This is a genomic window from Janthinobacterium sp. GW822-FHT07A03, assembly GCF_058798815.1.
The window spans coordinates 82,642-123,072 of sequence record NZ_JBXAKW010000007.1 but is presented as its reverse complement, the minus strand read 5'-3'; the positions used below and the strand labels follow the sequence as shown (position 1 = coordinate 123,072).

At 63.0% G+C, this 40,431-nt stretch carries 29 protein-coding genes; 24 read left to right on the top strand and 5 right to left on the bottom strand.

Annotation, left to right across the window (positions count from 1 at the left end):
* Positions 1-180 precede the first annotated feature (180 nt).
* Positions 181-357 carry a hypothetical protein gene (locus AC1RJW_RS20295; protein ID WP_230517721.1) on the bottom strand — a complete coding sequence of 59 codons (177 nt, stop codon included), beginning with the start codon at positions 355-357 and terminating at the stop codon, positions 181-183.
* 192 nt (positions 358-549) lie between these two features.
* On the opposite strand from AC1RJW_RS20295, the gene hisC reads away from it, so the two are divergent.
* The 10 genes from hisC (at position 550) to AC1RJW_RS20245 (ending at position 11,394) form a co-directional block, all read left to right on the top strand.
* Positions 550-1,605 carry a histidinol-phosphate transaminase gene (hisC, locus tag AC1RJW_RS20290; protein ID WP_493046583.1) on the top strand — a complete coding sequence of 352 codons (1,056 nt, stop codon included), beginning with the start codon at positions 550-552 and terminating at the stop codon, positions 1,603-1,605.
* Positions 1,606-1,609: 4 nt separating this feature from the next.
* Positions 1,610-2,047, top strand: coding sequence for a GNAT family N-acetyltransferase (locus tag AC1RJW_RS20285; protein WP_493046582.1), 438 nt, complete (start codon positions 1,610-1,612; stop codon positions 2,045-2,047).
* Positions 2,048-2,110: 63 nt separating this feature from the next.
* Complete coding sequence (locus AC1RJW_RS20280; RefSeq protein WP_493046581.1) at positions 2,111-2,980, top strand: NAD(P)-dependent oxidoreductase; 870 nt, start codon at positions 2,111-2,113, stop codon at positions 2,978-2,980.
* Between the two features lie 206 nt (positions 2,981-3,186).
* A complete protein-coding gene (locus AC1RJW_RS20275) occupies positions 3,187-4,251 on the top strand; it encodes a YeiH family protein (protein WP_493046580.1) in 1,065 nt (354 codons plus the stop codon).
* A gap of 16 nt (positions 4,252-4,267) precedes the next feature.
* Positions 4,268-5,572 (top strand): D-amino acid dehydrogenase, encoded by a 1,305-nt coding sequence (locus AC1RJW_RS20270; protein WP_493046579.1) that lies wholly within the window; start codon positions 4,268-4,270, stop codon positions 5,570-5,572.
* Complete coding sequence (locus AC1RJW_RS20265; protein ID WP_493046578.1) at positions 5,569-6,384, top strand: thiazole synthase; 816 nt, start codon at positions 5,569-5,571, stop codon at positions 6,382-6,384. Before AC1RJW_RS20270 ends, AC1RJW_RS20265 begins: the two co-directional genes overlap by 4 nt.
* 82 nt (positions 6,385-6,466) lie before the next feature.
* Positions 6,467-7,477, top strand: coding sequence for a porin (locus tag AC1RJW_RS20260; protein ID WP_493046577.1), 1,011 nt, complete (start codon positions 6,467-6,469; stop codon positions 7,475-7,477).
* Between the two features lie 225 nt (positions 7,478-7,702).
* The gene (gene xsc, locus AC1RJW_RS20255) at positions 7,703-9,517 is read left to right on the top strand and encodes a sulfoacetaldehyde acetyltransferase (RefSeq protein ID WP_305060228.1); all 1,815 of its coding nucleotides are present in this window, start codon (positions 7,703-7,705) and stop codon (positions 9,515-9,517) included.
* A gap of 112 nt (positions 9,518-9,629) precedes the next feature.
* Entirely contained in the window at positions 9,630-10,631 is a 1,002-nt protein-coding gene (pta, locus tag AC1RJW_RS20250) for a phosphate acetyltransferase (protein WP_493046576.1), read from the top strand.
* Between the two features lies 1 nt (position 10,632).
* Positions 10,633-11,394, top strand: coding sequence for a TSUP family transporter (locus AC1RJW_RS20245; RefSeq protein ID WP_493046575.1), 762 nt, complete (start codon positions 10,633-10,635; stop codon positions 11,392-11,394).
* On the opposite strand, the gene AC1RJW_RS20240 is transcribed toward AC1RJW_RS20245, so the two are convergent.
* Positions 11,391-12,788, bottom strand: a complete 1,398-nt coding sequence (locus AC1RJW_RS20240; RefSeq protein ID WP_493046574.1) for an RtcB family protein — start codon at positions 12,786-12,788, stop codon at positions 11,391-11,393. The two genes, AC1RJW_RS20245 and AC1RJW_RS20240, sit on opposite strands and share 4 nt — an antisense overlap.
* Before the next feature lie 425 nt (positions 12,789-13,213).
* Between AC1RJW_RS20240 and AC1RJW_RS20235 the strand changes: the two genes are divergently transcribed.
* From AC1RJW_RS20235 to AC1RJW_RS20225, 3 genes are all read left to right on the top strand, one after another.
* Entirely contained in the window at positions 13,214-14,101 is an 888-nt protein-coding gene (locus AC1RJW_RS20235; RefSeq protein WP_493046573.1) for an RNA ligase family protein, read from the top strand.
* Positions 14,098-15,240 (top strand): AAA family ATPase, encoded by a 1,143-nt coding sequence (locus AC1RJW_RS20230; RefSeq protein ID WP_493046572.1) that lies wholly within the window; start codon positions 14,098-14,100, stop codon positions 15,238-15,240. The genes AC1RJW_RS20235 and AC1RJW_RS20230 overlap by 4 nt, the downstream gene beginning before the upstream one ends.
* Positions 15,241-15,482: 242 nt before the next feature.
* Positions 15,483-16,175: a choice-of-anchor E domain-containing protein gene (locus AC1RJW_RS20225; RefSeq protein WP_493046571.1), complete on the top strand. Its 693-nt coding sequence runs from the start codon at positions 15,483-15,485 to the stop codon at positions 16,173-16,175.
* On the opposite strand, the gene AC1RJW_RS20220 is transcribed toward AC1RJW_RS20225, so the two are convergent.
* From AC1RJW_RS20220 to AC1RJW_RS20210, 3 genes are read right to left on the bottom strand one after another with little or no spacing between them, the layout of a single operon-like run.
* A complete protein-coding gene (locus AC1RJW_RS20220; protein ID WP_493046570.1) occupies positions 16,176-17,909 on the bottom strand; it encodes a cobaltochelatase CobT-related protein in 1,734 nt (577 codons plus the stop codon).
* Positions 17,906-18,880, bottom strand: coding sequence for an AAA family ATPase (locus AC1RJW_RS20215; RefSeq protein WP_493046569.1), 975 nt, complete (start codon positions 18,878-18,880; stop codon positions 17,906-17,908). The genes AC1RJW_RS20220 and AC1RJW_RS20215 overlap by 4 nt, the downstream gene beginning before the upstream one ends.
* A gap of 41 nt (positions 18,881-18,921) precedes the next feature.
* Entirely contained in the window at positions 18,922-19,758 is an 837-nt protein-coding gene (locus tag AC1RJW_RS20210; protein WP_373632440.1) for an IclR family transcriptional regulator, read from the bottom strand.
* Positions 19,759-19,981: 223 nt separating this feature from the next.
* On the opposite strand from AC1RJW_RS20210, the gene xsc (AC1RJW_RS20205) reads away from it, so the two are divergent.
* From xsc (AC1RJW_RS20205) to AC1RJW_RS20155, 11 genes are all read left to right on the top strand, one after another.
* Positions 19,982-21,790, top strand: coding sequence for a sulfoacetaldehyde acetyltransferase (gene xsc / locus AC1RJW_RS20205; protein WP_493046807.1), 1,809 nt, complete (start codon positions 19,982-19,984; stop codon positions 21,788-21,790).
* Between the two features lie 196 nt (positions 21,791-21,986).
* Positions 21,987-22,394: a nuclear transport factor 2 family protein gene (locus AC1RJW_RS20200; protein WP_493046568.1), complete on the top strand. Its 408-nt coding sequence runs from the start codon at positions 21,987-21,989 to the stop codon at positions 22,392-22,394.
* Positions 22,395-22,419: 25 nt separating this feature from the next.
* Complete coding sequence (locus AC1RJW_RS20195; RefSeq protein WP_493046567.1) at positions 22,420-23,859, top strand: NAD(P)/FAD-dependent oxidoreductase; 1,440 nt, start codon at positions 22,420-22,422, stop codon at positions 23,857-23,859.
* A 113-nt stretch (positions 23,860-23,972) separates the two neighbouring features.
* Positions 23,973-25,022, top strand: a complete 1,050-nt coding sequence (tauA, locus tag AC1RJW_RS20190) for a taurine ABC transporter substrate-binding protein (protein ID WP_493046566.1) — start codon at positions 23,973-23,975, stop codon at positions 25,020-25,022.
* 71 nt (positions 25,023-25,093) lie between these two features.
* The gene (locus tag AC1RJW_RS20185; RefSeq protein ID WP_070219220.1) at positions 25,094-25,909 is read left to right on the top strand and encodes a taurine ABC transporter ATP-binding protein; all 816 of its coding nucleotides are present in this window, start codon (positions 25,094-25,096) and stop codon (positions 25,907-25,909) included.
* A gap of 79 nt (positions 25,910-25,988) precedes the next feature.
* Positions 25,989-26,783, top strand: a complete 795-nt coding sequence (locus tag AC1RJW_RS20180; protein WP_070219225.1) for an ABC transporter permease subunit — start codon at positions 25,989-25,991, stop codon at positions 26,781-26,783.
* 416 nt (positions 26,784-27,199) lie between these two features.
* Positions 27,200-28,633, top strand: coding sequence for an amino acid permease (locus AC1RJW_RS20175; protein WP_493046565.1), 1,434 nt, complete (start codon positions 27,200-27,202; stop codon positions 28,631-28,633).
* Positions 28,626-29,852, top strand: a complete 1,227-nt coding sequence (gene sorA, locus AC1RJW_RS20170) for a SorA family sulfite dehydrogenase catalytic subunit (RefSeq protein ID WP_493046564.1) — start codon at positions 28,626-28,628, stop codon at positions 29,850-29,852. The genes AC1RJW_RS20175 and sorA overlap by 8 nt, the downstream gene beginning before the upstream one ends.
* A 10-nt stretch (positions 29,853-29,862) precedes the next feature.
* Positions 29,863-30,480, top strand: a complete 618-nt coding sequence (gene sorB / locus AC1RJW_RS20165; protein WP_493046563.1) for a SorB family sulfite dehydrogenase c-type cytochrome subunit — start codon at positions 29,863-29,865, stop codon at positions 30,478-30,480.
* A 599-nt stretch (positions 30,481-31,079) separates the two neighbouring features.
* Positions 31,080-32,738 (top strand): ShlB/FhaC/HecB family hemolysin secretion/activation protein, encoded by a 1,659-nt coding sequence (locus tag AC1RJW_RS20160; protein WP_493046562.1) that lies wholly within the window; start codon positions 31,080-31,082, stop codon positions 32,736-32,738.
* A gap of 32 nt (positions 32,739-32,770) precedes the next feature.
* The coding region (locus AC1RJW_RS20155; RefSeq protein ID WP_493046561.1) for a YDG domain-containing protein at positions 32,771-40,431 on the top strand (7,661 nt) is incomplete at its 3' end.

The window sequence follows — 40,431 nt, the reverse complement described above, 5'->3', positions numbered from 1 at the left end:
ACCCTCTCCGCCAGAATACATAAGAGAAGCTCCCCGCAAGGGAGCTTTTTTTATTTGCGCAACGCCAAAAAATCGTCAGCGTCTCAATGCAGGTAGAAAAACCGCCCAAAGCGCGCAGCGCAAGGCGTTTTTTCCTCCATTCAGGCCTTGAAATTCAGCGCCCCACTAACGTAACGCAAGCTAGTGCACCAGCCGCGCCACCGCAAATACTACAGCTGACGTAGCAATCATCGTCCCCACGCACCATAAAATCATGGCCAATCTGGCCGCAGCCACATCGCTTTTGGTCGCGTAATCGGCATGCTCCATTTTCATATCCGCCGTATCCCGCTCCTGTGTGTCGCCCCATCCGCTCATGACAGTATCCTCCTCATTACCCACTTCATGCTCCGCGCTTCTTTCAGCGCTGTCAACCCGTGTCCCGAGGGTATCGTGCACGGTCCGGCTATTGCGCTGTTGCATATCTGGCTTCGACACCCCCCGCCACCTTGACCCCGCTCAGCCTATGTTAATCTACCCCCTCCCATCCCGACCCCACCCATAAAAGCAATGAGCCGATTCTGGAGCAACATCGTCAGCGAGCTGACCCCCTACGTCCCCGGCGAGCAGCCGAAACTGCCCGACCTGGTGAAACTCAACACCAACGAAAACCCCTACGGCCCGTCGCCGCAGGTGCTGGCCGCGCTGCGCGAAGCGGCCAACGACAGCCTGCGCCTGTATCCCGATCCCACGGCCAGCGAACTGAAGCAAACCCTGGCCGACTACCACGGCCTCAGCAGCGACCAAGTGTTCGTCGGCAACGGTTCCGACGAAGTGCTGGCGCTGGCCTTCATGGCCTTGCTCAAGCACGATGCGCCGCTGCTGTTCCCGGACATCAGCTACAGTTTCTATCCCGTGTATTGCAAGCTGTACGGCATCGATTACCGTACCGTGCCGCTCGACGACACCATGCGCATCCGCCCCGAAGACTACCGGGGGCCGTGCGGCGCCATCATCTTCCCGAATCCCAACGCGCCCACGGGTGTGGACTTGCCGCTGGCCGGCGTGGAAACCCTGCTGCGCGAGCATCCCGACGCCGTGGTCGTGGTCGATGAAGCGTATGTGGATTTCGGCGGCGAGAGCGCCGTGGCCCTGGTCGGGCGCTATCCGAACTTGCTGGTGGTGCAGACTTTCTCGAAGTCGCGTTCGCTGGCTGGCTTGCGCGTCGGCTGCGCCTTTGGCCATGCGGATTTGATCGAGGCGCTGGAGCGCGTGAAGAACAGTTTCAACTCGTATCCGCTGGATAGGCTGGCGCTGGCCGGCGCGGTAGCGTCGCTGCACGACGAAGCGTATTTCCAGCAGACGCGCCAGGCCGTGATCGCCAGCCGCGAACAGCTGGCGGCGGACCTGGCGGCGCTGGGCTTCGAAGTGCTGCCATCCGTGGCCAATTTCATCTTCGCCCGCCACCCGCAGCATGATGCGGCGCAACTGGCGGCTGGCTTGCGCGCCAAGTCGGTGATCGTGCGCCATTTCAATGCACCGCGCATCAGCCAGTATTTGCGCATCAGCATCGGCAACCCGGCTGAGTGCGCGGCGTTGATGGCGGCTTTGCGCGCAGTGCTGTGACGCCATGCTGACCTTCGTCCCTGCCAGCATCGCCGATGGCGAGGCGCTGGCCAGCCTGCGCGTGGCCGCCATGCGCGAAAGTCTGGAGCGCATCGGCCGCTATGACCCACAGCGGGCGCGCCAGCGTTTCCTGTCCACCTACGACCCCGATTGCACCTGGCAGTTGCGCCTTGGCGGCGCGCTGGCCGGCTTCTATGTGTTGCGCCCGCAAGCGGATTATTTGCTGCTCGACCACCTCTACCTGGCGCCGGAATGCCAGCGGCAAGGCATGGGCGCGGCCGTGCTGGCGCGCGTGTTTGCCGAGGCCGATGCGGCCCGCAAGAGCGTGCGCGTGGGCGCCTTGCGCGGCAGCGAGGCGAACCGCTTCTATATGCGTCACGGCTTCGTGCCGGATGGCGAGGAAGAGTTCGACCTGTATTATCGGCGCGCTCCCGCGCCTTGATGCTGCCGGCGGCGACTGTTTGTGCAACAATAATCGGATTCATTCATCGACAGGACGGACAATATGGCAAAAGTGGCATTCATCGGTTTGGGCGTCATGGGTTTCCCCATGGCAGGTCACCTGGCGGCGGGCGGGCACGACGTCACCGTGTACAACCGCAACCCGGCCCGCGCGGCCGCCTGGCTGGAGCAATACAAGGGCAGCAGCGCCGCCACGCCGGCCACCGCCGCTGCGGGTGCCGAGTTCGTCTTCACCTGCATCGGCAACGATAACGATCTGTATCAAGTGATCCTGGAAGAGGGCGGCTTGCTGTCCGCCATGACGCCGGGCAGCGTCCTGATCGACCATACGACGGCGTCGGCCGAAGCGGCGCGCACCATCCACGCGGCGGCGAAGGAGAAGGGCGTGTTCTTCCTCGACGCGCCCGTGTCCGGCGGCCAGGCGGGGGCGGAAAACGGCAAGCTGACCGTGATGGTGGGCGGCGATGCGGAAGCGTATGCACGGGCCGAGCCCGTCATCGCCCTGTTCTCGCGCGCCGTCACCTATATGGGCGCTTCCGGTTCCGGCCAGCTCACAAAAATGGTCAACCAGATCTGCATCGCCGGCCTGGTGCAAGCCTTGAGCGAGGGCATTGCCTTTGCGGAAAACGCGGGTCTCGATGCGGCGCTGGTGGTCGACGTGATTTCCAAGGGCGCGGCGCAGTCGTGGCAGCTGGAAAACCGGGGCAAGACCATGATCGAGCGCAAGTTCGACTTCGGTTTCGCCGTCGACCTGATGCGCAAGGACCTGGGCATCTGCCTCGCCGAAGCCAAGCGCAACGGGAGCGACTTGCCCGTGACGACCTTGACGGACCAGTTCTATGGCGAAGTGCAGCAGGCGGGCGGCAACCGTTACGACACCTCCAGCCTGATTACCCGCCTGAACAAAAAGTAACTTTTTAACTCTTAAGTAAAGAGCGGCGCGTCCCTGTCCAGGGCCGCGCCGCTTGTCGTTTACGGTGCCGGCATCATTAAAACGTCAGTTTCCGGAACATCTGGTTTCGATTTTCATGGAAAAGCATGGACTTCGCTAGCTCATCGTGTATTATTAAAAAACGAGATGAAATGTCCCAATTTTTAAAACATTATGAGCGGACCAGCATGAAAACTAACTCCTCAGCGATAACACGCGTTGTCGACAAGAACATCCCCTACCTGTCTTCCGCCATCGCCATCTGGCGGCCCCGCGCCGTGCTGCGCAGCTGGCCCGGCGTGGCCATCGCGCTGGTGATCGCCCTGTCGGCCACCTTTATTTCCAGCAATTACGGCGGCCCCCAGCTGCTGTATGCGCTGTTCTTCGGCCTGGCCTTCCACTTCCTCGCGTCCGACCCCACCTGCAAGCCCGGCATCGAGTTTTGCAGCAAGGTGCTGCTGCGCACGGGCGTGGCCTTGCTGGGCGCGCGCATCACCTTCAATCAGATCGCCTCGGTCGGCGTGACGCCGTTGCTGATCGTCGTCGGCGGGCTGATCGCCACCCTGGGTTTCGGCTACCTGCTGGCCAAATGGCTGAAACGCCCGATCACGGAAGGCATTTTGTCGGGCGGCTCCGTGGCCATCTGCGGCGCCTCGGCCGCGCTGGCCATCTCGGCCGTGCTGCCGCAAACCAAGGAAAACGAAAAATTCACCCTGCTGACGGTGGTGGGCGTGACGTCGCTGTCGACCCTGGCAATGATCGTCTACCCGCTGCTGGTCAAGCTGCTGGGTTTTGACCCCACGGAAGCGGGCGTGTTCATCGGCGGCACCATCCATGACGTGGCGCAAGTGGTGGGCGCCGGCTATCTGGTCAGCAACCATACGGGCGACGTCGCCACCTTCGTGAAACTGACGCGCGTCGCCTGCCTCGTGCCCGTCGTGCTGGGCCTGTCGATCATGTTCAAGCGCAAGGACGGCAAGAGCGAAGTCGATGCGCCGCCGCTGGTGCCGTTCTTCCTGATCGGCTTTGTCTGGCTCGTCATTACCAACAGCCTGGGCCTGATCCCGCATGAGGTAAATGGCTGGATCAACAATGCCTCGCGCGCCTGCCTCGTCATCGCCATCGCCGCCCTGGGCGTGAAAACCTCGTTCCAGTCGCTGGCCTCGCTGGGCTGGCGTCCCGTGATCATGCTGGTGATGGAAACGGTGTGGATCGCCGCCTTCGTCGCCATCGCCGTGCTGCTGACGCGTTAAACGGAACGGCCCCGCCATGAAGATCCTCGTTCTCGGCGCCGGCGTGGTCGGCACGGCATCGGCCTGGTATTTGCGCCAGGCGGGCCACGACGTGCGCGTGTTCGAGCGCCAGGCGGGCGCCGCGCAGGAAACCAGTTTTGCCAACGGCGGGCAGATTTCCGTCTCGCACGCGGAACCGTGGGCGAATCCCGCCACCCTGCGCAAGGTCGTGAGCTGGCTGGGCAAGGACGACGCGCCGCTGCTGTTCCGTCCCCGCCTCGATCCGCTGCAATGGCAGTGGGCGCTGCATTATCTGCGCGAATGTTTGCCGTCCAGGGTGTCACGCAACATGCGCCAGATCGTCGCCCTGGCCGAGTACAGCCGCCAGAGCCTGCAAGCCTTGCGCCGCGAGACGGGCATTGCCTACGACCACCTCGAGCGGGGCATCCTGCATTTCTATACGGACCAGCAGGAGTTTGATAAATCGCAAGCGGGCGCCGCGCTCTTGCGCGAGCTGGGCTGCCCGCGCAATACGGTCAGCGCCGATGAAGTGATCCGGCTGGAACCAGCCTTGGCCCATGCCCGCCAGCAGATCGTCGGCGGCGACTTCACGGCCAGCGACGAATCGGGCGACGTGCACCTGTTTACCACGGCCCTGGCTGCGCGCGCGGCGGCGGCCGGCGTGGATTTCCAGTACGGCACCACGGTGACGCGGCTGCTGGCGGACGGCGAGCGCATCACGGGCGTGGAATGCATCGATGCGCAAGGCCGCCACCGCATCGAGCATGCGGATGCCGTGGTGGTGGCCATGGGCAGTTTTTCCGCACCGCTGCTGCAGCCGCTGGGCATCCGCCTGATGTTGTATCCGGGCAAGGGTTACTCCGCCACGTATCCGATTCTTGATTCCGCCGCCGCACCCAGCGTGTCGCTGACGGACGATGGCCACAAGCTGGTGTTTTCGCGCCTGGGCGAGCGCCTGCGCGTGGCGGGCACGTGCGAGCTGAACGGCTACACGCGGGAACTCAACCCCGTGCGCTGCGCCGCCATCACGCGCCGTGTGCAGGCGCTGTTTCCCCACGCCTGCGATTACGGCGACCCCGTCTACTGGGCCGGCTTGCGCCCCCTGACGCCCTCGAACGTGCCGTATATCGGTACGACGCGCTACCGCCAGCTCTATCTCAACACGGGCCACGGCACCCTGGGCTGGACCATGGGCTGCGGCGCGGGCAGGGCGCTGGCCGACCTCGTGTCGGGGTGGCGGCCGGAAGTCGATTTTGCGTTTTGCGGCGAAGCCCCCCGGCAAGAGGCCGCGTTGGTTCAACTTAGGAGAGCACCACGATGAGAGACGACGCCACCCCCCGCCAGCCAACCGGCAGCCTGACCCTGGCCGGCACCACCTACCAGTCGCGCCTGCTGGTGGGCACCGGCAAGTACAAGGATTTCGAGGAAACGCGCCTCGCCATCGAAGAGAGCGGCGCCGAAATCGTCACCGTGACCATCCGCAGGGTGAATATCGGCCAGGAAAAGGGCGAGCCGAACCTGCTCGACTTCATTCCGCCGTCGAAATACACGATCCTGCCCAACACGGGCGGCTGCTACAACGCGCGCGACGCCGTCTATACCCTGCAGCTGGCGCGCGAGCTGCTGGGCGGCCACCAGTTGTGCAAGCTGGAAGTGCTGGGCGATGAAAAGACCCTGTTCCCGAACATGCCGGAAACGTTAAAGGCGGCGGAACAGCTGGTGCGCGACGGCTTCCAGGTGATGGTGTATTGCAGCGACGACCCCATCCAGGCGCGCATGCTGGAAGACATCGGCTGCATCGCCGTCATGCCGCTGGCGTCATTGATCGGCTCGGGCATGGGCATTCTCAATCCATGGAACTTGTCGCTGATCATCGAGCAAGCCCGCGTGCCCGTGCTGGTCGATGCCGGTGTCGGCACGGCGTCGGACGCGGCCATCGCCATGGAACTCGGTTGCGACGGCATCCTGATGAATACCGCCATCGCGGCGGCGCGCGAGCCGATACGCATGGCGCGCGCCATGAAACTGGCAGTGCAGGGCGGACGCGAGGCCTATCTGGCCGGGCGCATGCCCCGGAGAGCGGGCGTCATGAGCGCATCGCCCTCGTCGCCGATGGCCGGGCTGATCGCCTGAGTGGCCGCATTGACCGCAGTTTGCAGCACCGTAGTTGATATCGTTTCAAGCGTTTATAAAAACCACAATACCTGGAGATGACATGAAACACACACTCGTAGCGGCAGCCATCCTGGCTTCCTTCGCCGCCGGCAGCGCCGGCGCCCAGTCGTCCGTCACCGTGTACGGCTTGCTCGATGCGGGCCTGACGTCCGAACACGGCGGCGCGGACGGTTCCGTCACCAAGCTGGCCACCGGCGTGCAGTCGGGCAGCCGCATTGGCTTCAAGGGCACGGAAGACCTGGGCAATAATTTAAAAGCCAACTTCCTGCTGGAAAATGGCCTTGACGTGGACACGGGCGCCAACCGCCAGGGCGCCCTGTTCGGGCGCAAGGCCTACGTGGGCCTGTCGGGCGGCTTCGGCGCCGTGAACCTGGGCTTGCAGCACAATCCTCTCTTCACCGCGCTGGACAATATCGACCCCTTCGAGACGGGCATGACGGGCGCCTCGATCAACCTGATGAGCGTGGCCAGCCTGCGCACGAAAAACTCCATCATGTATGAAACGCCGAAGGTGAACGGCTTGTCGGCCGCCATCATGTATGGTCTGGGCGAAAAGCCGGACAGCAACACCCTGGGCCGCACCATCGACTTTTCCATCGATTACGCCAACGGCCCGCTCGTGCTGACCCTGGCCCACGACAACCGCAAGGATACGCCGCTGAACACGGCGAAAGTCACCTTGCTGGGCGGCACCTACGACTTCGGTCCCGCCAAGCTGCACGCCGCGTATGAAACGGACAAGGACGACGCGGGCACGGATTTCCGCGACTACATGCTGGGCGTGTCGGCCCCCGCGGGCGCGGCCGGCAGCGTGATGGTGTCGTACATCCGCAAGGATGACCGCACGAATGCGCGCCGCGGCGGGCGCCAGCTGGCCATCGGCTACACGTATGCCTTGTCGAAACGCACGAATCTGTACACCTCGTACGGGCGCATCAGCAACGATGGCGCGGGCACCAACTTCGTCGGCGACGCATCGAGCGGCGGCAGCGTGCCCTTGCCAGGGCATAACTCGAGCGCCTTCACGGCCGGCATGCGCCTGAAGTTCTAAGCGCGACGGCGCAGCGAGGGATGGCGGCTTGTCTGTTGCGGATAAGCCGCCATTGTTGTTTCAGGAATGGGCCTATGTCACGGATTCCGGATTCAGGAATGAAACAGTCCGATTTTTGATGAATTTTCATTGACAGCGCATTTCGCAACCGTTAAATTGAACACGTATTTAAAATATCGGAACAAAATATACCGATTTTTCATAAAACCGTAAGGAGACTGAGCCATGACCGATTTGTCCGACCAAAAAGCCGCCGCAGCCGCGATACCTGTGGGCCCGCAAAAGATGACGCCTTCCGAAGCGTTCGTGGAAACCCTGGCCGCCAATGGCGTGACCGACATGTTCGGCATCATGGGCTCGGCCTTCATGGACCCGATGGACATTTTTGCGCCGGCCGGCATCCGGCTGATCCCCGTCGTGCACGAGCAGGGCGCCGGCCACATGGCCGACGGCTATGCCCGCGTCTCGGGCCGCCACGGCGTCGTCATCGGCCAGAATGGCCCCGGCATCAGCAATTGCGTCACGGCCATTGCCGCCGCCTACTGGGCGCACACCCCGGTCGTCATCATCACGCCGGAGACGGGCACGATGAGCATGGGCCTGGGCGGTTTCCAGGAAGCGAACCAGTTGCCGATGTTCGAGGAATTTACGAAATATCAAGGCCACGTCACCAATCCCGCCCGCATGGCGGAGTTCACGGGCCGCTGCTTCGACCGCGCCATGTCGGAAATGGGACCGACGCAATTGAACATCCCGCGCGATTACTTCTATGGCGAAATCAAGGCCGAGATCCCGAAACCGAACCGCCTGGACCGCGGCGCCGGCGGCGAGCAAAGCCTGAACGATGCGGCGGAGCTCTTGGCCAAGGCCAAGTTCCCCGTGATCATCTCGGGCGGCGGCGTCGTCATGGGCGAAGCGATCGAAGAATGCAAGGCCCTGGCCGAGCGCCTCGGTGCGCCCGTCGTGAACAGCTACCTGCACAACGACTCGTTTCCCGCCAGCCACCCGCTGTGGTGCGGCCCGCTGGGCTATCAAGGTTCCAAGGCGGCGATGAAACTGATCGCCCAGGCCGACGTTGTCGTCGCCCTCGGTTCGCGCCTGGGACCGTTCGGCACCTTGCCGCAGCACGGCATGGATTACTGGCCGAAGAACGCCAAGATCATCCAGATCGACGCCGACAACAAGATGCTGGGCCTGGTGAAAAAGATTTCGGTGGGTATCTGCGGCGACGCCAAGGCGGCCGCCAAGGCGATTATTGCCCGCCTGGACGGCAAGACGCTGGACTGCGACGCCACGCGCGACGCGCGCTACGCCACCGTGCAAGCGGAAAAGGCCGCGTGGGAAGAGGAATTGACGAACTGGACGCACGAAAAGGATGCGTACAGCCTGGACATGATCGAAGAGCAAAAGAAAGAGCCAGGCAACTACCTGCACCCGCGCCAGGTCTTGCGCGAGCTGGAAAAAGCCATGCCGGAAGACGTGATGGTGTCGACCGACATCGGCAACATCAACTCGGTGGCAAATAGTTACTTGCGCTTTGAAAAGCCGCGCAGCTTCTTTGCGGCGATGAGCTTTGGCAACTGCGGCTACGCGTTTCCGACCATCATCGGCGCGAAAGTGGCGGCGCCGCACCGTCCGGCCGTGTCGTATGCGGGCGACGGCGCCTGGGGCATGAGCCTGATGGAAACGATGACTTGCGTGCGCCACAACATTCCCGTGACGGCCGTGGTGTTCCACAACCGCCAGTGGGGCGCGGAAAAGAAGAACCAGGTGGATTTCTACAACCGCCGTTTCGTCGCCGGCGAGCTCGACAACCAGAGCTTCGCAGAAATTGCGCGGGCCATGGGCGCCGAAGGCATCACGGTCGACAAGCTGGAAGACGTGGGTCCGGCACTGAAGAAGGCGATCGACATGCAGATGAATGAAGGCAAGACGACCATCATTGAAATCATGTGCACGCGCGAGCTGGGCGATCCGTTCCGCCGCGACGCGCTGAGCAAGCCGATCCGTCACCTGGACAAGTACAAAGACTACGTGTAATCAGTCAGCCCGATCCTTGTATGACCCCGGCATCGCGCCGGGTTTTATGTGCCGGAGCCATTGCTTCATGCTTCCATGGTTCCGGCACTTTTTTTACCGAATTGGAGTCGCCATGAAAGCCCTGCACCGCATCATCGAGCAAGCCCGCGCCGTGCCGAAAAACATCGTGTTGTGCGAGGGCGACGATGCGCGCGTGCTGCAGGCGGCCGCGCGTGCGGCTGCCGAAGGCCTGGCGCACATTACCCTCGTCGGCAAGCCGGCCGCCATCCTGGCGCTGGCGCACGAGCACGGGCTGGATCTCGATGCCGTGCGCCTGGTCGATCCGGCAACGTCCGACGAGTCGGAACACTATGCCCAGCAATTGTTTGTGCTGCGTCAAGCCAAGGGCATGACGGTGGAGCAGGCGCGCGTCGCCGTGCAAGACCCGCTGTGCTACGCCAACCTGATGGTGCGCCTGGGCGACGCCGACGGCTGCGTGGCGGGGGCCGTGCACACGACGGCCGATGTGGTGCGCAGCGCCATCCAGATCATCGGCATCGACCCGGCCTTCAAGCTCGTGTCGAGCTTTTTCCTGATGATGCTGTGCGAACCGTTTCACAGCCTCAAAGGCGGTTTTATCTTTTCCGACTGCGCCCTCGTCGTTGACCCGAAGGCCGAGGAATTGGCCGACATCGCCATGGCCGCCGCCGACAGCGCGCAAGCCTTGCTGATGGAAGAACCGAGGGTCGCCATGCTGTCGTTTTCCACCAGCGGCAGCGCCCACCACGCGGCCGTCGACAAGGTGCATGCGGCCACGGACCGGGTCAAGGCCCAGCGTCCGCTGTTGGCCATCGATGGCGACGTGCAGCTGGACGCGGCCATCGTGGCCGAAATTTCCCAGAGAAAAGTCAAGGATTCCGTCGTCAACGGCCGCGCCAACGTGCTGGTGTTCCCGAACCTGGACGCGGGCAATATCGGCTACAAGCTGGCCGAGCGCATGGGCGGCGCCGTCGCCATCGGCCCCTTGCTGCAAGGCTTGAACAAGCCGGCCAACGATCTGTCGCGCGGCTGCAGCGCCGACGACGTCTACAACGTCATTGCCGTGACGGCCGTGCAGGCCCAGGGTGGGCGCTGAGTTGTTCAGCCTGCCCGTGCTGGCGCTGCTGGGCGTGGTGGCGGCCGGCACGTATTTCCAGACCGTCACGGGCTTTGGCCTGGGCATGATCGTCATGGGCGTGGCCAGCGGCCTCGGCCTGGCGCCCGTGCCCGCGCTGGCGGCCCTCGTCAGTTTGTTGTCCCTGGCCAATTGCCTCGTGGCCTTGCCGGGCGCCTTGCACCACCTGGACTGGCGCGCCATCCGCGCCGCCAGCATCGGCTTGCTGCCGGCCATGGCGACCGGCGTGTTGCTGTTGGGATATCTGGACCAGGCATATGCGCCCGTGCTGAAACTGCTGCTGGGCGCGGCCATCGTGTATGGCGGCGTCAGCATCCTGCTGCAGGCGCCGCCGGGACCGGGCGCGGCGGACAAGCGCAGTTTCTTCATCAGCGGCGTGTGCGGCGGCCTGTTCTCGGGCCTGTTTTCGCTGGCCGGCCCGCCCCTCGTGTACCAGTTTTACCGTCAGGAAATGAGCTTGACCACCATCCGCTACAGCCTGATCTTTTTGTTCGCCATCAGCGCGGGCGGACGCTCGCTGATGGCGGGCAGCCAGGGCCAGCTCGATGCGAAAGTGTTACTGCTGTGCATGCTGGCCCTGCCCGTCGGCGTGCTGGCCACCATGGCGGGCAAGCGCTACCCGCCGCCGATCGCCCAGCGCGGCATGCGCCGCATCGCGTTTGCCGTGCTGACCGCCATCGGCCTCTCGCTGATGGCGGCGGCCGTGCCGCAATTGCTGCACTAAGCCTTGAACGTCAATAAAGGTTTCAAGCGCGCCACCGACTGCAGCAAGCCCGCTTCCTCCTGCGCGGCGATGACGGGACCGATCTTCTTATACGCCATCGGCGCTTCCTCGACGCGGCGTTCCTCGCGCAGGGTCACGCACTGGAACGCCATCTCGCCGCCGCCCACGGTGGGGCGGATGGCGCGCATGGCTTGCCTGCGGATGCTGCGCCCCGCGCCGTGCGAGCACGACCACAGCCAGTCGGGATTGCCCATCCCCGTTGCCACGTAAGAATAATCGCCCATGGAGCCGGGGATCAGCGCCAGGTCGCCTTCGCGCGCGGGCGTGGCGCCCTTGCGGTGGATGTTCATGCCATGCTCGCGCAGGATGACGTTGTGCGGCACGTCCACCACCAGGCGCGATTGATCCTGCGCAAACACTTGCGACAGGCTGTCGCGCACCAGTTCGGCCAATACCATGCGGTTGACCCAGGCGTAGCGCGAGGCCACGCCCATGGCGTCCATGTATTCGCCGGCCAGTTCGCCCGTCAAGCCGTACAGGCCCGACTGCGGGTGGCGCACGCCTTTCGGCCACGCTTCCCTGGCGCGGTCCATCCAGCGGCTGCCCACAAAAAAACCCACGTCGCGGCTGCCGCTATGGATCATGACGACCACTTCGCCCGGTACCAGCCCGTGCCGGTACGCGGCGTGGCGGTCCATGACCGTATCGACCAGCTGGATTTCCACGAAATGGTTGCCCGATCCCGTCGTGCCCAGGCTGGGATCGCGTATCACTTCGCGCGTGCCGACCAGCGCTGCGGGCGCATGGCGCAAGCCGCCGCCCAGTTTGCGCAGGGCGATGCAAGCGTCGAGCTCGCGCAGCAAACGCTCCTTGTCGACGCGGGGCCACAAACCATCGTCATGCAGGCTGTCGATGAACGCTGCCGGTCCCACGTCGAACAGGGCGGCAAACGCCTTCGAGCGCAGGGGCACGTTGCGGCCGTCTTCCAGCAACACATGCTTGAGCTTGCCGAGCAGCTGCGGCTTGCGTGCCTCGAACTGGGCCAGAGTCAGGCCCGTCGTGATCAGGCGCATGCCGCAGGCGATGTCCGTGCCGGGGATGGCGGGGATCACCATGTCGGGGCTGGTGGCGACGATGCTGCCGACGGGCGCGATGCTGCCAGGGTGGAAGTCGGGCGTGGCGCACGCCTTGCACACATGGCCATCCTGGCCGGGCACGGCGACGGCGGCAAATTCCATCAGCTGGCGCACGGCTTTTTCCTCGAGGGGAAAGTTATGGGGCAGCAGCACGGACGCCTGCGCGTGCGGATTGCTGAGTGTATAAATGCCGTCGGCATAGGCGACGGCGATGCCCTGGCGGCGCAGGGCTTTTTGTAATCTGGATAGGGGAAACACGATTCTGCTCCGGAAATAACGAATGCACGGCCCTTTTGCAAGGGCCATGTTTGTTTTCCACGCAGCAGCGACAGGAAGTGCCGCCAGCTTAGCAAATTTTGCGGGGATTGCAAAGCCAGGGATGCGCACGATAGGAAGAGCCACTTGCAAAATAATCAAACTGCCTTTATATTCGCGGTTCTTTCTCGAACCTCTTCCTTATTGGAGCCAAAAGTGCCTCGCTTCTTCGCCATCACCTGCTAACGCTGACGAAATGCTCTCTGCAGCATCGTTCGGCGCGTTGACGCCCCCGATTGCTGCGGCACTGTTTTTGCTCCCTCCGCACACGTATCCAGGACCACCGTCCTGATCGTCCACGCCCGAACACGTCGTCAGCACCCCTGACCCTGTATGGACACGCCCCGGTGAACGCGGCGTGGGACGCTATGTTTCTACAATCTTTGCCTTTATTTAAATACCCGCGCACGCCGCACCTGGAAGGCTCGCGCCTGCAGGACGGCGACGACGGTTCCGACCAGATGCCCCTGAAAAAGCTGGCCGGCCAGTACGTCGTCATCGAGGAAAAAATCGATGGCGCCAACTCCGCCGTGTCGTTCAGCGATGCGGGCGAGGTGCTGCTGCAGTCGCGCGGCCACTACCTGGCGGGCGGCGGCAGCGAACGCCAGTTCAACCTGTTGAAACCGTGGGCGCATGCGCACGAACACGCCTTGCTGGGCTTGCTGGAAGACCAGTTTGTGCTGTTTGGCGAATGGTCTTACAGCAAGCATTCCGTGTTTTACGACCGCTTGCCCCATTATTTCAACGAGTTCGACGTGTACTGCCGCCGCACGCAGATGTTTTTGTCGACGGCGCGCCGCCACGCCATGCTGGCCGGCTCGCCCGTGCTGTCCGTTCCCGTGCTGTACGCGGGCACCATGCCCGCGTCGCCGAAACAGCTGTGGCAGCTGCTGCGCCATTCGCTGGCCAAGTCCCGCCTGTGGCGCGACGCCTTTGAAAACGTGGTGGCGCGCGAACGCCTGCCGCTGGACCTGTGCTGGAAGCAGACGGACAAGTCCGACCACGCGGAAGGCTTATACCTGAAAGTGGAAGACGACGAGCAAGTGCTGGCCCGCTACAAGCTGGTGCGGCATGACTTTACGCAAACCATCCTCGACAGCGGCTCGCACCACAGCACGCGGCCATTGATCCCGAACCAGCTGGCCGACGGCGTCGACCTGTATGCGCCGCAGCCGCTCGTCACGTGGGAAAGCCTGGGCTTGCATACCTGCCAGTCGCCCGACGAACTGGCAGCATTCTCAAGGAGTACACAATGATGAACTGGAAAACCCTGCAGCAACTGGTGCCCACAGCGGGCCAGTCGCCCGACTTCAGCGCCTGCCTGGCCGCTTTCCCGCAGCTGGAACTGGCAAAGACGACGCCGCAAAACCCCGTGTATCACGCGGAAGGCGATGTGTGGACGCATACGATGATGGTGGTGGAATCCCTGTTGGGCATGCTTGAGTACCAGCAAGCCACGCGGGCGGAACAGGAAATCGTGTTCCTGGCCGCCTTGCTGCACGACGTGGCCAAGTGCAGCACCACGGTGATCGACCCGGTAACGGGCGCCATCGGCCAGCCCGGCCACTCGCGCAAGGGCGCGCTCGATGCGCGCATCGCCTTGTGGGACTATGACGTGCCGTTTGCCGTGCGCGAGGAAATCTGCCGTTTGATTAACGTACATCAAGTGCCGTTCTTTGCGCTGGAGCAATCGCGGCGCGGCGTGACGCCGGAATTTACCGTGCGCGAACTGTCGTGGCAGGTCGATATCCGCCTGCTGGCCATGCTGGCCGAGGCCGATATCCGCGGCCGCATCTGCCCCGACCCGCAGCGCATCCTCGACGCCATCGAGCTGTTCCGGGAACTGGCGCGCGAGGAGGGCTGCTATGGCCAGCGCAGGGTCTTCGTCGACGACCACACGCGCGTCAAATACTTTCGCGGCGCCGAGGCGCATCCCGATTATTCCCTGTTCCAGGAGCCGGGTTCGCACGTGATCGTCATGTCGGGCTTGCCCGCTTCGGGCAAGAATACCTGGGTGGACAAGCACCATCCGCGCCTGCCCGTCGTGTCGTTTGACGATGCGCGGACGGCCTTGGGCTTGAAGCACGGCAAGAACGAGGGGCAGGTGGGCGACTATGCGGAAGAGCGGGCGCGCGAACTGCTGCGCAAGCACGAACCGTTCGTGTGGAACGCCACGCATCTGTCCAAGCTGATGCGCGAGAAGACGCTCAACCTGCTGTACAAATACCATGCGCAGGTGGAGCTCGTGTACCTGGAGCAGCCACGCAAGGAGCTGCTGCGGCGCAACGGCCAGCGCGATACTTCGCTCAGCAACAAGAAACTGCAATCGATGCTGTGGAACTGGGAAATCCCGCTGCCGATGGAAGCGCATGCCGTGCGTTACTGCGTCGATTGAGGCGCCCGCCAATGTGTCGCGCTGCGTTCGTCCCGTTTTGCGATAGTTGCATCAGCAATCAAAATGTTAATGATTATTTTTAAAATTGCAACAAACTGAGTATATTGCGACTCTTTCATTTATTACAATGAATTGTCTGGTTAGCTGAATGGCCGGGCTGTGGCGCGAGGGACCTCCCTCGCGCTTCCTGCGTGAATCACTGCGTGATCCACTCTTCCTCATTGAATGAACAGGAGTCATCGATGCAAAAATCTCTCATCGCACTGGCCGCAGCCGCCGTGCTAGGCCTTGGCGCCGCATCTTCCGCGCAGGCGGCCACCCAGACCATCAGCTTCAGCGCCGACCGCGCCCTGGGCGCCACCAATTGGTCAGATACCCTGGGGCTGGGCAAGTTCGACAGCAGCCTGGGCACCTTGACGTCGATCAAATTCCATCTGGAAGGGGGCGTGCAGGGCAGCGGCAGGGCGGAAAGCCTGGATGCGGGCGCTTCCGACGTGACCCTGAGCCTGGCCTCGCTGCTGACCTTGTACCGTCCCGACAATTCCACCCTGCTGGTGGCCAATCCGCTGTTCACGCAGACATTCGCCCTGAGCGCCTTTGATGGCAGCATCGATTTCGCGGGGACTTCGGGCGCGGACACGGGGCCCCGCTCGAGCACGGGGTCGAATAGCTACACGAGCGCCAGCGCCAGCGACTTTGCCCTGTTTTCCTCGGCGGGCGGCGGTTTGATTTACCTGGGCTTGAATGCCATCGGTTCCTCGACGGGCAGCGGCGCGGGTAATTTGCTGACGCAGTTCCAGACGGCCGCTTCCGGCCGCGTGGCAGTGACGTATGAATACGTCAGCGCCGTGCCGGAACCGGAAACCTATGTGATGCTGCTGACGGGGCTGGCGCTGGCCGGCGTGATGATGCGGCGCCGCAAGCCCCGCGCCTGATCAGCGCCGGCTGCGCCCGGCAACCAGCTGGGCGATCTCGCTGAACAGTTCATTGTTCAGCGAGGCGGGCAGGGTGGTGGCCAGGCTGCGGCTGTAGTAAGCGCCCAGGTCCAGGCCCAGGCCCAGTCCGCAGATTTCCACGGCGCCCTGCGCTTCGCGGCGCGCCACCACCTGTTTCAGATGTTGCGCCAGGTAAAACTCGTCGTTGGCCAGATTCGTGGCTGTATCCATCGGGCAACCGTCTGACACGACGAGCAGGATGCGCCGCCGCTCCGGGCGCGCCAGCATGCGCGTGCAGGCCCAATCCACGGCTTCGCCATCGACGCCTTCGCGGTACAGGTCCGCCTTCAGCAGGGCGGCGATGTCGGGCCGCGCGCGGCGCCAGTTCGTCTCGCCATCCTTGAACACCATGTGCACGAGTTCGTTCAAGCGGCCCGGATGGGCGGGCGAGCGGGCGCGCATCCAGTCGCGCTTGACTCTTCCTCCGTTCCAGGCGCCCGTCGTAAAGCCCAGCAATTCCGTCGTGATGCCCGCCTGGTCCAGCGCGCGCAGCAATATGTCCAGCAGCACGGCCACGGATTCCGCATGCGTCTTCATGGAGCCGGAGCAATCGACGAGAAAGGTGACCAGGCAATCGGCCTGGGGCAGGAATTGTTCCTTGCGGAACAGCCTGCGCTCGGACGGCGAGCTGATCAGCTGCGCCAGGCGCCGGCCGTCGATATAACCCTCTTCCTCGCCGAACGACCAGCCGTCGCGTTGGGGCACGGCCAGCAATTGCGTGAAGCGCCGCGCCAGGCGGGCCGTGTTGATGCCCAGGCTGGCGATGCGTGCATCCATGCGTTCGCGGTACTCGAGCAGCAGGGCGCGGCGCACGAGCTCGCCGGCCTTGTCTTCGCGGTCATATGCCGTGCAGTAAGCCTTGTAGCCGCCAGTGCCCTCGCTGAAGGCGCGGCTGTCGCCCAGCGGGGCGGCATCGGGCAGATGGTCATTGTCGCTGTCGAAATCGAGCAGCAGCTTGAAGGCGGCCTGCGCCTTCGCGTCGCCCCCGTCGTCCTCGCTGCCGTCGCGCGCCGCTTGCGCCTCTTTCAGCATGGCGTCGACGGCATGGGCGATGGCCAGCGCATGGCGCGCAAAGGCAAGCTGGTCGGCGCGGTGGCGGCGCAAGCCCGCCAGGTCGCCGCTCAGTTGCGACGACAGGGACCAGCGCGTGGCTTCAATAAAATCTTCCGTCTTTTCCAGCACGGGCTTGGCCGTCAGGCGCGACCAGCACATCTGGAACACGGTGTACAAGAGCAAGCCCGACGCGCCTTCGGCCAGGCCGGAATCGTAGAACGCATGCGACCAGGCAGTAAAACGGTGGCGCAGGTTGGCGATGACGCCGGTATGTTGATCTGGCGCAAGCGTTTCCACCCGTAACTGTTCCAGCAGCTCGAAGACGAGCCGCGCCACGGGCTCGGGCGGGCACAGCGACTTGTGCAGGGCCGCATCCGTGTGCAGCAAACGCAGGGCCACGCTGTCGGCCGTGCCGCGCAGCGAGGGCAAATCCTGCAGCGCCGCATCGGGCTGCAGATGGGCCGCGTGGATGGGCAGGGGACGGTGGCCGTCGTGCAGGCGCCGTCCGCGGTAGCGGATCGCCGCCTGTCCGCTGAGTGCACGGATGGCGCCCGCGCACAGCTCATCCGTTTCCTGCTGTTCGCGCGTGTAGGCGGCAGGAACGATGGCTTCGGCGTTCATGCCTGGCTCGCCAGCAATTCCTCGTTGAAACAGCGCTGGTAATACTCGGCCACCATGGGCCGCTCGGCCTCGTCGCATTTGTTGAGGAAGGACAGGCGGAAAGCCAGCGCCGGGTCGCGGAAGATCTGGCAATTCTCCGCCCAGGTGATTACCGTGCGCGGCGACATCAGGCAAGCCAGGTCGCCCGCCGCATAGCCGTGGCGCGTGAGGCTGGCCACGGCCACCATGCTGCTTGCCAGCTGGCGGCCCGCTTCGTCATTCATGGCGGGGACACGCGCCAGCACGATGTCCGTTTCTTCGTCCTGCGGCAAATAGTTCAATGTGGCAACGATGTTCCAGCGGTCGATCTGCGCGTGATTGAGCACTTGGGTGCCGTGGTACATGCCGTTCAGGTTGCCCAGGCCCACCGTGTTCGAGGTGGCGAACAGGCGGAAGTGGGGATGGGGCGTGATGACCCGGTTCTGGTCGAGCAAAGTAAACTTGCCGTCGCGCTCGAGGATGCGCTGGATGACGAACATCACGTCGGGGCGGCCCGCGTCGTACTCGTCGAAGATCAGGGCCACGGGGCGTTGCAAGGACCAGGGCACGATGCCTTCCTGGAATTCCGTCACCTGCTGCTGTTCGCGCAGCACGATGGCATCCTTGCCGACCAGGTCCAGGCGGCTGATGTGGCCATCGAGGTTGACGCGCACGCAGGGCCAGTTCAGGCGCGCCGCCACCTGCTCGATATGCGTGGACTTGCCCGTGCCGTGCAAGCCTTGCACCATCACGCGGCGGTTGTGCGTGAAGCCGGCCAAAATCGCCAGGGTCACGTCCTTGTTGAAGCGGTAGGCGGGATCGATGTCGGGCACGTGCGGATCGCGTTCCATGAAGACGGGCACGAGCAGGTCGCTGTCGATGTGGAACAGGCTGCGCACGGACTGCAAGGTTTGCGCTGCGGCGGCGGGGGGATGTTGGCGTGAATCTGGCACCTTGTTCTCCTGGTCAAGCCGCAGCATGGGTGCCGCAGCGGTTATGAATTACCTGTCTGCAATGCGTCGTCATCCCCGCCCGTCGTCGGCATGGTTTCCGATTCGATGGCGGCCAGGGCTTGCGCGGCGCGTTGCAATGCTGGCAAGAAATGTAAAGCCTTGTCGTGCGTCAAACGGATGATGGGCGCCTGGATCGCCACGGCCAGGTTCGAGCGGCCGTTCGGGTTCGGCACCAGCACGGCCACGCACAACAGGCCGGGCAGGAATTCCTCGTCGTCCAGCGCATAGCCGTTGCGGCGCACCAGTTCCAGTTCGCGTTCCAGCTTGACGGGGTCCGTTTCCGTCTTGTCCGTAAAGCGCGTCAATTCCATGTGGCCCAGCAGGCGGCGCCGTTGAACGGGCGTCATTTGCGCCAGGAACAGCTTGCCGCTGGACGAGCAGTGGGCCGGCACCCGCGAACCGGGATGCAGGTAGAAGCGCAGCGGGGCCGCCGTTTCCACCCGGTCCAGGTACACCACTTCGCTGCCGCTGAAGGCCGTCAGGTTGCAGCTTTCGCCCACTTCTTCGACCAGCTGGCGCAAGACCATGCGGCGGGCGCCATGGAAGGTGTTGTTAATCAAGAGGTTAGACGCCAGGCGGCGCAGGCGCACGCCCGTGCTGTAGTGGCGGCCGTCGCTTTCGCGCTGCAGCACGCCCACGCTTTCCAGCTGCTGCAGCATGCGGTGCAAAGTGGGCTTCGGCAGCCCCGTTTCTTCCACCAGCGCTTGCAGCGACAGCAACTGGTCTTTCTCGGCAATCACTTCCAGCAAGGCAAACAAACGCATCGTGGGCGTGTCGCCTTCCAGTTTTTCGGGCTCAAGTTTTGGGGATGAAATCATGTCCATGGTGGCCTCGGTTGGGTATCTGAGTGTTACATCAGCTTATTTCATTTTCGAACTCAAATTGTACCGTTTCCTCGAAATTCTGTTTGACTTTTGATTGCCGAACGCTTAAATTGAATTGTATATCAAATTTCGGAACAAAATATACCGTTTTTTGATAAATAATTTGATAAATACGCTGCAGTTCATTACCACAGACCAGGAGACACCCATGAATGACATGACCGAGCAAAAAGCCGCCGCCGCAGCGGCCACCCCCACCGGGCCGCAAAAGATGACGCCGTCCGAAGCGTTCGTGGAAACCCTGGCCGCCAATGGCGTGACCGACATGTTCGGCATCATGGGCTCGGCCTTCATGGACCCGATGGACATCTTCGCCCCGGCCGGCATCCGCCTGATCCCCGTCGTGCACGAGCAGGGCGCCGGCCACATGGCTGACGGCTATGCCCGCGTCTCGGGCCGCCACGGCGTGGTCATCGGCCAGAATGGCCCCGGCATCAGCAATTGCGTCACGGCGATTGCCGCCGCCTACTGGGCGCACACGCCCGTCGTCATCATCACGCCGGAGACGGGCACGATGAGCATGGGCCTGGGCGGCTTCCAGGAAGCGAACCAGCTGCCGATGTTCGAGGAATTTACGAAATATCAAGGCCACGTCACCAATCCCGCCCGCATGGCGGAGTTCACGGGCCGCTGCTTCGACCGCGCCATGTCGGAAATGGGACCGACGCAATTGAACATCCCGCGCGATTACTTCTATGGCGAAATCAAGGCCGAGATCCCGAAACCGAACCGCCTGGACCGCGGCGCCGGCGGCGAGCAAAGCCTGAACGATGCGGCGGAGCTCTTGGCCAAGGCCAAGTTCCCCGTGATCATCTCGGGCGGCGGCGTCGTCATGGGCGAAGCGATCGAAGAATGCAAGGCCCTGGCCGAGCGCCTCGGTGCGCCCGTCGTGAACAGCTACCTGCACAACGACTCGTTTCCCGCCAGCCACCCGCTGTGGTGCGGCCCGCTGGGCTATCAAGGTTCCAAGGCGGCGATGAAACTGATCGCCCAGGCCGACGTCGTCGTCGCTTTAGGCTCGCGCCTGGGACCGTTCGGCACCCTGCCGCAGCACGGCATGGATTACTGGCCGAAGAACGCCAAGATCATCCAGATCGATGCCGACAACAAGATGCTCGGTTTGGTGAAAAAGATTTCGGTGGGCATCTGCGGCGACGCCAAGGCGGCCGCCAAGGCGATTCTTGCCCGCCTGGATGGCAAGACGCTGGACTGCGACGCCACGCGCGACGCGCGCTACGCCACCGTGCAAGCGGAAAAGGCCGCGTGGGAAGAGGAATTGACGAACTGGACCCATGAAAAAGATGCGTACAGCCTGGACATGATCGAAGAGCAGAAGAAAGAGCCAGGCAATTATCTGCACCCGCGCCAGGTCTTGCGCGAACTGGAAAAAGCCATGCCGGAAGACGTGATGGTGTCGACCGACATCGGCAACATCAATTCGGTGGCAAATAGTTACTTGCGCTTCGAAAAGCCGCGCAGCTTCTTTGCGGCGATGAGCTTTGGCAACTGCGGCTATGCCTTCCCGACGATTATCGGCGCCAAGGTTGCCGCGCCGCACCGTCCGGCCGTATCGTATGCGGGCGACGGCGCCTGGGGCATGAGCCTGATGGAAACGATGACCTGCGTGCGCCACAACATTCCCGTGACGGCCGTGGTGTTCCACAACCGCCAGTGGGGCGCGGAAAAGAAGAACCAGGTAGATTTCTACAACCGCCGCTTCGTGGCCGGCGAGCTCGACAACCAGAGCTTCGCAGAAATTGCGCGGGCCATGGGCGCCGAAGGCATCACGGTCGACAAGCTGGAAGACGTGGGTCCGGCACTGAAGAAGGCGATCGACATGCAGATGAATGAAGGCAAGACGACCATCATTGAAATCATGTGCACGCGCGAGCTGGGCGATCCGTTCCGCCGCGATGCGCTGAGCAAGCCGATCCGTCATCTGGACAAGTACAAAGATTACGTATAAGTAAGCCGGCCTGTGAGGATCTGGCCTGTGACCAAATTCTCACGGATTGTCACGGAAACATCATAATTTCATTAAAGAATACAAGGCGTCCCGTTTTTTGGATTATTTGATTTGACAAGGCCATGCTTAAGGCTTAAATTCAATAAAAGACAAAAAACGGAACGTATCGTATCAAAAACGATTTACGGAGACCACCATGAACCACCCTGTACCGCACACCGACGCCGTCACCATCGACTTCCTGCAAGCGTTCGGCGATGCCTGGAACCGCCACGATATCGAGGCCCTGATGGCCGCCATGGCCGACGACTGCGAATTCCACGCCGTGGCCGGCCCTGACTTGCTGGGCAAGAGTTTTGTCGGCCGCGACGCCGTGCGCGCCGGTTTCGAGCTGGCCTGGCAAACCTTTCCCGATGCCGCCTGGCTGAACCCCGTGCACTTCGTCAGCGGCCAGCGCGGCGTGACGGAATCGACCTTTGCCGGCACCAAGGCGGACGGTACGCGCATCGAAGCGCGCATGGTCGACATCTTCACTTTCCGCGACGGCAAGATCGCCGTGAAGAACGCCTTCCGCAAGGATCGCCCACCCGTCGTCAAAGCTTAAGCCAGTACGTTCACCGGGAATGATCATGAACAAACCTGTCGACACCCCATCTGACGTACTGGGCAACAGCACCGCCGCCCGCACGCCCTACGATCCCGCCTTCGATCCGCTGCTGGCCCAGCGCCCCGGCCACGGCAATGCCTACGCGCCCACCTACTGGATCGGCACGGCCGGCGAGCCGCCTGCCGACGACGGCCCCATCACGCATGACATCGACGTCGACGTGGCCATCATCGGCTCGGGTTTTACCGGTCTCTCCTGCGCCATCTTCCTGGCCCAGGAACACGGCATCAAGGCTACCGTGCTGGAAGCGAACCGGGTCAGCTGGGGCTGCAGCACGCGCAACGGCGGCCAGGCGCAATGCACGACGGGCCGCCTGAAGCGCTCGCAGTGGATCGCCCGTTACGGCATGGACACGGCCCTCAAATTGCACGCGGAAGTGTGCGACGCGATGCAGACATTCAAGAAGATCACGGCCGACATCGATTGCGACCCGCAGCCGGGCGGCCACCTGTACATCGCCCACAAGGCGAAAGCCATGCCCGCGCTGGAAAAAGAAGCCAAGGTCATGCGCGAGATCTTCAAGTACGACGCGCGCATCCTCGATGCCGACACCGTCAAGCGCGAATTCGTCGACGACAAGGAAGCGGCCGGCGCGCTGCACGAGCCGGAAGGCATCGGCATCCACGCGGGCAAGCTGGCCTTCGGCTACCTGCGCAAGGCGCGCGCGCTGGGCGCCAAGGTGCACCCGTCCAGCCCCGTGATGGGCTGGGAAACGCGCAACGGCGTGCATTATCTGCAAACGCCGGGCGGCGTGGTGCGTGCCCGCTCCGTGGCCGTGGCCACGGGCGGCTATACCTCGCCCCACCTGCATCCGCAAGTGAAGAACCGTTTGCTGCCGATTCTGTCGAATTCGCTCGTCACGCGCCCGTTGACCGCGGCGGAAATCGAGGCGTGCAACTTCCGCACCCACCAGGTGATCACGGATACGCGCATCCTGCGCCACTATTACCGTTTGATGCCGGACAACCGCGTGCAGATCGGCAGCCGCAGCGCCATCACGGGCGCCGACGCGCCGGACGACAAGTACAAACAGTTTTTGATCAACGATCTGCACCGCAAGTTCCCCGCGCTGACCGGTATTCCCATCGATTACTCGTGGTGGGGCTGGGTCGACGTCAGCCACGACATGATGCCGCGCATCGTGCAGCCGGACCCCAAGCAATCGATCTTCTATTCGCTCGGTTACGGCGGTAACGGCGTCATGTATTCGGCGCAGGCGGGCCGGCGCATGGCCGAGCGCATCGCGGGCAAGGCCAGCGACACGGGCTTGCCGATCTTTAATTCGAAATTGCCGTATCCCAACATGATGGAACTGGTCGAGTCGCAAGCGTTCGCCCCGTTCCGCCGCCTGGGCCAGCGCTTCCTGTACCGCTGGTATCACTTGAAGGATGAAGTGTTTTAAATCGCAGCAGCCGTACTAAGCCGCCGTATGGTTGACAAAGAGCAACCAGCGGCGCCATCCGCAAGGATGAGATTGCCCGAACGTTCACACATAACAATAACTTGGAGTGAGACATGAACACAAATACGAGCAAAACGGTTTTTTCAACGATGCGCCGCGCCGTCCTCGGCACCCTGGTGCTGGGCGTGGCGGTCGCTTCAAGCGGCACGGCTTTCGCGCAAGGCAAGGAAGTGACGATTGCCTACCAGGAAATCAACGGTCCCTTCCTGGTAGCGATCGCCAGCGGCGAAGTGGAAAAGACCACCGGCTATAAGATCAACTGGCGCAAGTTCGATTCGGGCGCCAAGGTGGCCACCGGCATGGCGTCCGGCGACGTGCAGATCGGCGTCATCGGTTCGAGCCCATTGACGGCGGCCGTCAGCCGCGGCGTCGACCTGCAGCTGTTCTGGATCATCGACGACATCAACGAAGCCGAAGCGATGGTGGCCCGCAATGGCGCCGGCATCAGCAAGCCGACGGACTTGCGCGGCAAGAAGATCGCCGTGCCGTTTGTTTCCACCACACACTTCCACACCATGTTCGCGCTGGAAACGTGGGGCATCAAGCCCACGGAAGTGAAATTGCTCAACATGCAGCCGAACCAGATCGCCGCCGCCTGGGAACGGGGCGACATCGACGCGGCCTTCGTGTGGGACCCGGCCTTGAGCAAACTCAAGCAAAACGGCAAGGTGCTGGTCACCTCCGGCGAATTGAGCAAGAAGGGCAAGGCCACGTTTGACGGCATGGCCGTCGAGCGCGCCTGGGGCGAAGCGAACGCCGACTTCATGGCCAAGTTCGTCAAGGTGATGGCCGCTGCCGACGCCGACTACCGCGCCAATCCGAAGGCGTGGACCATCGATTCCCCGCAAGTCAAAGCCAACGTCAGGCATTCGGGCGCGGCTGCCAAGGACGTGGCCGCTTCCGTGGCCCTGTACGCCTACCCATCGCTGCAGGAACAGGCGTCGCCGGCCTGGCTCGGTGGCGGCGCGAAGGGCGGCGTGGCGCAAGCCTTGCTGGCCACGGCGCAATTTTTGAAGGGCGAAGGCAAGATCGATACGCTGGCCCCTGACTACGCCAAATATGTGACACCCAAGTATGCACAGGCCGCCGGCCTGCTGAAGTAAACGTTGTGCGATGGCGCGCCTGCGGGCGCGCTGACTGAACAGAGTGCGTTGAACAGAACTGTGGGGACACGATGGAAAATCTGTACGTCAAGGATGTCAGCGTGATTTATCCGGGCAAGACGGCCGGTGAACGCGTACATGCCTTAAATAATATCAATCTCACCATCAATAGCGGCGACTTCGTCGTCGCGCTCGGTGCTTCCGGTTGCGGCAAGACAACCTTGCTGAGCCTGATGGCGGGCTTTATCGCCCCGTCCAAGGGTGAAATTATGCTCGGGGACAATAAAGTGGAAGGGCCGGGCGCCGACCGTGGCGTCGTGTTCCAGAAGCATGCCTTGCTGCCATGGCTGAACGTGATGGAAAACGTGGAATTCGGCCTGAAGCTGCAAGGCGTGCCGAAAGCCGTGCGGCGCGAACAGGCGGCCAAGAACCTGGCGCTCGTCGGCTTGAAGGACTTTCACGACAATATGATTTATCAGTTGTCGGGCGGCATGCAGCAAAGGGTGGGCATCGCCCGCGCCCTGACCAGCAATCCCGCCATGCTGCTGATGGATGAACCGATGGCGGCGCTCGACGCGCTGACGCGCGAAACCATCCAGGAATTGCTGCTCGATATCTGGGCCAAGTCCAGCACCATGTTCTTCTTCATTACCCACAGCGTCGACGAGGCGCTGTTCCTGGCGAACCGGCTGATCGTCATGTCGCCCCGTCCGGGCCGCATCACGCACACGTATGAACTCGATTTCAACAAGCGTTTCCTCGAATGCCGCGATGCGCGCGCCGTGAAATCGAGCCCGGACTTCATCAAGATGCGCGAAACCGTGCTCAACATCATTTATGGCGACGAGCGCGCCGTCAATAAAGAGCTGGAGGTGTCCCATGCATAGCCCATCCGTCGTGGGATTTCCTCCCACCACCGCCAAGCGCGCCGGCTTTTTTGGCCGCCTGTTCGCTCCCCGCTGCGCCATGCCCGGCGAAGCGTTCGGCGCGCCGGGGCAGGGCAATTCCAGCCGCATCGCCACCGTCACCGTCATCGCCGTGCTCTTGCTGTGGTTTGGCGTGACGGCCAGCGGCCTCGTGAAACCGCTGTTCCTGCCGTCGCCGCAAGCTGTCTATGAAAAATTCATCATGGCGGCCACCACCGGTTTCGGCGGCGCAACCCTGTGGGAACACACGGTGGCCAGCCTGGTGCGCGTGTTCGGCGCGTTTGGCCTGGCTTGCCTGTTCGCCATTCCCGTCGGCGTGATGATGGGCGTCAACCGCGTGGCGCGCGGCATCTTCGATCCCTTGATCGAGTTCTACCGGCCGCTGCCGCCGCTTGCTTACTTGCCACTGGTCATCATCTGGTTCGGCATCGGCGAGTTTTCGAAGGTCTACCTGATCTTCCTGGCCATCTTCGCGCCGATGGCCATCGCGGCCCGCGCCGGCGTCAGCTCCGTGTCGCTGGAGCAAATCCACGCCGCGTACTCGATGGGCGCCACCCGCTTCCAGGTCATCGTGCACGTGATCCTGCGCGCGGCGATTCCGGAAATCCTCACCGGCATGCGCATCGGTATCGGCGTGGGCTGGACCACCCTGGTGGCGGGCGAAATGGTGGCGGCCACGCGCGGCCTCGGCTACATGGTGCTGAGCGCCTCCGAGTTCCTCGCCAGCGATGTGGTGATCATGGGCATTATCGTGATCGGCTTCTTCGCTTTCCTGTTTGATTTGATGATGCGCTACCTCGAACGTACCCTCGTGCCATGGAAGGGCAAGGTGTAAGACGTTCCCGGGAGTGGCGCTAATGCCACAAGTGTTGCCGCCGCTCCCATTTTTTAAGCAGCAATAACTCAGCCATACCCCGTACGTATCCTCCAGCGCGCTTGCCCCTTGGGCGCCGCGCCGGGCCGCTGCATTTCCAGATTGACTTATGGCATGCAGCCAACCAGACTGATTTGATGATGTATCGATGCTGCTTGACGGTGTTGCCCAAATAAAACAAAGCCGCGCGGCAAGAACCAGCCGCAGCAGGCCAGGGCGCACCGAGCTTCAGATATTGACAACACATGACAATCGCCGTAGCGAGCGGCAGTGAGTTGTGGCTGAGAAGCGGAGCTGTGCGGATGCACAGTGAGCATCGGAGGCCGCAAATCGCGACGCGCAGTAGGCGTTGTCAGGTGTTTTAACAGGAGACAAACATGATTAGCGACAACCACAACAACACGGGCTTGCAGCACTCGCTGAAGCAACGCCACATGAGCATGATCGCCATCGGCGGCGTGATCGGCGCCGGCCTTTTCGTTGGCAGCGGCGTCATCGCCAAGGCTGCCGGCCCGGCCGCCATCCTATCCTTCCTGCTCACGGGCGGCCTGGTCGTCCTGATCATGCGCATGCTGGGCGAGCTGGCCTCGTCCCTGCCCGTGGTCGGCTCCTTTTACGAATACGCGCGCCTGGCCTTCGACGACAAGCCGAAGGTATCGAAATTCCTCGGCTTCATGAGCGGCTGGATGTACTGGTATTTCTGGGTCGTCGTCGTCGCCCTGGAAGCCATCGCCGGCGCCAAGCTGGTCAATTTCTGGCTGCCCGACGTGCCGTCGTGGGCCATCAGCCTGGTCTTGCTCGTGTCGATGACGGTGCTCAATTTGTTCTCCGTCAAGGCGTTTGGCGAATTCGAATTCTGGTTCGCCTCGATCAAGGTGGTCGCCATCGTCGTCTTCCTGTTTGTCGGCGCCCTGTTCATCACGGGCAGCTTGCCTAACAGCATCCCGACCCTGGGCTTTTTGACCAGCCATGGCGGCTTCATGCCGCACGGCTGGGGCCCCGTACTGAGCGGCGCCGTGGCCGCCACGGCCTTTTATTCGGGCGCCGAGATCGTCACCATCGCCGCGGCCGAAACGTCGGACCCGGCCAAGGCCATCGCCCGTGCCACCAATTCCGTCGTCATGCGCGTGCTGATGTTTTATGTCGGTTCCATGTTCGTCGTCGTCTGCATCGTGCCCTGGGATTCGCCGGCCATCGCCACGCCCTTCGTCAGCGCCCTGACCGTCATGAACATTCCGTACGCGGCGCACATCATGAACGCCATCATCCTGACGGCCGTGCTGTCGGCGCTGAACTCCAGCCTGTACGCCTCGTCGCGCATGATCTTTGCACTGACGCGCCGCGGCGATGCGCCCACGGGCCTGGTCAAGCTGAGCAAGAACGGCGTGCCCATTCGCGCCATCCTGTTCAGCACCTTGTTCGCCTATTTCGCCATTGCTGTCTCGTATGTGTCGGCCGACCTGGTCTTCCCCTTCATCGTCAACTCCTACGGCATCCTGATCCTGTTCGTCTACCTGCTGATTGCGATATCTCAATTGCGCCTGCGCCGCCGCCTGGAACGCGAATGCCCGGAACGCATCAAGGTGCGCATGTGGCTGTTTCCCTACCTGACGTATTTCACCATCATCGCCATGCTGGTGATTCTCGGTGCCATGAGCGTGTCGTCCGATACGGAGCAGCGCGTGTCGTTCTGGTTCGGCCTGTTGAGCGTGGTCATCATGAGCGTCATGTACTACATCAAGAAACTGGTCAACGATGACCGCAATGGCGGCGAAGCGGCCGACACCAAAGTGGAGCTCAAACATGTCTGATACGACCTTGTTGCCTGCAGGCCGGCGCCGCTTCCTGCGCACGACGGCCGCCCTGGGCGCCGCCGCCGTGGCGGGCCCTGGGTCAGCCTTGGCTGCCTCCGTCACCTTGCCCTTTGAAAATGGCGAGCGCGAACTGGTGGCCTTCCCGCAAAAGCGCCCGCTGATCCTGCTGACCAGCAGACCGCCCCAGCTGGAAACGCCGTTCAGCGTGTTCAATGAAGGCGCGATTACCCCCAACGACGCATTCTTCGTGCGCTACCACTGGAGCGGCTTGCCTACCAGCATTGATGGCGGCAGCTACCGTTTGCGCATCGCCGGCCTCGTCAAGACGCCGCTGGAACTGTCGCTGGCCGAACTCAAACAGCTGGCCGACCCCGTCGACGTCGTGGCCGTGACCCAATGTTCGGGCAACAGCCGCGGCTTCTTCGCCCCGCGCGCCAACGGCGGGCAGCTGGGCAATGGCGCCATGGGCAACGCCCGCTGGACGGGCATCCCCCTGAAAACCGTGCTGGAAAAGGCCGGCATCGCTGCCAGTGCCGTGCAAGTGGCCTTCAATGGCCTGGAAACGCCGCCCGTGGGCGACGGTCCCGACTTCCAGAAAGCCTTGTCCGTCGAGCACATCATGGCCGGCGACGTCCTGCTGGCCTGGGCCATGAATGGCGAGGACATTCCTTTCCTGAACGGTTACCCGCTGCGCCTGATCGTGCCCGGCTATTACGGCACTTACTGGGTCAAGCACCTGAGCGATATCACCGTGCTGGACAAGCCCTTCGACGGTTTCTGGATGAGCACGGGTTACCGCATCCCCGACAACGGTTCCGGCTTCATCGAGCCGGGTACGCCGGTGGGCAAGACGACGCCGATCAGCCGCCTGAACGTGCGCTCTTTCATTACCAGCGTGCAAGATGGCGCGCAAGTGAAGGCGGGGCGCGACCTGGCCTTGCGCGGCATCGCCTTCGATGGCGGGCAGGGCATCAGCGAGGTGACGGTATCGGCAGACGGCGGCCAGACGTGGCAGGAAGCAACGCTGGGCAAGGACCTGGGGCGTTTCTCGTTCCGCGAGTGGACCATGGTCATGAAGGCGCCGCGCAAGGGCAAGCACGTGCTGATGGTGCGCGCCGTCAACCGCATCGGCCAGAGCCAGCCGATGAAAGCCCTGTGGAATCCCATGGGTTATATGCGCAACGTGGTGGAAACCACGCGCATCGACGCAGTGTGAGGAGAACCAGATGCTGATCAAAACACTCGCCACCGCCGTGGCCCTGGCGCTTGCCGGCAGCGCGGGCGCGCTGGAAATCCATTTGCCGCCGGAAACGGCCACCTACAAACCCAGCGAATTGCCCGGCTACCAGCTGGTGCAGCGCAACTGCATGACCTGCCACGCGGCCCAGTATGCGTCGACCCAGCCGCCCGCTTCGCCGCGCGCGTACTGGGAAGCGACCGTCAAGAAGATGAAAAAGCCGTTCGGCGCCCAGTTTGACGACGCGGACGTGCCGGCCATGGTCGACTACCTGGTGAAAACCTATGGCGCGGAGCGGAGCGCCGCGGCGCCTGCCGCCGCAGTAAAGCCCGCCGCAGCCGCTGTCCCGGCCGCCGGCGGCAAGGATGTCAAAACCTTGCTGGCGGCAAATGGCTGCATGGCATGCCACGCCCTCGACCAGAAGGTGGTCGGCCCCGGCTTTGCGGAAGTGGCGGCCCGATACAAGGGCAAGGATAGTGTCGCCGCCGTGGCGGCCAACATCCGCAATGGCGGTGCCGGCAAATGGGGCCCCGTGCCCATGCCGCCATTCAGCCAGCTCAGCGTAGCCGATGCCGCGACCCTGGCGAAATACGTGCTGAACCGGTAGCGCACTTCACCTTCTCTTCCTACCCGCAGCAGCTCGCATGCCGGCCCCGTGCCCGGCATGCGAGCTGGCTGTCCCGCCTGTTTTTTCAGTCATTTCTGCTATCGATATTGATTCATTTGAAATTCATTTTTGCAAGAATGTGACATGCTCGCGCGGCGCAAGAAATTGTGTCACAGAAAGAGAATCAATATGTGTAAAACAATAACATTGTTTTATCTTGCGACAATATCAATCATTCATCATTGAAACAACTATTTGGGCAGTGAAAAGTAGCATGTCGATAGTAAGGTTCAGGGAATTTTGTTGCATGAAGACAACGAATTTCTTAGTGGAAAGATGCATTTTCAGGCGACTTTACGGATTTTGCTGACGCGCGTGTTTTGGCTGCACCAATGTAGTGAATCAGTCCCCCAGACAGGTATTTTCTCGTCTCATCACGCGCTAAAATGGATCAATGTTGCTGTTGAGAATTTTATTTTTTAGTTGCCATTGTATTTAACATTGCTATCAAAAGAATATTGCTCCCAGCTCTTGTATTCCCCGTCAGTGCCGCCGGAAGCGGCGTGCCTGGCGCGGGCGCGCCGCCTGAAAGGATGACCTTGAACACCAAATTACTTCCATTGACCTTGCTGGCGCTGATCCAGACCGCCTGGGCCGTCGATCCTCCGGGCGCAGGCAGCCAGCTGCAGCAGATTCCCGCCGCGCCCCAGCTGCCGAAAGCGCCGCCAGCCATCCGCGTACAGCAGGGCAATGTGCCGGCCACGACGGTGGGCGATACCACGCGCATCAGCGTGCAGCGCCTGCAGATCACGGCGCCGCCCGTCTTTGCCGAGAGCGAACTGGTCGCCGCCACGGGTTTTGTCCCGGGCAGCGAGCTGACCCTGGGCGAATTGCGCGCCATGGCGTCAAAAATTGCCAGCTATTACCAGAACCGCGGCTATTTCCTCGCGCAGGCCTATCTGCCGGCGCAAGACATCCACGATGGCATCGTCGCCATCAACGTGCTGCCGGGTCAATATGGCCAGGTGCAGCTGCGCAACCAGAGCAATCTGTCCGACGGTCTGGCCGGCACGCTATTGGCGGGCCTGGACGGACAGGTGATTTCCACGGCGCCGCTGGAACGGCGCCTGCTGCTGCTGTCGGACTTGCCGGGCGTGCAAGTCAGCTCGACCCTGGCGCCCGGTGCCTCGCTGGGCGCGTCCGACCTGATCGTCGACGTGCAGCCCGGTTCGCGTTTCAACGGCAGCATCGACCTGGACAACCAGGGCAACCGCTACACTGGCCGCAACCGCATCGGCGCCACCCTGAACATCAATGAACTGGCCGGCATCGGCGACGTGGCCACCGTGCGCGCCTTCACCTCGGCCGACGGCTTGAACTATGGCCGCCTGGCCTATCAGGGACAGGCAGGCTTGCTGCGCCTGGGCGGCGCCTACACGTATATGGATTACAAGCTGGGCAAGGAATTTGCCGTGCTCGACGCCAAGGGAACGGCGAAGATCGCCAGCGCGTATGGCAGTTATCCGCTGATCCGCTCGCGCAGCAACAATCTGTATGCGCAAGTGAGCTACGACGACAAGAAATTCCAGGACAGGACGGAATCGACGGGCACCGTCAACGACAAGACGGCCAAGGTGTGGATGCTGAACCTGAATGGCGACGGCAAGGACGGCTGGGGCGGCGGTGGCGCGAGCACGTATTCGCTGACCTACACCACGGGCAAGATCGATATCGAGACGCCGCTCGCCTTGCTGATCGACCAGCTGACGGTGAAGAGCAACGGCCACTTCAACAAGCTTGCCTTCAACGCGGCGCGCGTGCAGAGCCTGGGCGGCGAAACGAGCTTGTTCGGCGTGATCAGCGGCCAGGCGGCATCGAAAAACCTCGATGTCTCCGAAAAGATGGGCATCGGCGGCGTGAGCGGCGTGCGCGCCTATCCGGGCGGCGAGGCGTATGGCGATCAGGGCTACGTGCTGAATCTGGAATTGCGCCAGAACATCACGGCGTTCACGGCGTTTCCCGGCCAGCTGCAAGTGCTGGCCTTTGCCGACACGGGCAGCGTCAAGCTGAACCGCGATGCCTGGAGCGCCGGCGAGAACCGCCGCACCCTGAGCGGCGCCGGCGTGGGCGTGACGTGGACGGGCGCCAATGCGCTCGTGCTGAAGGCGTATTACGCGCACAAGCTGGGCAATGCCAAGGCGACTTCCGCACCCGATGCGGCAGGCCGTTTCTGGCTGCAAGCCATTAAATACTTCTAATTAAGACAAGTTAATACAATCAGGACACTGCCATGAACCGCATCTACCGCTCCATCTGGAACCAGGCCACCGGCGCCTACGCCGCCGTTTCCGAAAACGTCAAATCCGCCGGCAAGCGCTCGATGCCAGGCAGCAGCGGGGGCGGGGCGCATTTTGCCTTGACCAGCATGGCGGCGGCGCTGATGCTCGGTTATGGCTCGCTGGCCCTGGCGGGGCCGGCGGGCGGCACGGTGGTGGCGGGGCAGGCGGCGATCAACGGCGCGCCCGGTGCCACGGTGATCCAGCAGGGCAGCCAGAACGCCGTCATCAACTGGGCCAGTTTCAATATCGGCAAGGGCGAGTCGGTGCAGTTCCAGCAGCCCAACAGCAATGCGGTGGCCCTGAACCGCGTGCTGGGCAGCGACGGCACGACCATCCTGGGCAATCTGTCGGCCAATGGCAAGGTGTTCATCGTCAACCCGAATGGCGTGCTGTTCGGCCAGGGCGCGTCCGTGAACACGGCGGGCCTGGTGGCGTCCACCCTGGACATCTCGAATAGCGATTTCATGTCGGGCAAGTATCAGTTTTCCGGCAATGGCAGCGGTAAAGTCTTGAACCAGGGCAGCATCAGCGCGCCGGGCGGCTATGTGGCCTTGCTGGGCGCCAACGTCTCGAACGAAGGCACGATCCAGGCGCGCCTGGGTTCGGTAGCGCTGGCGGCGGGCCGCGCCATCACGCTGGACGTGGCCGGTGACGGCTTGCTGAACGTGGCGGTTGACCAGGGCGCCGTGGGCGCGCTGGTCAACAATGGCGGGATGATCAAGGCTGACGGCGGCAGCGTGGTCCTGACGGCGCAGGCGGCGGGCGACCTGCTGAAAACCGTGGTCAACAACACGGGCGTCATCGAGGCGCACACGATCGACACGCGCGGCGGCACGATCAAGTTGCTGGGCGACATGCAAAGCGGCACGGTGAACGCGGCCGGCACCCTGGACGCCAGCGCGCCCGCCAGCGGCAAGGGCGGCTTTATCGACACCTCGGCCGCGCACGTCAAGATCGACGATGCGCTGAAGGTGACGACGGCGTCGGCCAAGGGCCTGTCGGGCACCTGGCTGATCGACCCGACCGACTTCAATATCGCCGTCTCCGGCGGCGACATGACGGGCGCCTTCCTGAGCAACTCCTTGAAGTCGGGCAATGTGCAGATCCAGAGCGTGTCCGGCGGCAGTGGCACGCAAGGCAACATCAACGTCAACGATAACATCAACTGGACGGCCAACAAGCTGACCCTGACGGCACAGAACAACATCAACATCAACAAGGCCATGCGCGGCGGGGGCACGGCCAGCCTGGCGCTCGAATATGGCCAGAGTGGGCTCGCCGCCGGCAACTTGTCCACGTACAACGTCAAGGCCGAAGTGGACTTGCCATCGGGTAATAATTTCAGCACCAAGCTGGGCAGCAATGGCAGCGTCGTCGTGTATCAGGTCATCAACAGCCTGGGCGCCTTCAACAGCACTACCGGCAGCGACGTGCAGGGCATGAAGGCTAATTTGTCCGGCAACTATGTCTTGGGCAGCAATATCGACGCCAGTATCACGGGCAGCTGGGACGGCGGCCAGGGGTTTGTGCCGATCGGCAGCGCCGGGACGCCGTTTACCGGCAAGTTTGACGGCCTGGGCCATGAACTGTATGGCTTGACCGTCAACCGTGCCGAGACGCCGGCTGCGATGTTCGGCAATATTGGCCTCGCCGGCAGCGTGCGCAACTTGAGCTTGAGCAATGTCAACATCACGGGTTCGCAAGCCGTGTTCGGCGCCAGCTACACGGATATTGGCGCACTGGCTGGCTACAATGCGGGCACGATCAGCAACGTGAGCAGCAGCGGCGCCGTGCACGGCGCCGGTTACATCAATATGGGCGGACTGGTGGGCACCAATGCGGGCACGGTCAGCAACAGCCGTGCCGCAGGGACGGTCGCCGCGACGAATATCTCGGTTGGCTATGGATACGGCGCCGCCGCAGGCCTGGTCGGCGTGAATGCCGGCGGTGGTTTGATCAAGAGCAGTTCGAGTTCGGCCGCTACCAGCTCGAGCAGTTATTTTGCCGGCGGCCTGGCCGTGTACAACCGCGGCACGATCAGCGACAGCTACGCCACGGGCGCCGTCAGCGTCGGCAGCGCGGGCGGCAGCTATGGCGGCGGCCTGGCGGCCATCAACACGGCCGGTGGCACGGTGACGAACAGCTATGCGACGGGCAACGTGACGGGGACCTCGGGCCTTGGTGGCTTGCTGGGCCGGGTAGAAAGCGGCGCGGTAACGAACAGCTATGCCACCGGCAACGTGACGGGCAGCGGCAATAACATCGGTGGCCTGGTCGGGGTGTCCTCTGGCCCGATAAGCAACAGCTATGCCACCGGCAATGTGACGGGCAACTCCACCGTGGGCGGCGTGGTGGGCTACAACATCGGTGTTGCCCTCACCAATGTATATTATTCGGGCAAGCTCACGACGACCGGCGTCAATAACGGTGCCATTGTCGGCGATCACAATGGTGGTTCCATCGTCAATGCCTATTTCAACAACACGCTGAATCCGGCGGCAACGGCCGTTGGCGTAGTCAGCAATGGCGCAAGCACCGTGGCCCAGGGCTTGAGTGCGGCGCAGATGTTGCAAGGTAGTAATTTTACGGGGTTTAATTTCACGAGCACCGCCGGTGCGACGGGCAACAACTGGGTCATCGCCAGCGGCGATGGCTCGCTCAATGGCGCCAGCGCCGGCACGCGCCCCATGCTGGCGTCGGAGTGGTCGAACACCATCAATTCCACGCACCAGCTGCAATTGATGGCGATGAACAAGGCCGCCAGCTACACGCTGGGCAGCAGCTTCAGCGCGGCCGGCACGGCGGCGAACGGCAACGATGTGTGGGGCAGCACGGGCTTCATCCCCGTCGGCACGGCAGCTTCGGCCTTCACGGGCAGCCTCGACGGCACCGGCCATATCATTTCCAGCCTGAACATCGCCAAGGCGGGCGTGAACAACGTGGGCCTGTTCGGCGCCATCGGCAGCGGGGGCGTGGTGGCGAATGTGGGCCTGTCCGGCGGCAGCGTGGCGGGCGGCACGAATGTGGGCGCTCTGGCCGGCAGCAATGCCGGCACCATCAGCGGCAGCTTTGCCACCAGCGGCGTGACGAGCACCTCCGCCGGCGGCGGCCTGGTGGGCAGCAATACGGGCACGGTGGTGGACAGCTATGCGAGCGGCGCCGTGAGCGGCACCAGTACCATCGGCGGCCTGGTGGGCAGCAATGGCGGCAGCGTCGCCAACAGTTACGCGAACGGCAGCGTGAGCGGCTCCAGCAATGTGGGCGGCCTGGCGGGCGCCAATACGGGCAGCGTCACGGGCAGCTATTGGGACACGGCGGCCAGCGGCCAGGCGGCTAGTGCCGGTGGCACGGGCATGACGACGGCGCAGCTGAAAAACCTGTCGAATTACACGGGCGCGGGCTGGGAACTGGCGCAGATGTGGGTGGTCTACGATGGCCAGAGCGCGCCTTTCCTGCGTTCGTTCATGAAGCAGATCGCCGTGCGCGTTTCCTACGACAGCAAGGTGTATGACGGCGTGGCCTACGCTGGCGGCAGCAATAGCGTCACCTACTCGAACACGGTGGATGGCGCCAACCTGCTGGGCACGCCCGTGTATGCGGGCAATGCCTCAGGCGCCGTCAATGCGGGCACGTATGGCGTGTCGGCCAGCGGCCTGTACTCGTCGGGCGGCCAGTCCGGCTATGCGGTCAGCTATATCGATGGCGGCCTGGTGATCACGCGCAAGTCCGTCACCCTGAGCGGTGCGGCGGTGGCCGGCAAGGTCTACGACGGCACCACCGTGGCCTCCATCACGGGCACGCTGATCGGCGTGCTGGCCGGCGACCTGGCCAATGTAAGCTCGGCCGTGAGCGGCACGTATGCCAGCAAGAATGCGGGCAACGGCATCGCCGTGACGACCAACGCCACCCTGGGCGGCAGCGCCGGCGGCAACTATGCGCTCGTGCCGGTGAATGGCTTGACGGGCAATATCAGCAAGGCCACCATCAGCGGCGTGAGCGGTATTGTTGCTGGAAATAAAGTGTATGACGGCACCGCCACTGCCAGCCTGAACACGGCAGGCGCCACGTTTGCCGGCATGGTGGGCGGCGACAGCCTGAGCGTGTCGGCCGCCAGCGGCAGCTTTGCCGACAAGAATGCCGCGACGGGCAAGACCGTCAGCATCAGCGGTATCGTTCTGGGCGGCACGGACGCGGGCAATTACAACCTGACCGGTACCACGGCCAGCAGCAGCGCCGATATCAGCAAGGCGACCATCACCGGCGTGGCCGGCATCGTGGCTAGCAACAAGGTGTACGACGGGACGACGGCCGCCAGCCTGAACACGGCAGGGGCATCGTTTACGGGCATGGTAGGCGGCGACAGCCTGAGCGTATCGGGCGCCAGCGGCAGCTTTGCCGACAAGAACGCGGGCAATGGCAAGACCGTCAACATCAGCGGCATCGTTCTGGGCGGCACGGACGCGGGCAACTACAACCTGAGCAGCAGCACCGGCAGCGGCACCGGCAATATCAGCAAGGCCACCATCAGCGGCGTGAACGGTATTGTTGCTGGAAATAAAGTGTATGACGGCAGCGTGGCCGCCAGCCTGAACACGGCAGGTGCCACCTTTGCCGGCATGGTGGGCGGCGACAGCCTGAGCGTGTCGGGCGCCAGCGGCAGCTTTGCCGACAAGAATGCGGGCATTGGCAAGACCGTCAATATCAGCGGCATCGCGCTGGGCGGCACGGACGCGGGCAACTACAACCTGAGCAGCAGCACGGCCAGCGGCAGCGCCAATATCACTGCCAAGGCACTGACGCTGACGGGCTTGAGCGGCAACAATAAAGTCTACGACGGCACCGCCAATGCGAACCTGAGCGGCGGCGCCTTGAATGGCCTGGTCAATTCGGAAACCCTGGCCTTCAGCGTGCAGGGCGCCAGCTACAGCGACAAGAACGCGGGCACGGGCAAGGCCATTATGATCGGCGGCGTGACCTTGAGCGATGGCAGCGGCCTGGCCGGCAACTACACGGTGAGTGCCCCTGGCGGCATGACTGGCGATATCGCGAAGGCAACGATTTCCAGCATTAGCGGTTTGAGCGCCCTGGACAAGATTTATAACGGCAACCTCAACGCCAGCCTCAGCCCTGCCTTGGCCGTGATCAATGGCAAGATTGCCGGCGACGATGTGCAGTTGTTCAGCGCGAGCGGCGCGTTCACGGATAAAAACGTGGGGAGCAACAAGGCCGTCAATATTACCAATATCTCCTTGTCCGGCAGCGACCTGGGAAATTACAACTTTACCAATAATTCGGCCACTGCCACGGCCAATATCACGCCCAAGGCCGTCACGCTCTCCGGTGTGACTGCCGGCAATAAAGTCTACGATGGCACGACGGCAGCAGTCTTGTCTGGTGGCAACTTGAGCGGCATGGTCGCGGGTGAAACGCTGAGCTTCATCGGCGGCGTCGGCACCTTCAGCGACAAGAACGCCGGTACGGGCAAGGTGGTCACGATCAGCGGCACGACCTTGCAGAATGGCACTGGCCTGGCCAGCAACTACACCTTCACCAGTCCGGGTAACGTGACTGCCGACATCAGCAAGGCCAGCATCAGCGGCGTGTCGAACGTGGGCGTCAACAACAAGACCTACGATGGCTCGGACACGGCCACGCTGACTGGCACGGCCACCTTCAATGGCATCATCGGCGCCGACAGCCTGAATGTCGCCGGCAATGGCGTGTTCAGCGACAAGAATGCGGGCACGGGCAAGACAGTGGCTGTCAGCGGCATCACCCTGGGCGGCGCGGATGCGGGCAACTACAATCTGCTCGGCACGACGTCCAGCGGCGTGGCCGATATCGCCAAGGCCAGCATCAGCAGCGTGTCGAACGTGGGCGTCAACAACAAGACCTATGATGGCCAGAGAACGGCCACCCTGAATGGCGCGGCGACCTTCACCGGCATCTTCGGCGACGACAGCTTGAGTGTCGCAGGCTCTGGTTTGTTCAGCGACAAGAACGCGGGCACGGGCAAGACCGTCAATGTCAGCGGCCTGACCCTGGGTGGCGCGGACGCGGGCAACTATACGCTGGCCAGCACGATATCCAGCGGCGTGGCCGATATCGCCAAGGCCAGCATCAGCGGCGTGTCGAACGTGGGCGTCAACAACAAGACCTATGATGGCCAGAAAACGGCCACCCTGAATGGCACGGCCACCTTCACCGGCATCTTCGGCGATGACAGCTTGACGGTAGCGGGTAATGGCACATTCAGCGACAAGAATGCGGGCACGGGCAAGACCGTCGATGTCGGCGGCATCACCCTGGGCGGCGCGGATGCGGGCAACTATACGCTGGCCAGCACGGTATCCAGCGGCGTGGCCGACATCGCCAGGGCCAGCATCGGCAGCGTGTCGAACGTGGGCGTGGATAACAAGATCTACGATGGATCGAGGACGGCTACCCTGACGGGGACGGCGACCTTCAACGGCATCATCGGTGACGACAGCTTGAGTGTCGCAGGCTCTGGTTTGTTCAGCGACAAGAACGCGGGCACGGGCAAGGTCGTGTCGGTCAGCGGCCTCACCCTGGCTGGCGCGGATGCGGGCAACTACATCCTGGGCAGCACGAACTCCAGCGGCACGGCCAGCATCACGCCCAAAGCCCTGACGGTGACGGGCCAGGTGGCGGGCAACAAGGTCTACGACGGCAATGCGGTGGCGCAACTGACGGGCGGCAGTCTGAGCGGCCTGGTGGGCAACGAAACCCTGGCCATCGGCGGCCAGACGGCGGCCTTCAGCGACAAGAATGTGGCTAATGCCAAAACCGTGACGGTCAGCGGCACGACCTTGCTCGACGGTTCCGGCTCGGCCAGCAACTACACGGTGGCCAATCCGACGGGCTTGACGGCCAGCATCACGCCGAAAGCCCTGACGGTGACGGGTCAGGTAGCGGGCAACAAGGTCTACGACGGCAATGCGGTGGCGCAACTGACGGGCGGCAGCCTGAGCGGCTTGGTGGGCGACGAAACCCTGGCCATCGGCGGCCAAGTGGCGGCGTTTGCCGACAAGAATGCAGGCAATGCCAAAACCGTGACGGTCAGCGGCACGACCTTGCTGGACGGTTCCGGTTCGGCCAGCAATTACACGGTCAGCAATCCGACGGGCTTGACGGCCAGCATCACGCCGAAAGCCCTGACGGTGACGGGCCAGGTGGCGGGCAACAAGGTCTACGATGGCAATGCCGTAGCGCAACTGATCGGCGGCAGCCTGGCCGGTTTGGTGGGCGACGAAACCCTGGCCATCGGCGGCCAAGTGGCGGCGTTTGCCGACAAGAATGCGGGCACTGCCAAAACCGTGACGGTCAGCGGCACAACCTTGCTGGACGGCACTGGTTCGGCCAGCAACTACACGGTGGCCAATCCGACCGGCTTGACGGCCAGCATCACGCCGAAAGCCCTGACGGTGACGGGCCAGGTGGCGGGCAACAAGGTCTACGACGGCAATGCGGTGGCGCAACTGAGCGGCGGCAGCCTGAGTGGCCTGGTGGGTGATGAAACCCTGGCCATCGGCGGCCAAGTGGCGGCGTTTGCCGACAAGAATGCGGGCACTGCCAAAACCGTGACGGTCAG

Coding starts and splice junctions, on each gene's coding strand:
- AC1RJW_RS20295 (WP_230517721.1), bottom strand. CDS start 357: ATGAGCGGATGGGGCGACACACAGGAGCGGGATACGGCGGATATGAAA.
- hisC (WP_493046583.1), top strand. CDS start 550: ATGAGCCGATTCTGGAGCAACATCGTCAGCGAGCTGACCCCCTACGTC.
- AC1RJW_RS20285 (WP_493046582.1), top strand. CDS start 1,610: ATGCTGACCTTCGTCCCTGCCAGCATCGCCGATGGCGAGGCGCTGGCC.
- AC1RJW_RS20280 (WP_493046581.1), top strand. CDS start 2,111: ATGGCAAAAGTGGCATTCATCGGTTTGGGCGTCATGGGTTTCCCCATG.
- AC1RJW_RS20275 (WP_493046580.1), top strand. CDS start 3,187: ATGAAAACTAACTCCTCAGCGATAACACGCGTTGTCGACAAGAACATC.
- AC1RJW_RS20270 (WP_493046579.1), top strand. CDS start 4,268: ATGAAGATCCTCGTTCTCGGCGCCGGCGTGGTCGGCACGGCATCGGCC.
- AC1RJW_RS20265 (WP_493046578.1), top strand. CDS start 5,569: ATGAGAGACGACGCCACCCCCCGCCAGCCAACCGGCAGCCTGACCCTG.
- AC1RJW_RS20260 (WP_493046577.1), top strand. CDS start 6,467: ATGAAACACACACTCGTAGCGGCAGCCATCCTGGCTTCCTTCGCCGCC.
- xsc (WP_305060228.1), top strand. CDS start 7,703: ATGACCGATTTGTCCGACCAAAAAGCCGCCGCAGCCGCGATACCTGTG.
- pta (WP_493046576.1), top strand. CDS start 9,630: ATGAAAGCCCTGCACCGCATCATCGAGCAAGCCCGCGCCGTGCCGAAA.
- AC1RJW_RS20235 (WP_493046573.1), top strand. CDS start 13,214: ATGTTTCTACAATCTTTGCCTTTATTTAAATACCCGCGCACGCCGCAC.
- AC1RJW_RS20230 (WP_493046572.1), top strand. CDS start 14,098: ATGATGAACTGGAAAACCCTGCAGCAACTGGTGCCCACAGCGGGCCAG.
- AC1RJW_RS20225 (WP_493046571.1), top strand. CDS start 15,483: ATGCAAAAATCTCTCATCGCACTGGCCGCAGCCGCCGTGCTAGGCCTT.
- AC1RJW_RS20220 (WP_493046570.1), bottom strand. CDS start 17,909: ATGAACGCCGAAGCCATCGTTCCTGCCGCCTACACGCGCGAACAGCAG.
- AC1RJW_RS20210 (WP_373632440.1), bottom strand. CDS start 19,758: ATGATTTCATCCCCAAAACTTGAGCCCGAAAAACTGGAAGGCGACACG.
- xsc (WP_493046807.1), top strand. CDS start 19,982: ATGACCGAGCAAAAAGCCGCCGCCGCAGCGGCCACCCCCACCGGGCCG.
- AC1RJW_RS20200 (WP_493046568.1), top strand. CDS start 21,987: ATGAACCACCCTGTACCGCACACCGACGCCGTCACCATCGACTTCCTG.
- AC1RJW_RS20195 (WP_493046567.1), top strand. CDS start 22,420: ATGAACAAACCTGTCGACACCCCATCTGACGTACTGGGCAACAGCACC.
- tauA (WP_493046566.1), top strand. CDS start 23,973: ATGAACACAAATACGAGCAAAACGGTTTTTTCAACGATGCGCCGCGCC.
- AC1RJW_RS20185 (WP_070219220.1), top strand. CDS start 25,094: ATGGAAAATCTGTACGTCAAGGATGTCAGCGTGATTTATCCGGGCAAG.
- AC1RJW_RS20180 (WP_070219225.1), top strand. CDS start 25,989: ATGCCCGGCGAAGCGTTCGGCGCGCCGGGGCAGGGCAATTCCAGCCGC.
- AC1RJW_RS20175 (WP_493046565.1), top strand. CDS start 27,200: ATGATTAGCGACAACCACAACAACACGGGCTTGCAGCACTCGCTGAAG.
- sorA (WP_493046564.1), top strand. CDS start 28,626: ATGTCTGATACGACCTTGTTGCCTGCAGGCCGGCGCCGCTTCCTGCGC.
- sorB (WP_493046563.1), top strand. CDS start 29,863: ATGCTGATCAAAACACTCGCCACCGCCGTGGCCCTGGCGCTTGCCGGC.